Origin of the sequence: Limosilactobacillus kribbianus (assembly GCF_026413145.1) — a bacterium.
GTDB lineage: Bacteria > Bacillota > Bacilli > Lactobacillales > Lactobacillaceae > Limosilactobacillus > Limosilactobacillus kribbianus.
Genome location: NZ_JAOVYZ010000006.1, coordinates 1 through 56,444, shown reverse-complemented (window position 1 = coordinate 56,444; position 56,444 = coordinate 1). Strand labels below are relative to the sequence as shown.

The 56,444-nt window shown below is 49.3% G+C and carries 60 protein-coding genes, 1 tRNA gene, 1 other RNA gene and 1 pseudogene (1 of these 63 running past the window's edge); 23 read left to right on the top strand and 40 right to left on the bottom strand.

Features of this window, described 5'->3' with window-relative positions:
- Together OCT58_RS02875 and OCT58_RS02870 are read right to left on the bottom strand one after the other, a co-directional pair.
- Positions 1-982 carry the 5' portion of a sensor histidine kinase gene (locus OCT58_RS02875; protein WP_267201338.1) on the bottom strand. 509 nt of this gene lie to the left of the window's left edge, so only the first 982 of its 1,491 coding nucleotides appear in the window; its start codon is at positions 980-982; its stop codon lies beyond the left edge, outside the window.
- A 10-nt stretch (positions 983-992) separates the two neighbouring features.
- Complete coding sequence (locus tag OCT58_RS02870; RefSeq protein WP_267201337.1) at positions 993-1,706, bottom strand: response regulator transcription factor; 714 nt, start codon at positions 1,704-1,706, stop codon at positions 993-995.
- Positions 1,707-1,916: 210 nt separating this feature from the next.
- Here OCT58_RS02870 and OCT58_RS02865 point away from each other — a divergent pair, with 210 nt between their 5' ends.
- On the top strand, positions 1,917-2,960 hold the full coding sequence (locus tag OCT58_RS02865) for a zinc-binding dehydrogenase (protein WP_267201336.1): 1,044 nt from the start codon (positions 1,917-1,919) through the stop codon (positions 2,958-2,960).
- Positions 2,961-3,143: 183 nt separating this feature from the next.
- On the opposite strand, the gene OCT58_RS02860 is transcribed toward OCT58_RS02865, so the two are convergent.
- The 4 genes from OCT58_RS02860 to OCT58_RS02845 form a co-directional block, all read right to left on the bottom strand.
- Entirely contained in the window at positions 3,144-4,229 is a 1,086-nt protein-coding gene (locus OCT58_RS02860; protein WP_267201343.1) for a site-specific integrase, read from the bottom strand.
- A gap of 290 nt (positions 4,230-4,519) precedes the next feature.
- Complete coding sequence (locus OCT58_RS02855) at positions 4,520-5,200, bottom strand: hypothetical protein (protein WP_267201335.1); 681 nt, start codon at positions 5,198-5,200, stop codon at positions 4,520-4,522.
- Positions 5,201-5,208: 8 nt separating this feature from the next.
- The gene (locus tag OCT58_RS02850; RefSeq protein ID WP_267201334.1) at positions 5,209-5,592 is read right to left on the bottom strand and encodes a hypothetical protein; all 384 of its coding nucleotides are present in this window, start codon (positions 5,590-5,592) and stop codon (positions 5,209-5,211) included.
- 134 nt (positions 5,593-5,726) lie between these two features.
- A complete protein-coding gene (locus OCT58_RS02845; protein ID WP_267201333.1) occupies positions 5,727-6,548 on the bottom strand; it encodes a helix-turn-helix transcriptional regulator in 822 nt (273 codons plus the stop codon).
- A gap of 178 nt (positions 6,549-6,726) precedes the next feature.
- On the opposite strand from OCT58_RS02845, the gene OCT58_RS02840 reads away from it, so the two are divergent.
- The 14 genes from OCT58_RS02840 to OCT58_RS02775 all read left to right on the top strand — a co-directional run bounded on the left by OCT58_RS02840 (position 6,727) and on the right by OCT58_RS02775 (position 16,572).
- Complete coding sequence (locus tag OCT58_RS02840) at positions 6,727-6,972, top strand: helix-turn-helix domain-containing protein (protein WP_267201332.1); 246 nt, start codon at positions 6,727-6,729, stop codon at positions 6,970-6,972.
- A gap of 24 nt (positions 6,973-6,996) precedes the next feature.
- The gene (locus tag OCT58_RS02835; RefSeq protein ID WP_267201331.1) at positions 6,997-7,386 is read left to right on the top strand and encodes a hypothetical protein; all 390 of its coding nucleotides are present in this window, start codon (positions 6,997-6,999) and stop codon (positions 7,384-7,386) included.
- A 14-nt stretch (positions 7,387-7,400) separates the two neighbouring features.
- Positions 7,401-7,685 (top strand): helix-turn-helix domain-containing protein, encoded by a 285-nt coding sequence (locus OCT58_RS02830; protein ID WP_267201330.1) that lies wholly within the window; start codon positions 7,401-7,403, stop codon positions 7,683-7,685.
- Between the two features lie 307 nt (positions 7,686-7,992).
- On the top strand, positions 7,993-8,181 hold the full coding sequence (locus tag OCT58_RS02825) for a hypothetical protein (protein WP_267201329.1): 189 nt from the start codon (positions 7,993-7,995) through the stop codon (positions 8,179-8,181).
- The gene (locus OCT58_RS02820) at positions 8,182-8,484 is read left to right on the top strand and encodes a hypothetical protein (RefSeq protein ID WP_267201328.1); all 303 of its coding nucleotides are present in this window, start codon (positions 8,182-8,184) and stop codon (positions 8,482-8,484) included.
- Positions 8,485-8,662: 178 nt separating this feature from the next.
- Complete coding sequence (locus tag OCT58_RS02815; protein WP_267201327.1) at positions 8,663-8,872, top strand: hypothetical protein; 210 nt, start codon at positions 8,663-8,665, stop codon at positions 8,870-8,872.
- Complete coding sequence (locus OCT58_RS02810; protein ID WP_267201326.1) at positions 8,863-9,339, top strand: hypothetical protein; 477 nt, start codon at positions 8,863-8,865, stop codon at positions 9,337-9,339. The genes OCT58_RS02815 and OCT58_RS02810 overlap by 10 nt, the downstream gene beginning before the upstream one ends.
- Positions 9,332-10,102 carry a bifunctional DNA primase/polymerase gene (locus tag OCT58_RS02805; protein WP_267201325.1) on the top strand — a complete coding sequence of 257 codons (771 nt, stop codon included), beginning with the start codon at positions 9,332-9,334 and terminating at the stop codon, positions 10,100-10,102. The genes OCT58_RS02810 and OCT58_RS02805 overlap by 8 nt, the downstream gene beginning before the upstream one ends.
- Positions 10,099-11,694 (top strand): DNA primase family protein, encoded by a 1,596-nt coding sequence (locus tag OCT58_RS02800; RefSeq protein WP_267201324.1) that lies wholly within the window; start codon positions 10,099-10,101, stop codon positions 11,692-11,694. Before OCT58_RS02805 ends, OCT58_RS02800 begins: the two co-directional genes overlap by 4 nt.
- Before the next feature lie 370 nt (positions 11,695-12,064).
- Complete coding sequence (locus OCT58_RS02795) at positions 12,065-12,487, top strand: hypothetical protein (RefSeq protein ID WP_267201322.1); 423 nt, start codon at positions 12,065-12,067, stop codon at positions 12,485-12,487.
- A 446-nt stretch (positions 12,488-12,933) separates the two neighbouring features.
- Positions 12,934-13,299: a primase-like DNA-binding domain-containing protein gene (locus tag OCT58_RS02790; RefSeq protein WP_267201321.1), complete on the top strand. Its 366-nt coding sequence runs from the start codon at positions 12,934-12,936 to the stop codon at positions 13,297-13,299.
- Positions 13,300-14,130: 831 nt separating this feature from the next.
- The gene (locus OCT58_RS02785) at positions 14,131-14,496 is read left to right on the top strand and encodes a hypothetical protein (RefSeq protein WP_267201320.1); all 366 of its coding nucleotides are present in this window, start codon (positions 14,131-14,133) and stop codon (positions 14,494-14,496) included.
- 464 nt (positions 14,497-14,960) lie between these two features.
- Complete coding sequence (locus OCT58_RS02780; protein ID WP_267201319.1) at positions 14,961-15,500, top strand: hypothetical protein; 540 nt, start codon at positions 14,961-14,963, stop codon at positions 15,498-15,500.
- A gap of 889 nt (positions 15,501-16,389) precedes the next feature.
- Positions 16,390-16,572 (top strand): hypothetical protein, encoded by a 183-nt coding sequence (locus tag OCT58_RS02775; protein WP_267201318.1) that lies wholly within the window; start codon positions 16,390-16,392, stop codon positions 16,570-16,572.
- A gap of 223 nt (positions 16,573-16,795) precedes the next feature.
- Here the strand turns inward: OCT58_RS02775 and ssrA are convergent.
- The 10 genes from ssrA to cdaA all read right to left on the bottom strand — a co-directional run bounded on the left by ssrA (position 16,796) and on the right by cdaA (position 26,893).
- Positions 16,796-17,171, bottom strand: a transfer-messenger RNA (tmRNA) gene (ssrA, locus tag OCT58_RS02770).
- Between the two features lie 93 nt (positions 17,172-17,264).
- Positions 17,265-17,858, bottom strand: coding sequence for an aggregation-promoting factor (gene apf / locus OCT58_RS02765; protein ID WP_267201317.1), 594 nt, complete (start codon positions 17,856-17,858; stop codon positions 17,265-17,267).
- A gap of 181 nt (positions 17,859-18,039) precedes the next feature.
- A complete protein-coding gene (locus OCT58_RS02760) occupies positions 18,040-18,849 on the bottom strand; it encodes a Cof-type HAD-IIB family hydrolase (protein ID WP_267201316.1) in 810 nt (269 codons plus the stop codon).
- Complete coding sequence (locus OCT58_RS02755) at positions 18,842-19,318, bottom strand: MarR family winged helix-turn-helix transcriptional regulator (RefSeq protein WP_267201315.1); 477 nt, start codon at positions 19,316-19,318, stop codon at positions 18,842-18,844. The genes OCT58_RS02760 and OCT58_RS02755 overlap by 8 nt, the downstream gene beginning before the upstream one ends.
- Complete coding sequence (locus tag OCT58_RS02750) at positions 19,315-21,144, bottom strand: acyltransferase family protein (RefSeq protein WP_267201314.1); 1,830 nt, start codon at positions 21,142-21,144, stop codon at positions 19,315-19,317. The genes OCT58_RS02755 and OCT58_RS02750 overlap by 4 nt, the downstream gene beginning before the upstream one ends.
- 81 nt (positions 21,145-21,225) lie before the next feature.
- Positions 21,226-21,537, bottom strand: coding sequence for a hypothetical protein (locus tag OCT58_RS02745; protein ID WP_267201313.1), 312 nt, complete (start codon positions 21,535-21,537; stop codon positions 21,226-21,228).
- Positions 21,538-21,786: 249 nt separating this feature from the next.
- Positions 21,787-23,607, bottom strand: coding sequence for a glutamine--fructose-6-phosphate transaminase (isomerizing) (gene glmS / locus OCT58_RS02740; RefSeq protein ID WP_267201312.1), 1,821 nt, complete (start codon positions 23,605-23,607; stop codon positions 21,787-21,789).
- Between the two features lie 196 nt (positions 23,608-23,803).
- Positions 23,804-25,159 carry a phosphoglucosamine mutase gene (gene glmM, locus OCT58_RS02735; protein ID WP_267201311.1) on the bottom strand — a complete coding sequence of 452 codons (1,356 nt, stop codon included), beginning with the start codon at positions 25,157-25,159 and terminating at the stop codon, positions 23,804-23,806.
- A gap of 17 nt (positions 25,160-25,176) precedes the next feature.
- Positions 25,177-26,058 carry a CdaR family protein gene (locus tag OCT58_RS02730; protein ID WP_267201310.1) on the bottom strand — a complete coding sequence of 294 codons (882 nt, stop codon included), beginning with the start codon at positions 26,056-26,058 and terminating at the stop codon, positions 25,177-25,179.
- Positions 26,045-26,893, bottom strand: coding sequence for a diadenylate cyclase CdaA (cdaA, locus tag OCT58_RS02725; RefSeq protein ID WP_267201309.1), 849 nt, complete (start codon positions 26,891-26,893; stop codon positions 26,045-26,047). Before cdaA ends, OCT58_RS02730 begins: the two co-directional genes overlap by 14 nt.
- A gap of 129 nt (positions 26,894-27,022) precedes the next feature.
- Here cdaA and OCT58_RS02720 point away from each other — a divergent pair, with 129 nt between their 5' ends.
- Positions 27,023-27,676 carry a DUF1361 domain-containing protein gene (locus OCT58_RS02720; RefSeq protein WP_267201308.1) on the top strand — a complete coding sequence of 218 codons (654 nt, stop codon included), beginning with the start codon at positions 27,023-27,025 and terminating at the stop codon, positions 27,674-27,676.
- A 51-nt stretch (positions 27,677-27,727) separates the two neighbouring features.
- On the opposite strand, the gene rbsK is transcribed toward OCT58_RS02720, so the two are convergent.
- Positions 27,728-28,654, bottom strand: coding sequence for a ribokinase (gene rbsK / locus OCT58_RS02715; RefSeq protein ID WP_267201307.1), 927 nt, complete (start codon positions 28,652-28,654; stop codon positions 27,728-27,730).
- Positions 28,655-28,812: 158 nt separating this feature from the next.
- Positions 28,813-29,706 (bottom strand): UDP-N-acetylmuramate dehydrogenase, encoded by an 894-nt coding sequence (murB, locus tag OCT58_RS02710; protein ID WP_267201306.1) that lies wholly within the window; start codon positions 29,704-29,706, stop codon positions 28,813-28,815.
- A gap of 137 nt (positions 29,707-29,843) precedes the next feature.
- Here murB and OCT58_RS02705 point away from each other — a divergent pair, with 137 nt between their 5' ends.
- Positions 29,844-30,380, top strand: coding sequence for a 3'-5' exonuclease (locus tag OCT58_RS02705; protein WP_267201305.1), 537 nt, complete (start codon positions 29,844-29,846; stop codon positions 30,378-30,380).
- A gap of 38 nt (positions 30,381-30,418) precedes the next feature.
- Here the strand turns inward: OCT58_RS02705 and OCT58_RS02700 are convergent, their stop codons facing one another.
- From OCT58_RS02700 to OCT58_RS02680, 5 genes are all read right to left on the bottom strand, one after another.
- Positions 30,419-30,910, bottom strand: a complete 492-nt coding sequence (locus tag OCT58_RS02700; protein ID WP_267201304.1) for a GNAT family N-acetyltransferase — start codon at positions 30,908-30,910, stop codon at positions 30,419-30,421.
- On the bottom strand, positions 30,910-31,368 hold the full coding sequence (gene tsaE, locus OCT58_RS02695) for a tRNA (adenosine(37)-N6)-threonylcarbamoyltransferase complex ATPase subunit type 1 TsaE (RefSeq protein WP_267201303.1): 459 nt from the start codon (positions 31,366-31,368) through the stop codon (positions 30,910-30,912). The genes OCT58_RS02700 and tsaE overlap by 1 nt, the downstream gene beginning before the upstream one ends.
- Before the next feature lie 70 nt (positions 31,369-31,438).
- Positions 31,439-31,873, bottom strand: coding sequence for a hypothetical protein (locus tag OCT58_RS02690; protein WP_267201302.1), 435 nt, complete (start codon positions 31,871-31,873; stop codon positions 31,439-31,441).
- Between the two features lie 88 nt (positions 31,874-31,961).
- Positions 31,962-32,942 (bottom strand): phosphate acetyltransferase, encoded by a 981-nt coding sequence (gene pta, locus OCT58_RS02685; protein WP_267201301.1) that lies wholly within the window; start codon positions 32,940-32,942, stop codon positions 31,962-31,964.
- 40 nt (positions 32,943-32,982) lie between these two features.
- A complete protein-coding gene (locus OCT58_RS02680; RefSeq protein ID WP_267201300.1) occupies positions 32,983-33,687 on the bottom strand; it encodes a uracil-DNA glycosylase in 705 nt (234 codons plus the stop codon).
- Between the two features lie 135 nt (positions 33,688-33,822).
- On the opposite strand from OCT58_RS02680, the gene OCT58_RS02675 reads away from it, so the two are divergent.
- Complete coding sequence (locus OCT58_RS02675) at positions 33,823-34,392, top strand: LURP-one-related/scramblase family protein (RefSeq protein WP_267201299.1); 570 nt, start codon at positions 33,823-33,825, stop codon at positions 34,390-34,392.
- Positions 34,393-34,433: 41 nt separating this feature from the next.
- On the opposite strand, the gene smpB is transcribed toward OCT58_RS02675, so the two are convergent.
- The 11 genes and pseudogenes from smpB to gap form a co-directional block, all read right to left on the bottom strand.
- A complete protein-coding gene (gene smpB / locus OCT58_RS02670; protein WP_267201298.1) occupies positions 34,434-34,907 on the bottom strand; it encodes an SsrA-binding protein SmpB in 474 nt (157 codons plus the stop codon).
- Positions 34,908-34,924: 17 nt separating this feature from the next.
- The gene (rnr, locus tag OCT58_RS02665; RefSeq protein WP_267201297.1) at positions 34,925-37,294 is read right to left on the bottom strand and encodes a ribonuclease R; all 2,370 of its coding nucleotides are present in this window, start codon (positions 37,292-37,294) and stop codon (positions 34,925-34,927) included.
- Complete coding sequence (locus OCT58_RS02660) at positions 37,284-38,051, bottom strand: alpha/beta hydrolase (protein ID WP_267201296.1); 768 nt, start codon at positions 38,049-38,051, stop codon at positions 37,284-37,286. The genes rnr and OCT58_RS02660 overlap by 11 nt, the downstream gene beginning before the upstream one ends.
- A 63-nt stretch (positions 38,052-38,114) precedes the next feature.
- Positions 38,115-38,354 carry a preprotein translocase subunit SecG gene (gene secG / locus OCT58_RS02655; RefSeq protein WP_057806936.1) on the bottom strand — a complete coding sequence of 80 codons (240 nt, stop codon included), beginning with the start codon at positions 38,352-38,354 and terminating at the stop codon, positions 38,115-38,117.
- Positions 38,355-38,419: 65 nt separating this feature from the next.
- Positions 38,420-39,952 (bottom strand): ClC family H(+)/Cl(-) exchange transporter, encoded by a 1,533-nt coding sequence (locus OCT58_RS02650; RefSeq protein ID WP_267201295.1) that lies wholly within the window; start codon positions 39,950-39,952, stop codon positions 38,420-38,422.
- A gap of 88 nt (positions 39,953-40,040) precedes the next feature.
- Complete coding sequence (locus tag OCT58_RS02645; RefSeq protein WP_267201294.1) at positions 40,041-41,426, bottom strand: amino acid permease; 1,386 nt, start codon at positions 41,424-41,426, stop codon at positions 40,041-40,043.
- Positions 41,427-41,551: 125 nt separating this feature from the next.
- Complete coding sequence (gene ptsP, locus OCT58_RS02640) at positions 41,552-43,279, bottom strand: phosphoenolpyruvate--protein phosphotransferase (RefSeq protein WP_267201292.1); 1,728 nt, start codon at positions 43,277-43,279, stop codon at positions 41,552-41,554.
- Between the two features lie 153 nt (positions 43,280-43,432).
- Positions 43,433-44,755: a phosphopyruvate hydratase gene (gene eno, locus OCT58_RS02635; protein ID WP_267201291.1), complete on the bottom strand. Its 1,323-nt coding sequence runs from the start codon at positions 44,753-44,755 to the stop codon at positions 43,433-43,435.
- Positions 44,756-44,844: 89 nt separating this feature from the next.
- Positions 44,845-45,597 (bottom strand): annotated as a pseudogene (gene tpiA / locus OCT58_RS02630) (triose-phosphate isomerase).
- 66 nt (positions 45,598-45,663) lie between these two features.
- Positions 45,664-46,875, bottom strand: a complete 1,212-nt coding sequence (locus OCT58_RS02625; protein ID WP_267201290.1) for a phosphoglycerate kinase — start codon at positions 46,873-46,875, stop codon at positions 45,664-45,666.
- Positions 46,876-46,964: 89 nt separating this feature from the next.
- A complete protein-coding gene (gene gap / locus OCT58_RS02620) occupies positions 46,965-47,978 on the bottom strand; it encodes a type I glyceraldehyde-3-phosphate dehydrogenase (protein WP_267201289.1) in 1,014 nt (337 codons plus the stop codon).
- Between the two features lie 313 nt (positions 47,979-48,291).
- Here gap and OCT58_RS02615 point away from each other — a divergent pair.
- The 3 genes from OCT58_RS02615 (at position 48,292) to OCT58_RS02605 (ending at position 49,863) form a co-directional block, all read left to right on the top strand.
- Positions 48,292-48,363: transfer RNA gene (locus OCT58_RS02615), tRNA-Arg, on the top strand.
- A gap of 81 nt (positions 48,364-48,444) precedes the next feature.
- The gene (locus tag OCT58_RS02610) at positions 48,445-49,011 is read left to right on the top strand and encodes a TetR/AcrR family transcriptional regulator (protein WP_267201288.1); all 567 of its coding nucleotides are present in this window, start codon (positions 48,445-48,447) and stop codon (positions 49,009-49,011) included.
- A gap of 87 nt (positions 49,012-49,098) precedes the next feature.
- Positions 49,099-49,863: a glucose 1-dehydrogenase gene (locus tag OCT58_RS02605; protein WP_267201287.1), complete on the top strand. Its 765-nt coding sequence runs from the start codon at positions 49,099-49,101 to the stop codon at positions 49,861-49,863.
- Between the two features lie 56 nt (positions 49,864-49,919).
- Here the strand turns inward: OCT58_RS02605 and OCT58_RS02600 are convergent, their stop codons facing one another.
- Both OCT58_RS02600 and OCT58_RS02595 read right to left on the bottom strand, forming a co-directional pair.
- The gene (locus OCT58_RS02600) at positions 49,920-50,465 is read right to left on the bottom strand and encodes a glycosyl-4,4'-diaponeurosporenoate acyltransferase CrtO family protein (protein ID WP_267201286.1); all 546 of its coding nucleotides are present in this window, start codon (positions 50,463-50,465) and stop codon (positions 49,920-49,922) included.
- A 79-nt stretch (positions 50,466-50,544) separates the two neighbouring features.
- Positions 50,545-50,676: a hypothetical protein gene (locus OCT58_RS02595; RefSeq protein WP_263851300.1), complete on the bottom strand. Its 132-nt coding sequence runs from the start codon at positions 50,674-50,676 to the stop codon at positions 50,545-50,547.
- A gap of 781 nt (positions 50,677-51,457) precedes the next feature.
- On the opposite strand from OCT58_RS02595, the gene clpP reads away from it, so the two are divergent.
- Entirely contained in the window at positions 51,458-52,051 is a 594-nt protein-coding gene (clpP, locus tag OCT58_RS02590) for an ATP-dependent Clp endopeptidase proteolytic subunit ClpP (protein WP_267201285.1), read from the top strand.
- A 93-nt stretch (positions 52,052-52,144) separates the two neighbouring features.
- On the opposite strand, the gene whiA is transcribed toward clpP, so the two are convergent.
- The 4 genes from whiA to OCT58_RS02570 form a co-directional block, all read right to left on the bottom strand.
- A complete protein-coding gene (whiA, locus tag OCT58_RS02585; protein WP_267201284.1) occupies positions 52,145-53,083 on the bottom strand; it encodes a DNA-binding protein WhiA in 939 nt (312 codons plus the stop codon).
- An 11-nt stretch (positions 53,084-53,094) separates the two neighbouring features.
- Positions 53,095-54,081: a gluconeogenesis factor YvcK family protein gene (locus OCT58_RS02580; RefSeq protein WP_267201283.1), complete on the bottom strand. Its 987-nt coding sequence runs from the start codon at positions 54,079-54,081 to the stop codon at positions 53,095-53,097.
- Positions 54,082-54,096: 15 nt separating this feature from the next.
- Positions 54,097-54,966: an RNase adapter RapZ gene (gene rapZ / locus OCT58_RS02575; protein WP_267201282.1), complete on the bottom strand. Its 870-nt coding sequence runs from the start codon at positions 54,964-54,966 to the stop codon at positions 54,097-54,099.
- A 64-nt stretch (positions 54,967-55,030) separates the two neighbouring features.
- Positions 55,031-55,540 (bottom strand): 2-thiouracil desulfurase family protein, encoded by a 510-nt coding sequence (locus OCT58_RS02570; RefSeq protein ID WP_267201281.1) that lies wholly within the window; start codon positions 55,538-55,540, stop codon positions 55,031-55,033.
- 187 nt (positions 55,541-55,727) lie between these two features.
- Here OCT58_RS02570 and OCT58_RS02565 point away from each other — a divergent pair, with 187 nt between their 5' ends.
- Positions 55,728-56,345 carry a KxYKxGKxW signal peptide domain-containing protein gene (locus OCT58_RS02565; RefSeq protein WP_267201280.1) on the top strand — a complete coding sequence of 206 codons (618 nt, stop codon included), beginning with the start codon at positions 55,728-55,730 and terminating at the stop codon, positions 56,343-56,345.
- Positions 56,346-56,444: the final 99 nt, after the last annotated feature.

Below are 56,444 nucleotides of genomic sequence, written 5' to 3'. Positions count from 1 at the left end.
CCATTGAGATTTGATTGGTTCGAATCTTCTCGTAGTCTAGATTGTCGTTTACCAGGCGAATTAAGCGCTTAGTTTCGTTTTGCATCAGCTTGATACTGTGCTTCTTGTCCTCTTCCGGAATGACATCATACTCCAGCCCCTCGAGGATCCCGTTGATCGTTGTCAGCGGGGTCCGCATCTCGTGAGCCGCGTTGGCCATGAACTGTCGCCGCCGTTCCTCCTGGTGGCGAATTTCCTTTTGCGAGGCATTTAGTGACCGGGTCATCGTGTTAAAGCTCTGCGCCAGATCGGCAACCTCATCCTTTCCGCTAGTGGCGACCTGAACGTCATAGTTCCCCTTGGCGACCTCGTGGGTGGCGGCCCGCAGGTGTTCAATCCGTTTGGTAATCGAGCGGGCCAGGAAATAGCTGACGATCAGCGTCAGCAGCGCGGCGATCACAAAAGCTACCAGCAAGTTTAGGATGATCTGGTGCATATTTTCCTTAATCGTCGAGATGAAGGTGGCAATTGAAACCACCGCCACCAGCTTGCCCTTGTAGAAATAAGGCTTTAGGACTTCGGTAATTTGCGGTTTATTCGTGTTGGCAACCTGGTGATTCATCTTAGCCATGGTCTCCCGGGTACAAATGATCTTGCCGTCCTTTAATTTGTGCCACTGTTCCTTAGTAATGGTGGGCGTAAAACCGTTGCTAGCATAGACCTGCTGGCGGGTAGCATCATAGAGGGCAAAGTGGACGTGCTGACGCGTCAAAAGATTGGCATTGCTCTGAAGCGACTGGGTGGCAAAACCAATAAACTGTTTATTTGCCGGGTCGTAGCGGATCGAGTCTTGAACCAGGCTATCCGCATAACTTTTCATCTGGTTCCAGGTATTATGGTAGAGCGTTTTGTTGGTTACTTGAACAAACGAAATGCTGAGAATTGCGAGTAAAACAATAATGATCGTAAAAAAAGTCAGCATCAACCGATACATTAGTTTCATGGCTTAGTTCCTATTCCTCTTCATCATCGAACTTGTAGCCAACACCCCAGACCGTCTTGATCACCTGGGGGCCGACCTTCTCCAGCTTTTGCCGCAGCTTCTTGATGTGGGCGTCCACCGTTCGCTCATCCCCGTAGTACTCATAGTCCCAAACCAGTTGGAGCAGCTGCGAACGGGTAAAGACCTGGCGCGGTTTGGAAGCCAAGGTCTTCAGCAGATCGAATTCCTTGGGCGTCAGATCGCTGACCGGTTGGTCGAAGAGGTAGACTTCCCGCGTCTTGGTATTCATCTTGAAGTGTTCGGTTTCAATGTCAAAGTCGCTGGTCGTCGCCGTCTGCTGCTGACTAAGTTTAGCCAGCTGAGTCCGGCGATAGAGGGCCTTCATCCGGGCAATCAGCGTAATCGGACTGAAGGGCTTGGTAACATAATCATCGGCCCCGATCTCGAGTCCCAAGACCTGGTCGCTTTCGGTGTCCCGGGCCGTCAGCATAATCAGCGGCACCGTTGGCGAAATCCGACGAATATCGGCCGCTACCTGCATCCCATCCTTCTTCGGCAGGTTGAGGTCCAGCAAAATGATGTCCCATTTGTCGGGAGCGGCCGCAAATTTTTCCTCGGCCGCGACTCCATCATAGGCGAATTCATAGTCCCAATTGTTCTTCTTAAAGAACATCGCCATCATCTCACAGACAGAGTGGTTGTCCTCAATCATAAGAATATTCATGTCATCGCACTTCCTAACTTTTAAAAAACTGCGCATTTTCTTTAGTTTAACATTCTCCAGGCCCCGGCGCCCGTCTTCCGATCGAGAAGTCATTATTCTTTCACATTTACCATCATGCAGCAGATGCATGGTCAGGTATTAGGTTTAAGTATTACAACTTTGTGAAGCAATCGGCTATAATGAAAGTGATTACAGAAAGGGGACCTTTTTATGAAATCTGCTGTATTTGCGAAGAAAGGTGAAATGAAGCTGGTTGACATTGAGAAGCCAACCGTTCAAGCTCCGGATGACGTCATTATCAAGGTCGTCCGGACCTGCGTCTGTGGTTCTGACCTCTGGAACTTTCGGGGAATCAATCCGCTAGAACCGAATGAAGAAAATTCTGGTCACGAGGCCATTGGAATTGTCGAAGAAGTTGGAGCAGACATCACCACGGCCAAGCCAGGGGACTTTGTAATTGCCCCATTCACCCATGGTTGTGGCCACTGTTCCGCTTGCCGGGCAGGCTTTGACGGTTCCTGCCTGAGTCACAGTGACAACTTCAGCAATGGCGTCCAGGCCGAATATATTCGTTTCCAGCATGGTCAGTGGGCCCTGGTTAAAATCCCCGGCAAGCCAAGCGACTACAGCGAAGGGATGCTCAAGTCCCTGCTGACGCTGGCCGACGTCATGGCCACTGGTTACCACGCCGCCCGGGTTGCCAACGTCAGCGCGGGCGACACGGTCGTCGTCATGGGTGACGGTGCCGTTGGCCTCTGTGCCATTATTGCCGCTAAGCTGCGGGGCGCCAAGAAGATCATTTCTACTAGCCGGCACGCCGATCGTCAGGAGCTGGCTAAGGAATTCGGTGCCACCGACAACGTTGCCGAGCGTGGTGACGAGGCCGTCAAGCAGATCATGGAATTGACCAACGGCGACGGTGCCGATGCAGTCCTGGAGTGTGTCGGGACGGAGCAGTCAACCGACACCGCCATGAAGGTTGGTCGTCCAGGTGCTATTGTGGGCCGGGTCGGTCTGCCACACACACCAAAACAGGACATGACCACCCCATTCTACAAGAACACGATTGTTGCCGGTGGTCCCGCATCCGTCACCACCTACGACAAGGAAGTCCTGCTCAAGGCCGTTCTGGACGGTGAAATCAACCCCGGCAAGGTCTTCACCAAGAGCTTTAGCTTGGACAACATTGACGCTGCCTACAAGGGGATGGATGAGCGTCAGGTTATCAAATCTTACGTGGTCGTTGCCGACTAATTAAATACGATTTGCTTAAGGAGCTGTGTCTCAGGACATGGCTCCTTTTTTGTGCCAAAATAAAAAAGTTGCTAAGCACTGCTATGACAGCGTTTAAGCAACCCTACAATGGAGATGACGACCATACACGACCCTTATATACCGGGCTTTATGGTACTTTTTTCCGCACTTTTTCCGCATTACTCATAATTCCGCTAACTTATCGATAATCAGCGTATCGTTTTTCGCTTTGTATTCTTCTATTAAGTAGGAATAAGTTTTCAACGTTACCGTGATATTTGAATGTCCCAGCCTTTTCGATATGGCGTAAATGTCTACGCCCTTGCCCAATAGATAAGCAACATGAACGTGTCGCAGTGAGTGAAAGTGGAAACCTTGCTTTTTTAACTTACATGACGCCATAATAGAACGTAAACATTTATTCAGAGCGTTACTTGTGGGGATGGTCCCCAGTACATTCTGAAATACCATAACCGATTGATTAGCTTTTAGATCAGCTAAGTGATTGAGTAACTCACGATTAACTTTGATCGTCCGTTTACTTGATTTAGTTTTAGTTGATTTGAAAGCTTTTTTCTTTTCGTCCCACGATTTACTTATGCTGATCGTTGCATGGAGAAAGTCTATGTCTTTCCAGGTGAGCGCTTGTATCTCACTCTTTCGCATTCCCGTGTAAATAGCAGTCAAGATCATATAGCGGCTGGTGTTGTAACGGTTAAGCTTGCCAATTACAGCATTTTTAAGAGTTACCAACTCATCATTGGTTAGGTACTCTACTTTGTATTCCCGTTCCTTGTTATTAACTAGCTTGACGTTGTGGGTAAAGTCTTTCGTTATTACATCATCATCAATTGCATAGCCCACACAGGAACGAATGGCACCGTTTAACTTAGAAACACTGGACATTGCGTGCTTGGCCCCGTACTCATTAATAAATTGCTGGTAATCAGAACGACGAATGGCCCGCAGCTTCTTATCACCAAAATAGTTACTGATTACCTTATGGAAAATCTCATATCTACTTTTAGAAATACCGGAAAGTCCATTCTGTTTGTAGGTTTCATACCAGCGCTGGTAATAATCAGCTAGTGATATATCCTTTAACGGTTGATTGATTGCATTAAGCTTCTTTTCCAATGCAACGGCAGCAGATACCGCTTCACGTTTTAACTTAAAGCACCCGGCAGATCTTTGCCGCCGTTTCCCGTTCTCGTCACGATATACCGCAACGCCGTAGTATCCTTTTTTAGCTTTCCTTACATAACTCATAAGATAACCCCTTTTCATTCGCACAGCTCCCCAGCGTGGCAATGAGAGGGGTATTTTTATGAGTGGACCAGGCTGGACGTGTACCCGGTCCAGTCCATGATACGAATAACATCCCCAGAAGTGTGGAAAATTAACGGGCGCAATTTTGAGCTGGTTGAAATTCCCGGCAGCATCTCAAAGGCGGAGATGGGTTCCCATATAATACCGTCGTGAATTGCGACGGTTGGTCAAACTATCGACACTTTATATTTATCAGCGATTGGTAATTTATTTGGGGCAATTTCCGAACCTTATTTCTTAATGAGTTTAATTTGTTGAAGGTCGGTATTTAACGTCTGGCCGTTTGAGAGATTAGCGGTAACATGAGTAACTTGTCCAGAGTCTGAATCAGATTCAGTACCAAGAATTTCGTTAACATCACCATCAGAAGTTGTTAAATTACCGCTACCTTGCATAGCTTTGATTTCATATCGGCCAGGCTTAATATCTTGGCCAACCTTCCATGAACCAGCAGACAAAGTAGTTTGATATTTAGGCTTTGGCGTTGGCTTGAAATCAGTTGACTGGATACCTTCTAGCTTAATGGTTTCGCCCTTGTGAAGGTCGGCAGTATATGAGGTAATCTGCCCAGCGTCATCATCTTCTGAAGTACCTAAGATTACGTTGATACTTCCAGACTTGTTAGTAAAATTACCGCTACCGTTTGTTGCCGTAACAACATATCGACCAGGCTTGATGTCTTGACCTACTTTATAGGTTCCTGCACCTAGCGTTACCTCTTTGGCTGTATTCTTTACTGGTTTGCTTGTGGCACTTGAACTACTGGATGAACTTGAAGAATCATCACTACCAGCTGCTGATCCAATAACAAATATTAAAATTACAACGAGTACCCAAACCCACCAGCGCTTATACCAGGGCTTTACTTGTACATATGTATTTCCATCTTTATCAACCATCTTTTTAGCCATAATAAAACCTACTTTCTAACTAAAATTAAAACACCATCAATTGCGTAGACTATTCCAGGAATGATGCCATATTCCCCACACATAAAAAGAATGATTAGCCCAAATACGAGAATGAGCCATCCAATTAATGTCCGCTTTTTATTGATAAAGAACACGAGAACAAAAGCGGCTATGGCGAGAACTAGCCCTAACATCATTTTAGCGGTATAGTATCCGCCGCCACCAAAGGCATCAGCAACGCTGGCAGCCCCAAAACTGCCACCGATGCACACAACAGACAGAACAATAGCAATAATTCCGATAACAATTTCGAGTGTACGCTTGCGATCAGAATTGCTTGGGGTTACTTGTTTATAGACGTTCCCCTCGTCGTCTTTGATCTTTTTAGCCAAAATAATCCTCCCAGTAGCTTTTAACGTCGATCACGTTTGGACGTAACTTCACAGTAAATAAAATTGAGAATAATTTGTTTCAATAAAGACAGAACGTACAAAAACATACGGTGAAAGTGTTTCATAAGAATTAATCATTTCAATTTATTTAGTTTTTCCTTAGTTTGATTTAGCACATCCATTACCCTTTGATAAACGTCAGCGCTAAGCCCTTCTGGCAACTTAGTTAAGTCCTCAGAATTGATAAAACGTTTCCCTTCACTAAATGAAGTCGTTGTCCCAAAAACGTCCGCTTTTGCCTGATTTATAACAAAATACGACAAATCATCGCTAACCATATCGATAAAAGACTTGTTATCCATACATTGCAAATACTTTTCTCTAACAGCTTCATAAAACTGAATGATTATTTTATCTATGTCTTTTCTAGTTGCAATCTGCTCTAGAGAACCTTTCTGGGAATATTTAGTAAGGATTCCATTCTTAATCTCATTCATGAACTCACCGAGCTTCACAGTATCCGAAAACTTTCGTAACGTATCGGTGGTGTCAAAAAGGCAAGCTCTTTCAGTATAGTTAAATGGATTACCATATTTTGGCCGAAGTCTTGGTATGTTTGGGATAACGTCATACTTGTTTCTACCAGCGAATGCATACATTAATTTGATAGAAGAATAAGTTAGAGAAATAATATCGCTAATGGTGTAGTGCTGCTTGTTAATCTCATTTCTGGAATTTTTGGATATTCCTTGTAAATAAGGGGTAGAAACGTCTAAATAATCAGCTAATTTAATCCAGCTCTTTAATGATGGCTCACGTTGTGCTTTTTCATAATAAGCAATTGCCTGTTCAGATACACCCAATAATTTTGCTAAATCTTTTTGCGTTTTATGCTGCGCTAATCGAACTTCTTTGATTCGATTATTGTTCATAGGCGCTTTTTTATTTTGTGACACAATACTCACCACTCTTTCATTAAACCATAATATGACTATTTAACACTTTTATCAACAAATAGTTGACCTAACAATTTGTTGGGTATATATTTAACTTGTAAGCTCAACAAGTAGTTGGGCTGTATTTTTAGACGCTAACCCAACAATTTGTTGGTAAAGCAAAGGAGATGATACCTAAATGTCTATGTACTTATCTGATAAGCAGGTAACGGCTATCAAGCGCAAACGTGGAGAGCTTAACTTATCCACAGTAGCGCTTGGCCGCCAGCTTGGTTTGAGCCGTTGGACGCTGGACAACATTTTCAAGCGTAACCATCGTAAGGTAACACCAGCTACATACAAAAAGCTAAGCGATTGGCTCATTGATGAATACGCAACGGCTGATATTAACGACAGTCGGACGGTAGCAGCACAGAGCAAGTAACAACAAAGAAAGAGGTATTTCAGAATGAAGAATGTTGACACTCAAAAGATTTTAGATGAATTGAACAACCGCAAGGCAGAAACGTTTGAACTACAAGACGGCGACCAAGTTCGCCTGGAGAATGGTATTTTCACCGCTGGAGAATATGAAGACGGAATGGGCTTTGATATGACCGTTGAAGATCACACCGCAGACATCCCTTTTATTGGTGAGATTTACTACGGTGGAAACCAGCCGACGGAAAGCACGCCGTTAGAAGATCGGACTTTCATTAAGGAACATGACATCATCAAATACGCAGACGTTTCCTACATGGTTGTTTGCCTACAACAAATGGGATTCAGAAATGGATATACTTTGATCGCCCTAGACAGCTTAAAAGACGCAGCTAAAGCCTTGCTAGACCGCATTTAGGGGGATGATTCAGCATGGATATTGGAGTAAAGCTACCGCCGGAATTAGAGCAGGCCACCCTTTCAATGGTCAAGGCTGCTATTGAACAGGTGGTGGCAGACACAAAGACAACGAACCACTGGCCAGAGTATATGAACCAACGACAGGCTGCTAAGTATCTGGGGACTTCACCAGGTACCCTCATCAAGTGGGAAAGAGCAGATATTGGCTTTCCTACCATCACAATCGAGGGTAGCAAGCATTACTGTAAATCATCCCTTGATAAGTGGATGAAGTCACAACAACAGCAAAATAACTAAAGCATGGCTCCCCAGCGTGCAATGAGTAGGGAAAACAGGACGGGTCCAATTCTGGACTGGCCAGTAAAAGTATGGCTCAACGCAATTTTGCGTTGAGCAGAGTAAAGAATAGCCGAGCGCAATTTTGCGTTCGGCAGCAGAACAGAGGTAATCATGATGAAAGCATTACGCACTATTGATAATCGAATACTGGCATTCTGGTATACGGCGCCAAGTGACCGCTTGTGGGCTTACCTGGCAACATTTGTACCAGTAGCAGCCTTTATTATTGGCACAGTTACTCAATTTACCAATTAGGGGGAACAATATGAAGCTAAGTAAGGACGCCAAGTTATTAAAGAGTTCGCTTCTTTCTGACATTGAAGGCAATGTCAAGACGCTAAACGGCACCGCCAAAACATACACCGACGGCCAAGAGGTTAGCGCCCTCACCTTGATTGATGAAAGTATCCAGGAACTAGCAGAGCTTAAAGACCTATTGAAGGGGGCCAAATAGATGGAACATTTAGACAAGGACGAGCAGCGAATTATGGAGCTACTACCTAAAGGGATGGAACGGCCCCGACCGCAAAAAGAGATTATGAAGATCACAGGCTGGAGCAGTCGTAAGGTTCGGATGACCATTAGTCGCTTAATCATACTTCATCACAAGCCAATCGGCGCAGTGTACCGGAAGCCCAATAATGGTTACTTCATTATCACTAATGACGAGGAACGACAGCTGGCATTGGAACCACTGGCCTCACAGATCGCTGAACTAAAGAAACGGACACAAATAATCAGAGACATTGAGTTTTAGAAAGTAAATGATGATTATGCTTCATGAAATAAAAAAGCCGTTAACGCTGGATAACTACCACATCACACAGCATTAACAGGCTCACAAATATAGGCATAGCGGCAATATGTGCCGCCTTGTCTATTCTATCATGAAGCGATTCAGTGGGGACATCCCCAACACAGAAAGGAATACGACAATGAAAAAAAGTAATTACAAATTCATGTTAGCAGACGACCACAAGGGCAATAAGGTACTCGCGGTTATTAAAGGTGAGTTCTCATCTAGCCTAGTTAGCCAAGCTAAGATCATCGACGACAGCCGTTTCAAAGACACCGCAGAACAGCTCAAGCGCATTATCGACGCTTCCAGTGTTAAAGAAAAGGATGGTGACAACTCATGCAACTAATTACCCTCACAGCGCCAGACGGCCACCGGGAGCAGTGGGACATTAACTTAACCACCCACGCCTTGCGGTTGCTAAAAAGGTACCTGGAGGACGCAGACGGCGGACACGCTATCAATCCCCTAGCCAAACAAGTTGAAGCCTTTACCGGGACTGACTTAACACGTGTCACTAATTGCTTAACTTATGCACTGGCAATTAAACATAATCTTTTCTACAAATTACAACTAATCACTAACGATGAAACACAGTTGCCACGAGTTTATATCATGCTAAGAGAAATGGACCAAACATCCCCTATCAAGCGGAATAATTCCAGACGGCTGGCAGCGAACCAGGACCTATTTACCGCAATTCAACAAGCAACCAACCGGGACCAGCAGATTATCAAGGAATTAGAAGCACTCGTCAAGCTTTTCATGGATGGTGAATTAAGCTACCCCAGTTTGGAAATGGCCAGCAATGGATAAGTTACAGAGCGCACTCAAATACGCAAGATTTGGCTATTCAGTTTTACCAATGAACGGTAAACATCCCCTAATCAAGTTCGCAAACCGCCCGGCACTTACCACAGATCAAATAGAGAAATGCTGGAGTAAGTACCCAAACGCTAACGTTGCTTTACGCACCACTGACTTCTTTGTAGTGGATATTGATACGAAACAAGCACACGGCAAGGACGGAATGGCTTCTATAAAGCAACTACCACCCGGCGTTATCTTACCTACTAGGACACAAAAGACCGCAAGTGGTGGCTATCAAATGTTTTACACGAAACCTCAAGGCAGCCACTTAAAGCAAGTGATTGGCCTACTTCCCGGCGTTGATATTAAGGCTCATCCTAACAATTACGTGTTAGTACCACCATCGACAACGGAAAAAGGTTACTATCGTTGGCTCAATGATGGGGCACAAATGAAACACCCCAGCGCCCTACTCTTAGAAATGATAGCAAACTATCAACCACAGTCGACCAGGAAGCAGCATGGCAGCTATCATCCCGGAAAGAAATGGACGGGCAGAGTGCTAGACAACATAGTTAAGGGCGCACCAGAGGGCCAGCGAAACGATTATTTGACCCGGCTATGTGGTCAGATGATTTACGCTGGAGCGGAAAACGACACCGTCTGGACGTTGATTAACTATGCTAACCAATTCAATACACCACCACTAGAGGACCGGGAAGTCGGAAAAATCGTTGCTAGTGTATTAAAAGAGGAGTTGAGAAAGTGAGCAAAAAAAGACAGGCGTTAGACACTAATAACCCCGTAGTTAAGGCATTAGGGCTTAACGCTTTATTTAATGACCTGGACCAGCGCCGCAGTCAACAAACTACGCCGCCAAAAACAATGAAAGAGTTAGAAGCGCAGTTACAGCAAGATGGTGAGCGGTGGCGAGATAAGCATAAAAAAGAGCTTAAAAACGGGAATACCAAAATCTTTCATCCCTCACCACGCACAGTAGCAGATATTCTAGAGAAATACTTACACTACGGAATTATTGCCGATGATGATGAAGAAATGGAACGGGGCCAGGTTTCGTTTTATGACCTGGACAGTGGGACATATAAGGCTAGTCAACGAACATTGGAAAAGCTTGCCACTTGTATTGAGCGTTCCTTAACCACCCGGCAGCTAGCAGAAATAAGACATTATCTGTTTTTAGATAGCCACCGTCTTACAGAAACCCGGACTAAATGGCTCATCCCCGTTAACAACGGTATTTACAATCAGCACACCCACAAGCTGGAGCCGTTCTCGTCTAAATACGTGTTCAGACACAAGATCATGACCAATTACAACGCCAATGCTACGGAACCATCATTCAATGGCTGGCAGTTGTCGGAATGGTTTCAGCAGATCGCAGGTGGCGACCGTGACAAGCTGCTACTGTTATGGCAAACCATATCGGCAGTGGTTAATCCTAATCTGACCACCGACGTTGCCATTTTCCTAGTGGACAACGGACAAGGACGCACTGGTAAAAGTACATTTGAGCGATTACTGGAAAACCTAGTGGGCGCTGGTAATTACGGCTCATTGAAACTAAAAGAGTTTGAAGATGATTTTAAGTTAGCAAGCGCCACTGGCAAGGCCCTATTAATTGGGGATGATAATAACCCAAACGACTATAACCGGACCAGTGAGAATTTTAAGAGCGTAGCAACTGGAGAAAACATCCTCATCAACCCTAAAGGACTTACACCATTTAACTATCGCTTTAATAACTTCATTGTTCAGTCGATGAATGGTATTCCACGTTTTAGCGACACTTCCGACGCCCTGTTCAGACGATTCCGGGTAATCGTATTCGACCATCAATACAAGGCCACCGCAGCCAACAAGCGTATCAAAGATGAATACATCAAGGACCAACGGCTGCTAGAGTTCGTACTAAAAAAAGCCCTTAGTATGACCCCAGACGTGTTACAAGACACCGCAGAAAGCCAGGAGATCATCAAGGACATCAAAGAAGACAACGACAGCGTAGATCACTTCATTGAGAACTACTTACCAGAGCTGGAGAGTACCCGTATTCCCGTTGCATTCTTGTTTAAGCTTTTCCTAGCTGCTATGGACTACGAGAACAACCCACAGAAAATCAAACAGCCCACCTTTACCCGTAGAGCCAAGCCACTAATGGCAGATAAGGGATGGGAATATTCCAGAAACAATTTAGCGCCACTTCTTGATTGGGAAAATGATGATATGAATAGGCTGAATGAATTAGATATTCACTACAAGTACGGCGTAAAGGTTAACCCTAGTAAAAAACAGCCGCTTTTTGTCAAAAGCAACAAAAATGGTAGAAAAGCAACAAACTGACTCACAAGTTTATAAATTGTTGCTTTTCGCCATCCATTGATACAACCACATTTACACACTAAAAAGCAACAAAGCAACAAAGCAACATAGAAATATTACATATAAAAGAAAAAACACTAAAATTAAGCTTTTTTCCTTAAAAGAGATTTTCTACTATAAAATCGTTGCCTTGTTGCCAGTGGCTTAAAAAGTCAGATATATCAAGGGGTTAGTAAGGTAACAAAACCTGGCAACATTCCTTTCTAGCTTGTTGCTTGTTGCCATAGGCACATTGGGCACCCTATAAAAGGAATGGCCAGGTACCATGTTCAGATTTTGCACCCTTAAAAGTAATGACAGATTAGTCGGACTATAAAAAGAGGTAATTACCATGAACCGTGAAGAAATTGAAGATCATTTATCTAGCGTCGTTCTGGGGCTTAATACTAATAAGATCAAACTGGTTCAGATTAAGAAGCTAGACAAGCAAATCGCAGAGAATGAAGCACAATTGAATAGAAGCCTAATCAAAATACCGTTCGTTCATAAAAAAGTACTGGACGACATGGGTATAATTAAACACCATGTTCCTACCCTGCTAGAGCAAAACAGGCAGCTTGTTGCCAAATACAATAAAACACTCAAAGAAGCGCAACAAATCGAGGGGCAGATAATTAATCACCTTAAAGCCGTTATTGATGATTACTCACACAGTACAGGTAAGAATAGGGAAACTAAGAAGAGGGTAATTGATAGCTATTTCAGTAACTACTCAATTAATGAAAAATTGTACGAATATGATCGACTAGAGTGATAAAAAGAAGCATCCCCCAATTACTGTTATATCAACGATAATCGGGGGATGATTTAATTTATTCGGCGGAAAAGGAACAGAATTGTAGTCAATCTGGAGAGCAAGGATAGACAATGACACTAACTAATAAATAAAGTTGGTCTATATAGTGGGACTACCTTTTTTTGACCTACGAGAACCAACATCCTAAGAATACTGTTAAATCAACAATTGCAAGGGTAATGAGCTTGTTATTTGTTGGAAAAGGATCTGAATTGTAGTTAATTTAGTGAGTGGTCAGAGCAAAGGATAGACCGTGTGTTCGATATGCTTAATTATTCTAAATATTCGGGCAGTTTTGAGGTAGCTAAGTGGTGAGTAATATAATTTATCGTTTATCACCTAAAAGCGCTTAGAAGAGCTTACAGAGCTAAATAAGAATATATTCAGAAATGGAGTTGATGATATTGGGTTGGTATCGTGGACGTTATATTTTTAGTAGACGCAGCCTGGCACGGATGATGGCAGAAAGTAAAACAGACTATCATTTCAGAGTTCGCAACAAGGACCAGGCAGACAAAACAGTAATTAGTTTCGTGTATTCGGACCAGGTGAAGAAAGACAGACGCTTTTATAGTGCTTGTCGTGTCGTCTATGATCGCTACAAGGAATATTGCAAGCAGCAAGGACTGGAGCCGCTAAGTTCCCGGCAGTTCAAACGCAACATGGAGTTATTGGGGTTCGTATACCAGAAGCACCATCGCTTTTATGCTGGATATTACAGTAATAAGGTTACGACAGCATACAAAAATATCGGTTTAGTGAGCGACTGAATGTTCCACCAACTTCACAACTTACCAATGTTCGATAATTGTTGATATAACGGTATATCTACTCAAAAATGGACTGGTCAAAACTGGACATTGCCGGGAATATTTGTAGTTAATCGAAGCTTAACAAAAGTTAACATTGCTTATAGTTTCGTAGTTAGATTGGTGGTGATAATGTGAAATTATTCCATGAAATGTGAAACGCTGGCAATTGCCGCAATCGTTGATTTAACAGTAATTATCATCCCCAACGATTGCCCAAAAGTTCCGCTTATGGGGATGATCGTAGTTAAATTGATGATGAAAAGTGATAGTAAATGATAGGACTATTAAGCTTCCCGGCTCATCCTTTAGCTGGGGCTAGAGCCTTACAAAACCTGACATTAAAGCCTATATTGACGTTGATTGCGTAGTTAAGGGGGGTGATCGTTATGGATAATCTCAATTTAGATAAGGAAATTGAAAAGCAACAAAAAGAAATTGATAAATCAATTGATGATTTATTACAGTAAATAAAGGCCGCTGCTCATTGAAATTCCAGAGCAACGGCCTTTACTCAAATAGGGGGATGACAACAAATGCTGCTTAATTCGTTTGATGATTATATGTTTTACAGTCTAGTGGCGCATATCTTTCATGTTTCAATGACAACGGCCTACTGGACCACCAACACGATTACGGCCGGGATAATGATTGCTATTGTTTTGATATGTTTGATTGAATGATAGCAATAAAAAAGCCCGTTGAATTAACAACGGACTAAAGATCGCACCAGGTGGCACGCCCTTCGATATAAAAAGAAACCAAATTTATTGTAATTGGAGTGATTGTCTCATGTCAACCATCCCCACAACTGGAGAAAAGACAGCCGCCACCGCAGCCAAGAACTACCTAAGACAATTCAAGGACTGGCAACTAATATCGCTTAGAGTGGACGACAGCAACCCCAGAGTGACCGACCAGGAACAACTGGAGCACACGAGGGCCATATCTGAACTAAAAACCCGGCAGCATATCGTTACCGTAGTTGGCAAGGTTGACCAGGCCAGTGGAATAATCTTAGAACAACGATTTATCAAGCGGCACCGCACCAAAACGACACTGGCAGAGTTGGCGGCGAACCATTACCAGATTACAGAGGGCAGCTTCTATCATCGACAACGTAAAGCATTGTTGATGGCTTACAAGCTTATGCACTAGCTGGGGATGATTCCGACATTTCCGACACCCTAAAAGGTATTTCTGACACTTTCGGCCCCCTTAAAAAAGAAAAGGCAACCCTCACATAGCCGCCTTTACACAAATTACCATACACACTCATATTTTATCATGCCACGAAGAGAGCAGCACACATTGCCGTCGTCTTACACACAAGGGATAATTTTTGAAATTTTAGGGTGCGGGGGGTATCATTCGCCAATTATTGAAAAATCAGTATTTAGCACGTTCAACAAGTCCATTATTTTGCCCATTTTAGTGTTTTCTACAGTTCCATTGGTCATTCAGACAACATGAAAGCGCCGCAGCTATACAATCGACCATCTTATTTACGCAGAGCAACCATCATTACTAGAAAAATCAATGTTTTTAACGTTGAAGCAGTCACTTTCCCGAAACTGGAGCATAATAGAGTTGTAAATGTTTACTATTGGGGGTATTTCAGAATGAAAAGATTAGGTTTAGCTTGTGTCACGATATTGGCCGGGCTTAGTTTAGCCGGGTGCAATAATCTGGCGTCGCAATCACACAAGGCGGCCAGCAGTTCGTCTACTACGTCTACCAAAGTAGTTAAGCACCATAAGTCACATAAGAAAGCAGCTAATAAGAACCACAAGGATAAACAGTCCTCGCCTAGCAGCAATGACAGCAGCCAGGTGGCCACTAGCAGCGCTTCTAATCAGCAGAGCGGCAATACTCAACAGGCAACCGCTCAATCTAACAGCGGCGGTAATGGTGGCCAGCAGCAGGCGCAGGGAAAGTCACAAGGTGAGATTAACCGTGAACGTGGATATGACCCAAACGGCGCCCCACTTCTACCAGGACAAGATCACGCCGCAGGTTCAAACCCGGACGGCAGCCCGGACGCTTGGGTACAGGCACAAGATCAAGAAGAACAATTTGACCAGTCACATGGCTTCATAGGGCCAGACGGTAGATTTAACGACGCCGGGAAAGCCTATTATCATTTAGACGACAATTACTAATAATTACTAAGTTAAATGGGGATGAACCAACAAACAGGCTCATCCCCTTTTGTCTATGCTCACATACCTAACACACTAAAAAGATGATTTTTCCGCAGAACAAAATAAAAAGCCGCCTAAACAGGCGACACCACGCTGGGGAGAAGCTCATTATTTTTCCGCACTTTTTCCGCAATCGTGGCAAAAAATACGTTTTTCAATGTTTTTCCAAAAATAAAAATGCCTTTATATCAACGTTTTGAGCTGGTATAAAAGCACTGAAAACCCTAAAAATGGAGATGACGGGAGTCGAACCCGTGGCACAAAATCTAACCTAATTGCATCGATAGTCAATTATTTGCGCTAATGATCCAGGCAGATTGAACAAGCACTAACAGGTGAATGGACCAACCAGCGTCCATCCCCTTCTGATTTTGTCTCAATAATTTCATACTAATCAAAATAGCTATTGCTTCTATCCCTACATATGTATATGATGTAGTTAGCCCCTAAGGAAAGGGGGTGGTTACCATGAATGGAAAAAGCAAAAACAAAAAGCGCTCGGTCAAAGCATACTCAATTGAGTTTAGCTTGGTCCCCTTACGCTTTAAGTTAGTAGTTATTTTTGATTAGTGGTTAACACACCGCCCAAAGGTTGACTCGCCAAAGTCAACAACCTTTGGGGCTTTTTATGTGTATATTATAGCATTTAAAACCGAGGTTGAGAATATGAGACGCTTCAAATACCAGTCAAAGAATAAACACGTTACTATTGCACTAGACGTGTATAATCCCCGTGAGATTATGGGGATGATTAAACAAGACGTTCATAAATTCAATGAGTGGCGGCACACCCCTAAGAGCAAGCGCCGCAAGCTAATAGAATTCAAAATCGAAAGGAAGTAGCAGCATGGCAATGACCGAAGCCCAACACCTGGCAATCAATAAGTATCGCCGAAAGAACAGAGCCCGTACTCAGTACATCAACCGCAAGTCAGTAGCTAAAAACTTTATTCTAAAGGACGCCACAGCAAACGACTTAACAATGCTATTAAACTGTATCAAGCAACGACAACATGAATTAAGCAACTAGACAGCCGACTATTATGTTGGTTGTCTTTTTGTTTATCAGTCAAACATTCTCAAAATTCATTATACTATACCCGACATTGCTGCCACCCTAAAAGGGCCCGGCAGCAAGCAGGGATGATTTTGCCGTCAAAGTTAAAATAAATCCGTTTTTCAGCGTTTCCGTAAAAACAAAAATGCCTTTATATCAACGTTTTGCGATGATATAAAGACACTCAAAATGCTAAAAATGGAGATGACGGGAGTCGAACCCGTGTCCAAGCATATCGCCATTTCGACCTCTACGTTCGTATCTCAGCTATTTAATTTTCACCAGTCAAAACGCCGCTGATCAGGGCAACCATGGCTAGCTAGCTTGAAAAAACTCTTCTGACAATCTCAAACGGCGACGGTCAGCGTAGTCCACTCAATATGAAACCCGTTACCGCATCATGGACGAACCCGGAACGGATTTACGGATGCTACTTGTTAGGCAGCAAGAGCGTAAGAGTTTGAATTATTGTTTGCAGTTATAATTTGAAAACTGAGCGTTTTTACGAAGACGCAACCTTCGAAACGCAGTCGAAACTCGACCTATACCTGTCGAATCCAAAAAACATCCCCAGGTACAATTAATAGTTTACCATAACCAGTCCCATTTAGATAGCAAAAAGCACTCCCCACCGGAAGTGCTTTTATTTGTTATCAAATTATTAATTAGTACCAACCATTGGCCTGCCAGAACTGCTGAGCAGCAGTCCAAGAACCATAACGACTAGCAACATATTGGTCAGCAACCCGTTCCTGGTTAGCGGCGGAGTAGTCGCCGCCCAGGTAGGAAGCGGACAGCTGGTACTTACCAACATATTGGCCGTTCATTGCGCTGTAGCTGCCGCCAGATTCGCGGTTCGCAATCCACGCCTTGGCAGCCGCTTCACTGCCACTAACGGTCGAAGTCGTGCTGCTGCTGTTCGTACTGCTAGTAGTCGTTGCCGTCGTGCTTGCAGTGGTATTAGTTGATGCTGGGGTGGCAGTACTCGTGCTCTGACCCGTCTGTTGATTGGCAACACCCTTGATTACCAGACGCTGGCCAACAAAGATTTGGTTAATGTTGGAAATGTGGTTGTCACGCGCAATGGAGTTAACAAGACTGTTGTTCTTAGCGAACTTGTAAGAAATGCTTGAAAGCGTGTCGCCACTCTTAACAGTGTAAACGGAGTCGGCGTTGGCAACCGTCGTCACTGCCGTAACACCTAAGGCCATGGCGCCAAGAGTCGTTGCTGCTTTTACAAAGTTTTTCTTAGAAATCATAAATTAACAACCGTCCTTTTTTATTCGTTTCTGATTAATTATCTCTATAATACACAATCAACATTACCGGACAGTAACAAAACCGTCGCAAATGAATTACATTCTTCAACGAAATGTAACAAAATCTTCACACAGCGAAATAAAAGCCACCGCTCGCAAACTAGGCAGCAGTGGCTTTTATTTATTTTAACAGATCGGCAAAATAACGCTCACAATACGTCGCCACCCCGTCGTCGTCATTAGAGTCGGTCAGCGCCGTTACTGCCGCTTTCACTTCGGGCAACCCGTTAGCCATGACGATTCCCTGGGCCGCATCCTGAATCATCTCCAGGTCGCTATCCGCATCCCCGAAGCTCATCAGGTTGCTAAAATCGTCGCCAAAGTGATCAAGCAATGCCTGCAAGCCGACACTCTTGTTGACACGCCGAGGCAGGAATTCCATAATCATCGCCTGGGACTGAACCGCATGGTACCGCTGTTTCAATTCTTCCGGCAGACTGGCAATGATCGGGGCCAGTCGTTCAGCCGGGATCGCCATGACGGCCTTGCTAAAGGTCGTCGTTGGCAGATCAGCCATTTTCGTATTGCGGAATTCAATATTCTTTAGAACCGTCCGGTAGATGGAGCCCGGATGATCAGTCAACTCGTACACCCGCTCAAGGTCCAAAACGTCCAACGGGATCTTTTTCTCTTGGACAAAGTCAAACAGCGGCTGCAAGTCCGCTTTTTGCATTCCCAGTTCAAAGAGGTGTTCCTTGGTGACGTTGTTGACCACCAAGCCCCCATTGAAGGTGATCGTGTAGTCGTCAGGCTGGGTCAGTCCCAGCTGCTCAATCATCGGCCAGATGGCGTTGATTGGCCGACCGGTGCACAGGACAACGTGAATGCCCTTTTCGTGCAGCCTTCTAAGCACTGCTTCGTTGCGCTTGGAAATCTCCTTCTCGCTGTTGAGCAGCGTATTGTCAAGGTCCAAAGCAATCATCTTAATCATTCTTCTCTTCATCCTTTCGGTTCAAGTCATTTTCTGGCTGAATTACCTGATGGTTAAATTCGTCCAGCAGCTGCAATAATTTTCGTCCCCGGTCTTCACCATAAATCTGGACCCACTTCGCAAAGCGGTGGCTGATCCGTGACTCAATGGTATGGGCCACCTGGCGGCCGGCCGGTGTCGCCACCAAGGAAACCTTGCGGCGATCATCCTGATCCTGTTCCTGGCGAACATAGTCATGCTTGATTAACACCCGGAGCTGGCGCGAAACGGCACTGCGCGTCACCTGGCGCTGGGCCGCAATATCCATCAGCTTCGTTCCCGGATTCGTTACGATCTCCTGGAGAATCAGGTATTGCTCAAAAGACAGCGAATACTGCGCCGCCGGCTGGGAAACAACATGTTCTAGGCGCTTTAATGCCGACAGGTAAATATTAATTGCCTGGTTCAACAGGTCATCATTTGCGGTCATTTTTGATTCCCCTTCTGGTCGGCTAGGATCGACTTGGCAATCAGGCGGGCGTAGTTAATGTTGCCCTGCTCGCCCATGTGCACATTATCCTTGCCAAACCAATCGCTGTGATTTTCACTGACGCTGTACCAATCTACTACATGAACATTGGAATACTTTTTACCCGCAGCCTTGATCTCGTCATTGACGGTCTGCTGCCAAGGCTTCGTCGGGACGTGAGCCGTCAGCCAGTAAATTTGCCGCTTCGGCCCCACTGCCTGCACAATATCATCGATCGTCTGCTGACTCATTGAGCCGTTGGTTCCGAGATTCAGCACCACGATCTGGTTCAAGTGTCCCTGTTTTGCCAACTGTTTAATTACCGCCGGAGCAGCCGATCCTTGCCGGCCCACCTGGGCATCGACATAGGCTTGGGGCATCAGTTTCTGGATGCTATCCGCCGCATCGGCCATGACTGAATCCCCAATCGCCGTGATCTTCAGCTTTTGGGCTGCCCGAGCCTCACTTGACGTCAAGGCATACTGTTTCACATTGGCGGCGGTGTCAGTCTGGACTTTCTTTCCAGACGCAATCGCCTGATTGTGTTTGCTAGCCTTCTTGTGACTCTTTTCAATCCGCTGCTGGACAGCCGTCTTTTGGGGGGCGTGATCTGGTTGGGCCATCCCAAAGCCGGCAATCGCCAGCACAACAACGCTTGCTCCCAGCCGCGTCCACTGCTGCCAGGTCCGTTTACTAGTAAATAGTTCTGACCAATGCCAATCCGCCAGCGGCCGTTCCCAAAAGCGATAGGAAAGTTCACTGATCAGCAGAATAATGGCTACTTCAATAATTGAGTTAAGAACCGGGTGCAAGCCGACCTTCACCAAGCGTTCATAAAAGACCATTACCGGGTACTGGTAGACATAAATACCGTAAGAACGCTGACCGACCCAGTGAAAGATTGGATTAGAAAACCAGGCGTTCATCCGTGAGCCAGGGTGCAAAATCGTCCCAATCAGGATCGTCCCAACCAGGCTGTAGAAGAACATCCCCCCGTGATAGGTTAGCGCCGCCTGCCCATTGAGGGTGAAAAAGCCCACGACGGTAATCAGGGTCATCAGGATCCCGATCGCGTTTAAGCCATGCTGCAGGCTCTTAGCCGGATGTGCATTCAGCCGATTCAGTGGCCAAGCCAGTCCCAGCCAGGATCCCAGCAAAAGAGAAAAGGCCCGGGTGTCGGTTCCGTAGTAGACCCGGTTAACATTTGCCGGGTCATACAAGATTGCCATCTCGACCGCCGAGGCAATCGTCAGCAGCAAGATCACCCGCCGCACCGTCTTTTTCTTGCGCAGGATCATAAAAAGCAGGGTGATAATCAGGGGCCAGAGCAGGTAGAACTGTGCTTCCACTCCTAAGGTCCACAGGTGGGTAAAAGGAGAAGCCCCGCCAAACTGATCAAAATAGGATTGTCCATGGCGAATCTCCCACCAGTTGTATACCCAGAGCAAGTTGGTCGTCACAATCATCCGAATGTTATGCAAAAGCTCGTGGGCAAAAAGCGTGATGTAGGCCGTTGTCAGGAAAAGCATGGCCACCAACACCGGATAGAGGCGCCGGAAGCGTTTGCGGTAAAAGTGCCAGATATCAATATGCTGCTGGTCGTCCAGCCGGCGACTGAATTGATAGGTGACAAAATAGCCCGAAATCAACAGAAAAAGGGGGACCCCCAAATAGCCCCCCTGCAACACGTTTGGCAACAGGTGGTAAATGATTACCCCTAAAACGGCGAGCGTCCGGAGCCCGTCGATTCCTGTAATGTATTGACGCTTTTCCCCAACTGGCTTCATTTTCTAGCAAATTCCTCCACAACAATTTTTCAAAAAAGGATCCTTAAATAAAGGGGCAGCCTTAAAATGCTACCGCCACGTCTAACCAATATGATTTTCTTTCAAAATATCGTTGACGACCTGGTCCATCTCGGGCGTCCGTTTCCATTCTTCCCAGTGATCCATCGATTCATCCTGCATCACATAATGCGAGTTGATGAAGTCCTCGTAGCGAATCACGTTTTTAGAATGGGGAATATTTAACTGCAGGATCCGCACTTCTTTGATGAAGCCGCGTTCGGCCGCCAATTCGGCCCGGCCATTATGAACCATATTCCCAATTTCAAAATACTTGCTGCCGTCATTGCGGGTGATTTCCTCAATGAGGGTCAGCACTTGATGTTGTTTTTCCACGCAACTCATCCCTTTCAACATTAAATATTATAGCGACTTTAAACCAAAAAATCATCGTCTGGACGACGATGATTGGCATAAGAGAGAAAGAGAATTGATTAGAAGGTAAATACTTAATACCTTGCGACTATTATGATAGCGGTTTCAGGACGGAATGTCAATATTAATTAAGAAACTCTTTAACTTTTTACTAAAAAATGTCAAAGAGGCCCCAGGGCAAGCGCCCCGCAGCCTCTTTGACATTTTATTTTATTGAACAGTAACAGACTTAGCCAGGTTCCGCGGCTTATCAACATCCAGGCCCTTGCCGAGGCTGGTGTAGTATGCCAGCAGTTGTGCCGGTACCACGGACAGCAGTGGCGTCAAGTATTGATCGACGTCTGGCAGAATAATCGTGTCGTCTTCCTGAGCCAGGTGACGAGCAACGATCGTAATCGTGTTAGCACCCCGCGCCCGGGTCTCATCAAGGTTGCTCCGGGTCAAGCCGGCAGTCCGGTCCTGGGTAATGATGCCCAAGACAGGTGTTCCCTTCTCAATTAAAGCAATCGTTCCATGCTTCAGTTCACCAGAAGCAAATCCTTCTGCTTGAACGTAGGAAATTTCCTTCAGCTTCAGGGCTGCTTCCAGAGAAACGCTCCAGTCGATTCCCCGACCGATGTAGAAGGCATTCCGTGGCTTGGACAGGTAGCGAGAAGCCACTTCTTCAATTTCCTTCTTGCTGTCGGTGATTGACTGCATGCTGTTGGCAACCAGGCCGAGCTGGTGCTTAACGTCGAAGTTCTTGGCGGCTTCCTTGCCCATGTATTCGCCCAGGGCCTTGGCCAGGATTGCTTCTACGGCAATCTGAGCGGTGTAGGCCTTGGTAGAAGCAACAGCAATTTCCGGACCGGCGTAAAGCAATTCCGTAAAGGTTGCTTCACGGGACAGGGTGGACTTGTCGACGTTGGTGATGGTCAAACTTGGCCACTTGTGTTCGTTGACTCCAACCAGAACCTGTCGACTGTCGGCCGTTTCACCACTCTGACTCAGGAAGATGAAGAATGGCTTCTTGGACAGCAGTGGTTGTTCGTAGGCAAACTCGGAGGAAATGTGAGCCGTGGTTGGGATGCCACAGAGCCGTTCGAAGAGCCGGGCACCGACCAGACCAGCGTGGTAACTGGTCCCGGCACCAATGATGTACAGGTGATCGGCTTCGGCCAGCTTTTGGATCAGGTTCGGGTCAATCTGCGGATCGTCGCTGTCCCCAAAGTATTCCCGAACCAGCTTCCGCATGACAGCTGGTTGTTCGTCAATTTCCTTCAGCATGTAGAATGGGTAGGTCCCCTTGTCGGCAGCACTTGGGTCCATGTCAACCGTGAAGCTGTCACGGCTCTTCTCATTGCCGTCAAAGTCCTTGATCGTGACGTGATCTGGCTTAACAATGACCAATTCGTGATCGGCGATTTCCATAAATTGGTTCGTCTCCTTGATCATTGACATGGCATCAGAACCAACCATGTTGTAGCCGTCGCCCAGGCCGACCAACAGTGGACTCTTGTTCTTCGCCACGTACAGCGTCTCTGGATCTTCCCGGTCGATCATCACGAAGGCGTAGGAGGAGTCCGCACTGATCAGACGCAGGACTTTCAGCATTGCCGCCTCGGTGTCCATGTGGTCCTCCACAACAAAGTGGTCCACCAGTTGAACAATGACCTCAGTGTCGGTCTGGCTGTTAAAGTGAACGTCCGCCAGGTATTCCTTCTTTAATTGCGCGTAGTTTTCAATCACACCGTTGTGAACCAGGTAGAAACGATCATCCTGGGAGTACTGCGGGTGTGCGTTTGCCTCAGTTGGGGCACCATGAGTAGCCCAACGGGTGTGGCCAATCCCGGAGAGTCCGTGAACATCATCCGTCAGGGCTGCTTCCAGGTTGCTGATCCGGCCTGGCCGCTTAACCAGGTAGTCGTGGCCATCATTATCATTAACGTAGACCCCGGCAGAATCGTAACCACGGTATTCCAACTTCTTTAAACCATCGATTAAAATTGACAGGGTCTTATCGGTCCCCGTTACACCTACAATTCCACACATAATTTTTCCATCCTTTTAATTTTAATTGGTATAGATCAATAGGATAACCTAATGGTCTGCTGCAACACATAAGTATAATACAAGCTTCGGCAGTCCATGTCAATTAAAGGCACCAAATTGGTCTAGGTCAAATTTGAGGTAAAAAGAAAAACTGGTCCACTTCAATTCGAAGCAAACCAGTTTTAACTTCTTTTTACTACTTAACTTCCAGCTCGGCGCGGGCAACATCACCAATTTCTTCAACATATTGGTGAACGAGCTCCGGTGTTGGGGCCTCGGCCATAATCCGCAATAATGGTTCCGTCCCGCTTGGCCGAACCAGGACCCGACCGTCACCGTGCATCTTGTCCTCAACCGCCGCAATTACCTGCTTCAGCTTTGGATTTTCCATTGCGGCAGCCTTGTCTGCCACCTTGATATTCAGCAATTCCTGTGGATAAGTCTGCACATCTCTGGCCAATTCCTTCAGACTCTTGCCGCTTTCCTTCACTACCGACAACAGCTGCAGGGAGGTCAGCATTCCATCCCCGGTCGTGTTGTGGTCGAGAAAAATGATGTGACCGGACTGCTCACCACCCAGGTTGTAGCCGTTCTTCAGCATTTCTTCGACAACGTAACGGTCACCGACCTTGGTTTTGACGCTCTTCATGCCGTGAGCTTCTAAGGCCTTGTACATCCCCAGGTTGCTCATCACGGTCGTTACCACCGTGTCCTTCTTCAGCATTCCCTTGGCGTCCAGGTACTTACCACAGATGTACATGATCTTGTCACCATCAACAATGTTTCCTTCGCTGTCGACGGCGATGCACCGGTCACCGTCACCGTCAAAGGCCACCCCAAGATCAGCGCCATTTTCAACAACCGCCTTCTGCAGTCCTTCTGGGTGAGTGGAACCACAGTTAAGATTAGTGTTCAGGCCATCTGGCTTGGCATTGATGGCGGTAAAGTCGACGTTCATATCGGCAAAGAGGTTGGAAACAAAGGCACTGGTGGCACCATTAGCGGCATCCACCACGATCTTCAAACCAGACAGGTCGGTTGAAACCGTCTGCTCAAGGAAGGAAGTGTACTTCAGTGCTCCTTCGTGGTAGTCAGCAACCGTTCCGAGGCCTTCATCCGACGGCCGCGGCAATTCGTCTGTCTCAGCGTCCAAGAGCTGCTCGATTTCGTATTCCAGGTCGTCGGATAATTTAAAGCCGTTGCCCCCGAAGTACTTAATTCCGTTGTACTTGATTGGGTTGTGGCTCGCCGTGATCATCACCCCGGCGTCGGCTTCTTGAGCCCGAACCAGATAGGCAACCCCGGGGGTCGTCACAACACCTAAGCGCAGCACCTCAATGCCGACGGAAAGCAGCCCAGCAATCAGGGCGTTCTCCAGCATTTGACCGGAAATCCGTGTATCCCGGGCCACCAATACCTGTGGCTGCTTGCGTTCCGAGTGGCGCGTCAAAACGTACCCACCCGCACGGCCAACCCGAAAGGCCAATTCTGGACTCAAATCTTGATTTGCAACTCCCCGAACACCGTCGGTACCAAAATATTTCAGTTTCATCATATACTCCTTATTCATTAAGACTGACTACTGCTCGATTCGGTCGAGCTCGTATTGTCATTCGTATTATTACCTATGCTACTACTTGACGAACCGCTTTGCACCTTTTTCTCGCTAGAAGAGCTCGTCGAAGACCGCTCATCCGCATCCGCCGAACTGCTGCTTGAACTCTCATCGTCGTTATTCTTGGAGCTGATCGGTACGGTGACGTTAGTAGTCGTCGGAACAATTGAGACGTTCAGGATCTGGCCGTTCTTATCAAGGGCCTGGAGGGTCACCTGCCGCTCCAGGGTGCTCTTCGCATCCCGTGGCACAACGACGTAGGCCACCACCCGGTTAACCCGCGAGACTTGGTCCTGAGCACCGGTGACCTGAACGTTGCTGACGTCCGCGCGGGCCCGACCAACCTGGTAATCGTCGGCCAGGTTCCGCGAATTGACCCGGACCGTAACCTTCATGTTGACCGTCCGCCGTTGCTGGATCCGGACATTGATGTTCTTCGGTACCACGGTTGCTTTGAGCTCCGAGTTTAAACCGCTGGTCTTAATCGGCACCTGGTGCTTCCCGGGTCCCAGCTTACCGAGGTTAACATAAACCTTGAAGTTCTGCGTGTTGGTAGTGGTCGTCACTAGCGCGGACGGTCCGGTAATCTTAACCTTGACGTACTGCGGATAACCCGTCACCACGTACTTGGAATTGTCGATCGTGATGTCTAAGGGCATCCTGATCGTGGCCAACTTATTCGACATTAAAGCACTGTTACCGTTGCTGCCCCGGGTCGTCTGACGTAAGAAGCCGCTCTTACTACCGTTAACATAGGCAAAGAGCATGATTGCCAGAATCAGTGAAGAGAGCCGCAGCACCCATTTTCGGCTAAAAAAGCCCTTATTGTTGTCCATGCCGGCCACCTCCATGTCCTACAAAAAGCGAGAAGATTCGCGCCAGAATGCTCTCGTGAGCTGGTTCGTGTGTGCACAATTGGGACCGCAAGAACTTTAGATAATCGTTCTGTGACATGTTACGGATCAATTCATTATCCTTGGTAATCGAGACCTCGCCCGTCTCCTCGGAAATCACAATCGTGACGGCATCCGTGACCTCACTAATGCCAACCGCCGCCCGGTGCCGGGTCCCCAGTTCCTTGGGGATCAGCTTACTATCCGACAGGGGCAAGTAGGCCGCCGCCACCGCGATCCGGTTATTCTTGATAATCACGGCCCCATCATGGAGCGGCGTGTTCGGAATAAACGTGTTAATCAGCAGTGCCCCGGAAATATCCGCATCAAGCGGAATCCCCGTTTCAATATATTCCTCCAGCCCCGTCTTCATCTGAATACTGATCAGGGCACCAATTCGCCGCTTCGACATGTACTGGATCGCACTATCAAGCTGTTTGATCATTTCCTCCTCGGTCTCGTTGGTCGACTGGTTGTGGCTCAGGAAGGTCCCGCGCCCCAAATGCTCCAGTCCCCGGCGAATTTCGGGTTGGAAGATGACCACGATGGCAATGACACCCCAATTGAGGATCTGATCCATCACCCAGGAAACGGTACTGAGACCCGCATACCAGGAAATAATCTTGACCAAGATGATGATCAGAATTCCGCGAAAGAGCTGAACAGCCCGTGTCCCGCGAATCAGAATCAGCAGTTCATAGATCAAAAACCAAATGACCAGAATATCAATGAGGTGAATCAGATTTTGCCATGTCAAAAGCGAAGTTATAGACTGCATCGCATTCACCATCCTCTAAATTCACGATCATATTATATCATTTTTTACAATTGGCGAAAGGAGCACACTAAATTCATAAATATTTGGTATGATTGTCATAATTATTTCTGATTTATAAGGGGGGATTCGATGGTTAAACGTCTTTCACCGACTTGGCAGATCCGGCTCTTTTTCTGGGTCTTAATCATCTTGTTAAAACTGTTCATGAAAGCCCCCTACGACTTCATGGCATTAAATACTTTTCTCGGTTATGTTCCAATCGAGCTCAGTTTCCAAATGCGGCGTTTCAACGATCGGCGCGCGCTGGCCTTTTGGCTCCTGCTCCTTATCTGGATAGCCTTTTACCCCAACGCCCCCTACGTGATGACCGACCTCTTCCACCTTTCCTGGCTCCATCCCCACACCAGCATCAATGGGATCCTGCGTTCTGATCCGTATATCTGGTTAGTCTTTGCCATCATGATGATCTGCGCGCTTAGCTGTCTTTTGGTCGGTACCATCACCATGGAACGGGTCGCCCGCCAGCTGACGGAGCTAACGACACCGCACCATTCTTGGCTGCGCTTTGTCTGGATCGGGGCTTTCACCTTCTTGGCCAGTGTCGGCATCTACATCGGTCGTTTTCTGCGCCTGCATTCTATCTACCTGCTCTTCACCCCGTCCTGGTTCTTCCGCCATCTCTGGGGAATCTGGCAGCCCAAGATGCTGGCCTTTGCCGCGATCATGACCGCCCTTCAGCTGATTGTCTACTGGTTTATCAAAATTTGCCAAGCCTATAAATAAAAACCCAACTTCCTGAAATGGAAATTGGGCTTTTTTTGACCAAATTTTTAATTACTTTTCCGCCAGGGCTGCCTTGACCTTGTCAGCCGTTGGGATCGATGGCATTGCACCCATTCCCTGAACGGTCAGGCTGGAAGCACGCTGGGCGTAAACCAAGGCGTCCGCCACGTTGGACAGGTCGTCTTCCAACTGGGACGAAAGGGCCCCGATGAAGGTATCACCGGCTGCCGTGGTATCAACGGCATGGACCTTGAATGCTGGAACCAGGCCGTACTTATCGCCTGGGCAGGAGTAGAAGACCCCCTTGGAACCCAGGGTGATCAGGAGGTGCTTAACTCCTTGCTTGCGGAAGTAGTCGGCGCTCTTAAGCATCGAATCCTCGTCGGTGATTGCAATCCCCGTCAAGAGGGCACATTCACTTTCGTTTGGTGCGATCACGTCGGTGTACTTCAGCAGTTCCGGCAGAATGTCGTGCGCCGGTGCCGGGTTCAAAATCGTGGTAACGTTGTGCTCCTTAGCCTTCTTAAATGCCGCCAGGGCCACATCCTGAGGAGTTTCAAACTGGCTGATCAGGAAATCTGCACCATCTAAGACATCGCCAATGTCGTCGACCAAGTCAGGAGTCATTGCCTGGTTGGCACCACCATAAATCATGATGTCGTTTTGCCCTTCAGCGTCCAAAGTAACGGCTGCGGAGCCGGTCCCGTGGTACTTGTCAACTGTGATGTGGTGAACGTCAACACCGTTATCCTTTAAGGCCTCCAGCATGTACTCACCTTCGCTGTCGGAGCCGACCGCACCGATGAAGAAAGTCTTGGCACCAGACCGAGCTGCCGCAACGGCCTGGTTAGCACCCTTTCCACCAGGAGCCGAGCTCTTGCTCTTAGCAGAGATCGTTTCACCTGGTTGTGGGAAACGTTCAACGTGGTACGTCGTGTCAACATTGATGCTACCTAATACAACTACTTTTTTGCTCATGTTTTGAGCCTCCTTATTTTTCCGAATTCCTAACAGTATTTATTCTAGCATACCCATAAAACGATTACAAAGCCTAAGAGGACAAAACGTAAAACGTTTTATAAAGTAAAGAACAAGTGGGGCCCGGCCTAACTAGCCCAAGCCCCACTTGTTCTTTTTTAATCCCGACCGATAATCCGCACCTCAGTTTCCAGGTCAACGCCAAACTTGGCTTTAACCGTCTCCTGGACGTGGTGAATCACCGCCAGATAGTCGTTAGCCGTCCCGTGGTCAATATTGACGATGAAGCCTGCGTGCTTGGTGGAAACCTGGGCTCCACCATGCGTGTAGCCCTGTAGGCCGGCATCATGAATCAGTTTTCCCGCGAAGTAGCCCTTTGGCCGCTTAAAGACGCTTCCGCAGGATGGCAGATCCAGCGGTTGCTTGGCGGCCCGGCGTTCGTTGAGGTCGTCCATTTTAGCCTTGATTTCGTCGTGCTTCCCCGGCTTCAAGGTAAAGGTGGCGTCCAGCACAATCCCGTGGTTATCCTGAACGCTGCTGTGCCGGTAGCCAAAGTCCAAGCCCTGGTTGTCAAAATGCTTGATCGTTCCGTCCGGCAGCAGCACCGTCGCGTCGGTAACCACAAATTGGGTCTCACCACCGTAGGCTCCGGCGTTCATGAAGACTGCCCCACCGATGCTGCCAGGAATGCCAGCCGCAAACTCCAGTCCCGTCAGGCTGTGGTCCCGGGCGACAATCGTCGTATCGATGTAGGAGGCTCCGGCCTGGGCGATCACCTGGTTGTCCTTGACCGTGATCTTGTTCAACCGGGTCAGGATGATCGTCAAACCATCGATCCCCCCATCACGAACAATCAGGTTGCTGGCGTTTCCCAAGACCGTCAGCGGCATTTCGTGTTCCCGCACGTAGTCAACCAATTGCTTGACCTGGTCGACGCTTTCCGGGAAGGCCAGCCAATCCGCTGGTCCCCCCGTGTGCGTATAAGTATAGTTCATTAAGGGTTCGTCCTGCTTGATATCAATCTCCGGAAATTCATTCATTAAGTTAGCCATTCAATAAGCCTTCCTTTTCTTATCCTTTAATTTTGACTCTGCTCCTAATTGTATCATGATTTTTGCAGAACTTTTGCGAAAACGCCTCAAGCCCGCTAGAATAATATGGTAATCATAAGATGAAAGGTGGCAGATTCATGAACTTCATCGCGATGGACTTTGAAACCGCCAGCGGCAAACGCTACAGCGCCTGTTCGTTGGCCCTGACGATCGTCCGTAACAGCCAAATTGCCGACGAGTTCTACACCCTGATCAACCCCCACACCGACTTCTTCTGGCGCAACGTCCAGATTCACGGAATCCACGAAAGAGACGTCCAGGATGCGCCCGATTTCCCGGCGGTCTGGGAACACATCAAGTCTTTTTACACGCCCGACAAGCTGGTTATTGCCCACAACAACCGCTTCGACAACAGTGTCTTAAAGAGTACCCTGGAACACTACGGAATTGAGCCCCCGGCCTACCAAACTCTGGACACGCTACGCTCAAGTCGCCAATTGCTCCCTGGTCTCACCAACTACAAGCTTAACACGGTTTGCGACGCTCTCAACATTGACCTTCACCACCACCACAACGCCCTTGACGATGCCCAGGCCTGCGCCAACATCCTGCTCTACCAGGATCAGCATTTCGGCGATCAAAAAATTAAGCCCTTCATCAAGATGTTTGGCTAAGAAAAAAAGCTTCCGGAATTCGCTTCCCGAAGCTTTTTCTACTTAGTCGGCCGATACTCCATCACCAGAGCTGGTCGACCCTCCTCAGTCGTCGTGCCCGTCTGGACAAAGTGGCAGCGCTGGTAGAGCTTAATTGCCGGCGTGTTGGTGGTGAAGACCGTCAGCACCAGCGACTCAAGGCTGCTGTAATTGTCAAACCAGTATTCGGCTTCCTCAACCAGCAAGCAGCCGATCCCATTGCGCCAGTATTTTTTGGCCACCACCACGCCGAGTTCACCCGCCGTGGGTTGGGACTCCAGCACCATCACCGTGACAATTCCCAGAATCTCCTCTCCCAACATTGCAAGCATGATTACGCAATCGTCGAACTGGTTGATCAGGTCGATGTTTTGTTTTTCCTGATCAACGGTTACCTGAGCGAGGTGGGGCACCGTCACGGCATCGCTCTCGGTCGCCGCTTGGCGCAAGAATGCCAGCACCCGTGCCGCGTCATCGGCCGTTGCCAGTTTGATTTCTACCTCATCCGCCATCAGTTTGTCACCTGAGCGACCAGGGTCGTGAAGTGTTCGCCGTGAGGTTCGAATTCCAGTACCCGGGTATTTTCGTCGTCCGTCCGCTTGAAATGAATAGCTAAAAAGTCACTTGGCAGCTCGTCTTCCACGAACTGAGCCCACTCAACGACGCTGACCCCGTCGCTGTCAAAATATTCTTCCAATCCCAGATCCTCGGCCCCGCCGTTTTCCAGGCGGTAGGCATCCATATGGTAGAGCGGTAGGCGCCCGTCTTGGTACTCTCGAATAATCGTAAAGGTCGGACTCTTGATCAGGTCCGGAATATCCAACCCCTTTGCCAGGCCCTTGGTAAAGGTCGTCTTGCCGGCACCGAGATCACCATCTAGGACTAAAACATCCCCGGCCTTCAGCAGGCGGCCAATTTTTTCACCCAGGGCGATCGTCTCGTCCCGGCTCTCTAAGGTTAATTTTTGCATTATGTGCACCTCGAATAATCAATCTGCCCCTATTTTAACTTAACCGGCCCGAGATGACAAAGCCGACCGCTCAGTGGTGCCAAGTGTAGCGGTAATAATTGCCGGAGCGCGATTGCCCCAGCACCTGGTGACCAGCCCGGATCGTCACCACCAGTCCCGGAGCTACCTGCTTTTTCGTCCGCACTCCTTGGTCGACTAAAACCATCTTGGCCAGCGCCTGAGTCTGGTTGATGACGCTGGTACGAGCCGCCGCGGACAGGCCCTCAAACGTTGATCGGACCTGAATCGTGCATTGGTTGCCCCCATCATAATTGATCCGTCGCAGGTATTTCGCATAGCCATAATTACCCGGATCGCTGTCGGCATAGGTCCGCACTTGGACCACGTTCTGCTGCAAGGCGGTGGCGACCGCTCGCCTACTTGCTGCCTGGACACCGTTTCCCGTCACCACAGTTCCTAGACTAATCAATACCGTTAACAGGATTTGCCAATCCTTTCGTCTCACTATTTCCACCCGTCCCCATTTTAGCAAAATTAAAAGGGTCGTCCCCCTCCAAGTCAGGTGAGGACTACCCTTTGCTTAAGTGATTAAGTTATTTTTCTGATGCTTCCAGGGCCATGATCATCGCAGCCTTGTAAACGTCGTCTTCATTGCAGCCCCGTGACAGGTCAGAAATTGGGGCGTTCAGGCCTTGCATCAATGGGCCGATCGCGGTGAAGCCACCGAAGTATTGGGCAATCTTGTAACCAATGTTACCAGCATCCAGGTTCGGGAAGATAAAGACATTGGCGTGCCCGGCAACCTTCGAACCTGGAGCCTTGGCAGCAGCGACCTTTGGAACAAAGGCGGCGTCAAACTGAAGCTCACCATCGGCTGGCAGATCCGGTGCCAATTCGTGAACTTTAGCAGTTGCATCAGCCACCTTGGTTACCGTTTCGGCCTTTGCGGAGCCCTTCGTGGAGAAGCTCAGCAGGGCAACCTTTGGATCAATTCCAAACATCTTGGCAGTGTGCGCACTTTGAACGGCGATTTCAGCCATCATTGAGGAATCAACTTCGATATTGATGGCACTGTCGGCAAAGATGTACCGCTGATCACCCTTCAGCAGCAGGAAGTAGCCACTGATCAGGTGAGCATTCGGCTTGGTCTTTACGATCTGAAGGGCTGGACGAACCGTTGCACCAGTAGAGTGAACAGCCCCGGAAACCATCCCGTCAGCCTTGCCCATGTAAACCAGCATCGTTCCGAAGTAAGAAACGTCCTCAAGCATCTTCTTGACTTGTTCTGGCGTGTTCTTGTTCTTCCGCCGCTCCAGGAGGGCATCGAACATGGCCTTCTTGTCGGCTTCTGGGTATTCGGCTGGATCAATAACTTCCAAGCCGCTGATATCAAAGCCGTTATCACTAGCGGTCTTGTCGATCTCAGCACGAGGTCCCAGCAGAATTGGCTTTAACATGCCGTCATTTTGCAGCCGGATGGCAGCACCCATGACCCGCTTATCTTCACCTTCTGGGAACACAATCGTCTTGTTTTGTCCCTTGATCTTTGTCGCAATTTCATCAAATAAATCCATTATGCGTACCTCCTCTAGTGATTATTAAGTATCTACAATCCTAGTTTGCTACTAGCTCGTCAACCACCGGCTGGGCCGGTAATTGCCAATCAATCGGCTCTTCTCCCATTGCCTGAAGTGCCTCATTGGTCTTAGAAAATGGCCGGGAGCCAAAGAATCCCCGATTAGCCGAAAGCGGACTCGGGTGGGCCGATTCGAGAACAATATTGGTATTCAGGTTGATCAGCTTCTTCTTGTCCCGCGCAGCCCGTCCCCACAGGATAAAGATTACCGGCTTGGGACGCTCGGATAAAGCATGGATTGCCGCATCCGTCAGCTGTTCCCAACCGTGCCCCTTGTGGGAAAAGGCCTGGCCATCGCGGACCGTCAGAACCGAATTCAAAAGCAACACACCCTGGTCGGCCCACTTTTTCAGGTAGCCGTGATTAACGGGCGTGCAGCCGACGTCGTTTTGTAGTTCCTTGTAAATATTCTGCAAGGATGGCGGCACCGGCACCCCGGGCAGCACTGAAAAGCTGCAGCCGTGGGCCTGATGTGGGCCATGGTAAGGATCCTGGCCGAGAATGACGACCTTGACCTTATGGAATGGCGTCCACTCGAAGGCCTCAAAAATATGGTGCATCTCCGGATAAACCGTGTAATGCGAATATTCTTCCTTTAAAAACCGGCGTAGCTGCGCATAATATGCACTTTCAAACTGTGGTTCTAGAACACCCCACCAGTCATTATGAATTAATTGTTTCATGACTATCAGCACCTCGTTCCTTATTTTAGCATATCTGTCCCCGCTCTGCTCGCCAAAATGAAAACGCTTTGTCGGTAGGCAATTTTACAATAAACTGGTAAAATATTATTGAATAGGCAGAATGGTGGTGAAATTATGCGCAAACTCTATCTTCGTGACCACGCCACGGATCTTCACGGCACGACCGTCATCCGCGACCACCAGGGACGGTCGTGCTACCTGCTGGTTGGCAAGTGGGGAATGCGTCTCGACGTCCTCTCCCTTTATGCCATCAGCGGGGAGCTGCTCGCCGAGGTCAAGCAACAATCGCTCGGGCTCTTACCTAAGTTTTCCCTTTACGTCAACCGAGAAAAGGTCGGCACCGTCGGTAAATCCCTCGGTTTTGTCCGCCAGGTGATCTATATCCGGGGCCTCAACTGGATCATCGTTGGCTCACCCCTTGCCGGCCGTTACCGGGTCTTTCAGGGGAGCCACAAGGTCTTCTCCATCCAGCCCGTCGAATTAACTTCTAATTACTACCATGAACTGACCGTTGAACACCAGGAAGAAGAGCCGTTAGCAATTCTCATCGCCAGCGTTCTTGACCACTGGGCCCGCCGCGGTCAGCGCGAACCCGGGCGCCTGCGTTTCCGCAATCCACAGACATGCGGCGACCTTGGCATGGGGATCAGCCTGCGCCGAAGTCACTCGGACGTTTTATACTAAAACAAAAGGATCAAGCATTTCTCGTGCTTGATCCTTTTTGATTAATAATGTTTCATTACCCGCTCGATCTCGCGATTCTGCTCGCGGCGCTTAATGTCTTCACGCTTATCGTACTGGTGTTTCCCCTTGGCAACCCCCAGCAGAACCTTGGCATAGCCGTGCTTGATGTACATCTTCAGCGGAACCAGGGTGACCCCCTTGTTCTGCAGCTCGCCGGTCAGCTTGTGAATCTCCTTTTTATGCAGGAGCAGCTTGCGGTTGCGCAATGGGTCCTGGTTGAAGTAGGTTCCGTTGTCGTACTCGCTGATGTGAACGTTCATCAGCCAGGCCTCGCCATTTCTGACCTGGGCAAAACCATCCTTGAGGTTGACCCGGTGCGCCCGGACCGACTTGATCTCGGTCCCGGTCAGCACCAGTCCCGCCTCGTAGGTGTCCGTCACGAAGTAATCGTGGCGGGCCTTTTTATTTTGGGCAATTAAATTATCGTTGTTCTTTTGTTGGGATTTCTTTGCCATCTTATCCCTCCATTATTTTAGTGACGCCGGTTCCGTCGTCCCTCCTGGTGGTGATCCCGGGAGTTATTGTGGTGCCGACTTTGGCCCCGGTTGATCTGCCGATTGTTGACGTGACCATTGTGGGCCCCGCCATCGCGACGATTGTTATTGCGACCATGGTTATTATTGCCACCACGCCGCCGACCACCGCGGTGATCATCATGCGGGATCCGGATCTTGGTGGTTGGCGTGTTCTCCGGGTGAACCAGCTTAAAGTCGACCTCGCGCAGGTCCTTATCTACCCGGATCAGTTTGACCTGGATTGGCTGGCCGATCTGGAAAATCCGGTGTGTCTTGCGGCCGATCAGGGCCATGTGCTTTTCGGAGTATTCGTAGTAGTCGTCATCCATCACGCTGATGTGAATCAGACCCTCGACGGTGTTCGGCAATTCGACAAAGAGACCGAACTTCATCACGGAGCTGACCACAGCGTCAAAGGTCTCGCCGATGTGGTCCTCCATGTATTCTGCCTTCTTCATGCTGTCGACGTCCCGCTCGGTGTCAATGCCCCGTCGCTCGGTGACCGAAGTGTGCTCGGCGATTACCGGCAGCTTGTCACGCCAGTGAGCCTTAGCCTTTTCACCCTTGCCGTGCTCGTGGTACCACTTGATCAGGCGGTGCACCGTGTCGTCAGGGTAACGCCGAATTGGTGAGGTGAAGTGGGTGTAGTATGGGGCACCCAGGCCGAAGTGCCCGACCTCTTCGTCAGAGTACTTGGCCTGTTGCATACTCCGCAGCATCATGACCTGAACCATCTGCTCTTCGGGCTTACCGGCAACTTGCTTCAGAACGTTCTGCAGCATCTTCGGCTTTACGTTGTGAACGTCGCCGTGGACGGTGATCCCAAAGACGCTTAGGAAGTCAACAAAGGATTTGATCCGGTCCTCATCCGGCTTTTCGTGAATCCGGTAGAGGAAGGGCACCTTCTCCTTGAAGTAGTGCTCGGCAACGGTTTCATTGGCCGCCAACATAAATGACTCAATCATCCGCTCGGCCAGGCCCCGTTCCCGCAATTGGATGTCAATCGGGTGCCCCTTGTCGTCAACGATAATCTTAGCCTCCGGTGCATCAAAGTCGATCGCCCCGCGACGGTGCCGGTTCTTCAGCAGGATCCGGTGAAGCTCACCCATCGTTTCAAACATCGGCACGAGGTCCTTGTATTCGTCAATCGTCTTCTGATCGTGGGCCTCGAGGATTCGGTTAACCGCCTTGTAGGTCATCCGGGCGTGGGAACGCATCACGCTTGGGAAGATCTTGTGGTTAACAATCTTCCCGTTTTCGTCGATTTCCATCTCACAGCTCATTGCCAGCCGATCCTCGCCCGGGTTCAAGGAACAAATCCCGTTTGACAGGCGCTTCGGCAGCATTGGGACCACCCGGTCGGTCAGGTAGACCGAGGTTCCCCGTTTAAAGGCTTCCTTGTCCAGTGGCGTTCCTGGCTTGACGTAGTGGCTGACGTCGGCAATGTGGACCCCGAGGTGGTAGTGACCATTGCCCAGCTTCCAGGCAACAACAGCGTCATCCAAGTCCTTAGATTCGATGGCGTCGATCGTAACCAAGGGCTGGTCAGTGATGTCCTTGCGCCCTTCCCGTTCTTCCGGCAGGACGTGCATTGGAATTTTGTTAGCCTGGTCGATTGCCTCTTGCGGGAATTCATGGGGAACGTCGTGGGCGTAGATGACCGACATAATGTCGATGCCGGGTTCGTCCTTGTCCCCGATGACCTCGGTAACCGCCCCGGTCAGGATCTTCGGTGATTCGTCGTCCGGGTAGGTGGCGACGGTCGCCGTAACGACCTGACCATCGAGTGGCTTGAGGCCCTGGTCGGAAATGAAGAAGCGGTAGGTGTTGAGCTTCTTGTCCTTGAGCAGGATTTCACCGATGTAATTGCCGATGGTCTCCTGCTTGAATTCACCGACGACCCGTTCGTAATTATGCTCGACAATTTCAGTGACCTGACCCTCGGGCCCCTGGTCACTGCCCGGCTTGCCCGGTCGCAGGACCTTGACCGCCACCTGATCACCGTTTAGGGCGTGCATGGTGTGGTCGGGATTGATGTACATATCCGGCAGGTCTGGATCGTAGTCAACAAAACCGAAGCCCTTGTCGTTGCCGTGGAAGGTCCCGACCAGTGGCTCCTGCTTAATGATGGCCTCAAATTCGCCCCGATCAGTAACCTGGACCTTCTTCTCCCGCTCTAGTTTGGCCAGAGTCTGAACCACCGGCGTGAACTGGTCGCCATTGTCCATTCCAAAGTGGTAGGCAATCCGCTCGGCGGAGTAACTCACCCCCGCGTTATCGCGTAAATATTTTAATATTTGTTCTGCTAAATCTGCTTTATTGTTCATTTGATACCTCGAATAAATTTTGTAGATAATTAGTAACGTCCGCAAAGAGCTGACGGTGAGCCGAATTAACCGTTAAGAGGTGCGTGGCCTTCGGGTAAAAATGGTAGTCGACCGGAGTACCTTGCGCCCGCAATTGCTCCGCCAGCTGCTCACCAGAAGCAGGGTTAATCATTTCGTCCTGGCCGCCCTGGCCGATGAAAAACGGCTGCTTGATTTTTTCCAAGTTGATGGCCAGATCATGGGCCATTTCCTGAATCTGCGTTAGCTGGGCCGGCAGGTGCTGGTCAATCCAGGCCAACTTGGCTTTTTCCTCGTCCGCGGGCATTTTGACCTGTCGGTAGTATTTGTCAGCTAAGCGCGGAAAGTATTCCGGCACGTTGGATTCACCCCAGGTCGTGATCGGCGAAGCAAAAACACCCCCACCGGCTAAATCCGGGTCGGCCTCCAATGCCCACGTCGCCAGCAATCCGCCCAAAGATAGGCCGAAAACAGCAATTTGGGTAAAGCCGTTGTCGCGCAACCGCCGGATGGCCAGCTGCGTGTCTGCCCACCAGTCATCTGGACTGCCCTTTTGCAAAATCCGCACCGGATCGCCACCGTGACCACTAAAGAGCGGGCCCAGTACCGTGTAGCCGTGGCGCTGCAGTTCCCGGCCGAGCATCCGGACATCGTTGGTATTGCCCGAATAGGCGTGGAGCAATACAACGGCTTGCCGACCGCCCCGGAAATAAAAAGAGTCTCCCGCATAGTTTTCCATCTTAAGTCATCCCTTCACGAAAAAAGCCCCCTGGAACTGGTCAGGGGGCACACAACTGAAAGTCTAATGTGATGATACGTAAACTAATGCCAACGCCAGGATGAAGAAGAGCGCCCCACAGATTGTTGTGACAATTTGCATGACCGCTTCAAAGCCCCGGGCCTTGCGCCGGGAGAACAGGTCACCGGCACCACCGGTCAGGGCAGACATTGCATCGTTATCGTTCTTTGCTGGCTGCATCATGACACAGGCGATTAGCACAACGCAATCGATTAAAAATAAAGTCATTAATGTGTTATACAAGGAATCTTCCTCCTAATACTTACCCACTATATCTTTAATATCATAACATAACCAGGCAGCGATTGCTATACGTCCGCTCGGTGGGCCGCATTCATAATCTGACGATAGGCACGCTTATCGGGCGCAAAGTTAGCCCGAACCAGGATCGTGTCCCCGGCCATCAGCTTTGTTTGGCCGTTGGGAATCAGCTTATCCTCCCCGCGGTAAACCAGGGTCACAATGCTATTGGCTGGCCAATCGAAGTCCCTGATCAGGCGGCCATCGAGGGCGGCCCCCTTGTAAATCGTCACCGGCACGGTCGCACTGTGCTCACAGCGCTGCGGGTGCTTGCCGATGAAGGCGTTAAACATCGCCGTGTAGACCGGCTCCCCGTGCAGTGAGTCCACGACCAGATAGGCGATGACCGAAACCGTTGCCAGCGGCATCAGGTGGGCCAGGGAGCCGACCATCTCGGTGATCAGCAAAATGGCGGTAAAGGGGGCCTTGCTGATGCAGGCAAAGTACCCGGCCATCGCGTAAATGACGAAGTTCGGCAGATAGCGGGCCGGCAGGAGCCCCAACTGAACCATCAGGGCGCAATAAACCGCCCCGAGGACCGCCCCCAGAGTCAGGATGGGCAGGAAGATCCCCCCGGGCAGCTGGGAGGCGTAGCTAATCATTGAAAAGACGAAGCGCAGCACGAAGAGGCCGACAAAGAGCCAGAGGGAAATCGGCAGCTGGTGCAGCAGTCCAATCAGCTGGTTTCCCCCACCAAGGGTCTGCGGCCAGTACCAGGCAATCGGCATCACCAACAGGAAGGGGATGACCGGGTAGGCAAACGGTGGCAGCCACTTCAGCTTAGCGGTCCACTTGCCCAGCCGCAAAATCACCAGCTGGTAGAAGCGCCCCAAGAGGCCGAGCAGAAGGCCGAGGACGATCAAATGCCAGTAGTACCTGGTCGGCAGCATGTGATTATAGGGCACATCGAGGACCGGGTGCAGGCCGAAGAAAACCATCGAGACCAGGTTGGAGCAGAGGGCCGAGACAAAGGTTGCCAACCAGATCACCGGCGAAAAGTTATGGTAGACTTCCTCTAAGATGAAGATCGTCGAGGCAATCGGCGCGTTGAAGGCCGCTGAGAGCCCGGCCGCGGCCCCGCTGGCGATTCCGACCTGCCGATCCAATTGGTTGGCGTGCATCGTTTCCGCCACCCCCTGGCCGACGGTGGCACCGAGCTGGATTGACGGGCCTTCCCGTCCCAGGTAGAGGCCGGAACCGATTGCCAGGATCCCGCCAACAAATTTGCGCCAGAGCACCGGCCACCATTTTTCATCGAACTGGCTGGTCAGCTGGCCTTCCACCTGGGGAATCCCAGAACCCTTGATATTGGGATTGCGCTGGGCCATGATTCCAAGAGCCAGTGCCAGAATGATCGAGCCGAGCGCCCAGGGAATCAACCAAACTGGGTGGGTATGGAAGTACTGGAAGCTATAGCCAACGAATTCCAGCAGGTGCTGGATTGCGAGGCGGAAAAGGCTGACCACGATTCCCGCTAGGAGGCCAATCAGAATGGCGCGGAAAAGCTGTTTAGTTTGACTATCGTGCTGAATTTTCTGCATATCGTTCTCCCTCAAATTACTTGACCAAACCATTCTATACCAAAACTGTCCGGCGCGCGAAAAATTTCCGCGGACCGGACAGGCAAGTTTAGGATTTAGTTTGTAATTGACCGTGATGCCGCACCAGGTAGACCAGGGTTGCCACGATCAGTACGGCCGCCCCGACGATGACCGAAACCCGGGTGTCCGGGTTGATGAACATGAAGATCACAATCACGATCAGCATCAGGAAAGCAAAATAGTTTGAGAACGGGTAAAGCGGCAGCTTAAACGGGTGGTAGGTCATCAGGTCTGGATTGTTGCGCCGGAACCGCATTTCCGCCAACAAAATCACAAACCACGGGATCATCCCCGGCAAAACGGAGGACGAGAAGACAACCACGAACATGTCGGCCGTTGACTTGCTGTAAATTGAGGCCACCATGTCGATGATAAAGCCCAGCAGGATTCCGCCAGAGATTCCCAGGATCGCCGCGTCGGGAACCACCCGCTTGGAGAGCCGGCCGAAGATCTTCGGCGCGTCCCCCTCGTGGGCCAACTTGAAGAGCATCCGGCTGGAACTGTAAATTCCGGAGTTGGCGCCGGACAGGGCCGCGGTCAGCACCACGAAGTTTATGATCGAGGCGGCCGCCGTGATCCCAACTTTGGCAAAGGTCGAAACAAAGGGTGAACCAACACTGCTCAGTTTGTTCCACGGGTAGATCGTGACGATGACAAAGATTGCCCCAACGTAAAAGATCAGGATCCGGAAAAGCACCGACTTGACCGACTTGACGATCGCCTTTTGCGGATCCGCCACCTCCCCGGCGGAAATGCCGAGCAGCTCGATTCCCTCATAGGAGCCGACAATGATCGACATTGAGAAGAAGAAGCCGGAGACCCCGCCAGTAAAGAAGCCGCCGTGAGCCCAGAGGTTGGAGAAGCCGGTCGGGCGTCCGCCGTTGCCAAAGCCGAAGAAGATCACCATGAAGCCCAGCAAGATCATGAAGATGATCGTGACCACCTTGATCATCGCAAACCAGAACTCCAGGGAGCCATAGGCCTTGGCACTCGCCAGGTTAGCGAGGACCAAGAAGACGATGATTACGATTCCGGCCACCCAGGTGTGCATGTGGGGCCACCAGTACTTCAGATACTCGGTCGCTGCCACCACTTCGGACATGCCGACCACAATGTATTCAAAAACGTTGGCCCACTTAGCGAGGTAACCGGCCAGTGGATGGACGTATTCGGTCGCATAATCCGCAAAGGACCCCGTTCCCGGGTTGATATAAATCATCTCCCCGAGTGCCCGCATCACGATGTAGAGGATCAGGCCGACGAAGGCATAGGCCAAAAGCACTGACGGCCCGGTCCACTTGATTGTCGAGGTGGCCCCCATGAAGAGGCCGACCCCGATCGCACCACCAAGAGAAATCATCTCCATCTGCCCCGCCGTCATTGACCGCCGGAGCTTTGGCGCAGTATCTTTCATTGTTATCAGATTCCTTTCCCTATTTGCTTTTCAGATTATAGGACATTTCTGACACAAATTCCATGTTTTTTCTTATCAGGAGATAAAAATAGAGCCAAGCCTTCGTCCGGCTTGGCTCTCTCTACTCATTTAATATTCAGACTGTTGCGCACCAAGGACTTGACCTCTTGGCTGGTGGAGCAATTGGTAATGGCGTCGTTGACCACGTGGCGGCATTCCGTTGTATCGAGGTGCTTCATCATGCTCCGGGTCCGCAGCACGCCGGATGAGGACATCGAATAGTTATCCAGGTCCATCCCCATTAAAAGCGGCAGCGCCCACTTGTCGCCGGCCATCTCACCGCACATTGCCACCGGAATGTCATACTTGTGTCCGGCCAGGATGATGTGCCGCACCAGGTTCAAGAAGGCCGGATTCAGCGGCTGGTAGAGGTAGGACACGGCGTCACTGCCCCGATCGGCCGCGAAACTGTACTGGATGAGATCATTGGTACCGATGCTGAAGAAGTCGACCTCCCGGGCCATCTTTTCGGCATTGACCGCCGCCAGCGGGATCTCAATCATCATTCCGAGACGGATGTCGTCCCCAATGCCAGGCTGCTTTGCCTGGAGTTCCTCCTTGCAATCGTTAAAGATCCGCTTGGCCTTGCGTAGCTCCTGGACCGTGGCAATCATCGGGAACATGATCGACAGCGGTCCGTATTGGGAGGCCCGGATCAGGGCCCGCAGCTGGGGCTTGAAAATCTCGGGGTGATCCAGACAAATCCGGATGGCCCGGTAGCCAAGGAAGGGGTTCATTTCCCGCGGCAAGGGTAAAAACGGCAGGGGTTTGTCCCCACCGATATCCAGGGTCCGGACGACCACCCACTTGCCCTGCATGTTGACGATCACCCGCCGGTAGGCCTCGAACTGCTCGTCCTCGGTCGGCAGATGATCACTGCCCATGTAGAGAAACTCGGAGCGGAAGAGACCAATCCCCTCGGCCCCCTGCTTGATCACGTCGTTGACATCATCCGGGGTGCCGATATTAGCGGTGATGTGGAATCGCTTGCCGTCCTTGGAAACGGATGGGGCATCGACCAGCTGGGCCCACTCCGCGCTCTGTTCGCTGTAACCAGCCGCCTTTTGCCGGTACGCATTGATTTCGGTATTCGACGGATCAACAATCACGTGGCCGCTCAAGCCGTCAACCACCATCCGCTGACCATTTCTGACCTGCTCAGTGATAACGTTGGTGCCGACCACCGCCGGAATGCGCAGGGTCCGTGACATGATGGCGGCGTGGCTGGTCCGGCCGCCGGTGTCGGTAACAATCCCCTTAATCAGCCGCGGATCCATCTGGGAGGTATCCGAAGGGGTCAATTCGTGGGCCACCATAATCACCGGCTCGGTAATTGCAGCCAAGTTTGGCAATTCCTTGCCCAGCAGATGGCTGAGGGTTCGCTGGGCGATGTCCCGCACGTCGGTCGCCCGTTCCTGCATGTACTTATTATCCCGCATCGCCGCAAGCATGTTCGCAAAGTTACCGGTTACCTTAGACACAGCCTCCTCCGCGTTGACCCGCAGATCATTGATTTCGTTTCTGATTTGCCCAAGCATTTCTGGGTCCGACAGAATCGTGATGTGGGCATCAAAAACATCCAGCTCCTTGTCGCTGAGCCGTTCTTTGGCATTTTCCTTGATCTGCTGAAGATCGGCGATGGAATCCGCAAAGGCCTGCTTGACCCGCTGGTACTCCTGCGTTGGATCGTCAATCTGTCGTTTTTGATACGATAAATCAGGCGGGGTCAGTAGATAGACCGGCGCGATGCCGATGCCGTCACTGGCTGCAATTCCCTGAATGTCTTGAGACATGTTATTTCCCCCTTATTCCGTGTACCTGCTGGTGCTGCTGGGCAAATGCACTCTTTTGGTATTATAACATCTTTAGCGCAAGCGTTATCAAAACTCGGGAAACAAAAAGAGCCGTGACAATTTGTCACAGCTCTTTCGTCAATCGCTAATAAATTAACGGTTTTCGATGTCTTGACGAGCTTGTTCACTCAGGTTGTAGAATGAGTGAATGCCCTTGTATTGAGCAACATCGCCAAGTTGGTCTTCGATCCGCATCAGCTGGTTGTACTTAGCAAGACGGTCAGTCCGGCTCATGGAGCCAGTCTTGATCTGGCCGGCGTTCGTAGCAACAACCAGGTCAGCGATGGTCGTGTCTTCGGTTTCACCAGAACGGTGAGAAACGATGGCAGTGTAGCCAGCTTCCTTAGCCATTTCAATAGCTTCAACAGTTTCGGTCAGCGTACCGATCTGGTTGAGCTTGATCAGGATGGAGTTGGCAGCACCCATGCGGATACCCTTCTTCAGGTAGTCGGTGTTGGTTACGAAGAAGTCATCACCAACCAGTTGAACCTTCTTACCAAGCTTGTTGGTCAGGGTTACCCAGTCATCCCAATTGTTTTCGTCGATTGGGTCTTCAACAGAAACGATTGGGTACTTTTCAATGATCCCGGACAGGTATTCAATCCATTCGTCAGTGGTGTATTCTTCACCAGTGGACCAACGAAGCTTGTACTTCTTGGTGTCGTTGTCCCACAGTTCGGAAGCGGCAACGTCGAAGGCAATGGCAATGTCCTTGCCTGGCTTGTAACCGGCGTCCTTGATGGCCTTGATCAGGTATTCGAATGGTTCTGCGTTGTTAGCAAAGTCAGGAGCAAATCCACCTTCGTCACCAACAGAAGTTACCTTACCAGCGTCTTCCAGTTCCTTCTTCAGGGCGTGGAAAGTTTCTGAGCCCCAACGAATAGCTTCACGAACAGTTGGTGCACCAACTGGCATGATCATGAATTCCTGGAAGTCAACCTTGTTATCAGAGTGAGCACCACCGTTGATAACGTTCATCATTGGCGTTGGCATAACGTGAGCGTTGAAACCGCCAAGGTAGTTGTACAAAGGAACCTGCAGTTCGTCAGCAGCAGCACGGGCAGCAGCTAATGAAACGGACAGGATAGCGTTGGCACCAAGCTTACCCTTGTTAGGCGTACCGTCCAGCTTGATCATGGCCTTGTCGATAGCGATTTGGTCAGTAACTTCCATGCCGACGATTTCCTTGGCAATGATGTTGTTAACGTTGGAAACGGCCTTCAGAACACCCTTGCCGCCGAAACGGTCCTTGTCGCCGTCACGCAATTCAACGGCTTCGTGTTCACCGGTTGAAGCACCTGAAGGAACAATTCCACGGCCAACACCGCCAGCCTCAGTGTAAACTTCGGCTTCAACGGTTGGGTTACCACGTGAATCAAGAACTTCACGGGCGTAAATATCTGTAATAAGTGACATTTGATGAATCTCTCCTCTGTCTTATTATTTGGATACATTCCACTTTAATATTGTATTATCTTGCACAACTAAAAACAAGCTTTTCGCCACTAATGATTGACGATTTGCAAAAAGGTTTGCGGATCAAGGCTGGCGATCCCGACGAGGGCCCCGTCGATATCCGGCTTGGCCATCAACGCGTTGACGTTCTTGGTCGTCACGCTGCCGCCGTAAAGGATCCGGACCTCGTTGGCAATCTGCTCACCGTACATGTCGGCGATGGTCTGGCGGATCAGTTAGCAGCCCTCCTCCGCCTGGCTCGGATCGGCACTCTGGCCGGTGCCGATTGCCCAGCTCGGTTCGTAGGCGATCGTTACCTTGACCACCTCGTCCTGGCTGAGGTCCTTGACGTCCTCCAGGATCCGGTTAACCACCCAGTGAATCTTCTGGTCATTGGCCACTCGCCGGCCCATCGTATCATCACAACAGACGATCGGGCACAGGCCGTTTTTCAGGGCTGCTTTGACTTTCTTATTGATCAGCTCGTCGGTCTCGTGAAAATAAGTCCGCCGCTCCGAATGGCCGAGAATGACGTGGTGGATTCCGGCGGCGTAGAGAGCCCGGGGGCTGGTCTCACCGGTGAAGGCCCCCGCATCTTGGTAGTAACAGTTCTCTGCCATCACCTTCAGGGGCGAACCCACAGCTGCCTGCACCATCGGCACCAGCGACAGGGTCGGCGCCGCTAGTGCCGTCTCCTGCTGATTGGCAGGTGGCAATTGGCCCTTAATCTGGTTGACAAAGCTGACCGCCTCATCGACCGTCTTGTTCATTTTCCAGTTTCCGGCAATCATCGGAACCCGCATCATCCTCGCTCCTTTCAAAAAAGCGGAATCATACCATTGGCATGTTCCGCTTAAAATGATTTTAGATTACTTATCAGAAATTGCAGCAATTCCTGGCAAAGTCTTCCCTTCAAGGTAGGTCAGTGAAGCACCACCACCAGTGGAGATGTGGGTCAGCTTGTCAGCAACGCCTAATTGCTTAACAGCGGCCGTGGAGTCACCACCACCGACGATCGTAGTTGCATCCTTCAGGGTACCAAGGAACTTACCAATTTCAAGGGTTCCCTTGGCAAAGTTTGGCTTTTCAAAGACACCCATTGGGCCGTTCCAAACAACCGTCTTGGCATCCTTCAGAACGTTTTCGAATTCGGCAATGGACTTTGGACCGATGTCTAATGCCATCCAGCCATCGTCAATGTCGCCTTCCACAACCTTGGTGTTGGCGTCGTTGTCGAACTTGTCAGCGACCACGTTGTCGATTGGCAGAACCAGCTTATCGCCGGCCTTGTCAAGGATTTGCTTAGCAACGTCGATCTTGTCCTTTTCAACCAGGGAGTCACCAGTCTTGATGCCCTTGGCAGCGTAGAAGGTGTAAGCCATCCCACCACCGATGATGATCTTGTCAGCCTTTTCCAGCAGGTGGTCAATCACACCGATCTTGTCAGAAACCTTCGCACCACCCAGGATGGCAACGAATGGACGTTCTGGGTTGTCAACGGCGTTACCCAAGAACTTGATTTCCTTTTGCATCAGGTAACCAGCGGCAGCCTTGCCTGGCATGTTAGTAGCGATGCCGACGTTGGAAGCGTGCTTCCGGTGAGCAGTACCAAAGGCATCGTTGATAAAGACATCACCAAGGGAAGCCCAGTACTTGCCCAGTTCAGGATCGTTGCCGGATTCGCGCTTGACGTATTCGCCATCCTTAACGTCTTCGTAACGGGTGTTTTGAACCAGCAGAACATCACCATCGTTCATTGCGTTGATGGCATCTTCCAGCTGCTTGCCTTCCGTTACTGGAACAAAGGTAACTGGCTTGTTCAGCAGGTTGGACAGGCGTTCTGCAACGGCCTTCAATGACTTCGCAGGCTTGTCTTCTTCCTTCTTGATCCGGCCAAGGTGAGAGAACAGGATTGCCTTACCGTTGTGCTCAATCACGTACTTGATAGTTGGCAGAGCAGCAACGATCCGGTTGTCATCTTCAACCTTCGTACCGTCGTCACTAATCGGGACATTGAAGTCCACCCGCATTAATACCTTCTTACCTTCTAAAGGCAGGTCTTCAACAGTTAACTTAGCCATGAATTATGTTTCCTCCTTCTCTGTTAAGAAAAAAGGTGGTTGGAGTCTCCTCCTCCCACCTTTTGAAAAAGCTTATTTAAGCAATCAGATTACAGATTTGCAAAGTGAAGCAGAGTCCGAATCATGTTGCAAGTGAAGCCGTTTTCGTTGTCGTACCAAGCAACGGTCTTAACTAATTGAGTACCGTCTTCGCCTTCCATGATTTCAGTCTGGGATGGGTCAAAGACAGAACCAAAGGTTGAGCCGATGATGTCGGATGAAACGATTGGGTCTTCAGTGTAACCGTATGCTGGGTTGTTTTCAGCAGCCTTCTTCATAACGTCGTTAACTTCGTCGACCGTAACCTTCTTGTTCATAACAGTAACAAGTTCAGTTAATGAACCAGTAGGAACGGCAACACGTTGTGCGTGACCGGAAAGCTTACCGTTCAGTTCAGGGATAACCAGGCCAATAGCCTTAGCAGCACCTGAAGAGTGAGGAATAGTGTTCACAGCGGCAGCACGGTTGTTACGGAACTTCTTGCCACGTGGTTGGTCAAGAACGGCTTGGGAACCAGTGTAGGCGTGAACAGTAGTCATAGTACCAACCTTGATACCGAAGTTCTTGTTCAGGAAGTATGCCATTGGTGCCAGGCAGCTAGTGGTGCATGAACCGGCAGAAACGATCTTGTCGTCAGCCTTCAGAGTGTCCAGGTTAACACCAGGAACAACAGTTGGGATGTTGCCGGCAGGTGCGGAAATCAGAACACGCTTTGCACCAGCGTCCAGGTGAGCTTGTGACTTTTCAGCAGAAGTGTAGAAACCAGTACATTCAAGAACAAAGTCGACACCGTCGTTCTTTACCCAAGGAATGTTACGTGCGTCACGTTCTGCGTATACAGGGTATTCCTTACCGTCAACGACGATGCCCTTGTCGTTTGATGAAACTTCAGCATCAAAACGACCCTGGGTGGAGTCGTACTTCAGTAAGTAAGCCAACATTTCTGGTGAAGTCAAGTCGTTGATAGCAACAACTTCGATGTCATCAGTGTTGAGTTCGTGAATACGACGGAATGCCAAACGACCAATACGGCCGAAACCATTAATACCAATCTTTACAGTCATACTGCAATTTCCTCCTTTAGGAAAAACATAGTTAGTGCACATGCTTAGTTTATCACATTCCCTTTTCGGCGCCAATCAATTGGATTGATTCTAAAAAGGGAGAAAATTGTAATAAGTCTAAGCAAGATACAAACCTTACGAGTCTTATAATACTCACCTTGCGAGCAAAAGTCTATTCAATCGCCCTAGAAATTTCGCATTTTCTTGTGAAAACGTTATCTTGATTAAAAAGTTCAAATAATGGTTGCATTGGAAAAAGAATTGAGATATTATAATAGACGTTGATTGGTTCAACGCAATACAACTTAACTTTGCGCCCTTAGTGTAATGGATCGCACGTGAGATTCCGGTTCTCGAGATCCGGGTTCGACTCCCGGGGGGCGCATTTTTTATTTAACAGGGTGCTGTGACTTTTTGTCCGGCACCCTGTTTTATTTTGTAAGTATTAAGCATTAGGAGGCATTTCATGGCGATGAATAATCCTTACCAATCCCAGCTCTGTCATGCTGTTTCCCTTAACTCAACTGAACAGGCCATCAGCAAGGCTTTTCTTTACTTATACCAACGAATGGATTTTGAACACATTTCGATTACCGCAATTTGCCGGCACGCACAGATCTCCCGCCCGACTTTCTATCGCTATTTTAGCAACACGTGGGAGATTAAGGAGGTCTTGGAGAGTAATTTCGTTGCCGACTTGCTTCACGTAAGCTATCAACTCAAATTCTTTGACTTTGCTAATCCTTCCTATCCCCACTACTTAAAGGCAATGCGGAATTTCTTGCAGGCCAATCGTGAAACCTTTAAGGCGTTTTTGGTTACTAACCCCTCCCCCACCTTTATTCACAAGTACAAAGTCAGTATCAAGTATCATTATTTCCGCGAACACTATTTTTCTGATTTGGACCTCGAAATTATTGCCAGTTATCTGATCACGGTCTTCACCTATACCCTTGCTAACAATATTCCAATTACCCTTGACCAGGCGGATCACTACGATCGCCAGCTCGGCAGGATCATTGCTGCTCTTTAAGGATTACAGTTAGGCTTTGCATTGTAACGCCTTCCTTGGATTCTTTCATTATGATTGAGTCATCAAAGAATGAAGGGATGATTCATAATGAAGAAAGTTGCAATCGTTACCGGTGGTGCCAAGGGAATCGGAGCTTCGATCGTTCATCAGTTAGTTGCAGACGGTTTCCAGGTTGCAATTGGCGACTACAATTTGGCAAATGCCCAGCAATTCGCTGCCCAGTTTGCTAACAACCAGGTTAAGGCCTTTCAAGCAGACGTTTCACAAAAGGAAGATGTCGATAGTCTGGTTAGCCAAACCGTTAATGAGTTTGGCCAACTGGATGTGATGATCAATAACGCTGGGATTTCAAAAGAATACCCGCTGCTTAAAATGACAGAGGAAGAATTCGACCAGTTGATTGCCGTTAACATCAAGGGCGTCCTCTTCGGCATCCAAGCCGCTGCCACGCAGTACATCAAGCAAGGGACCCCCGGCAAGATCATCAACGCCTCATCGGTCGGTGGCTACAAAGTTTCACCAAACCATGGCGGTTATTCCGCAACCAAGTTTGCTGTCCGTTCGCTGACCCAAGCTGCGGCCCGTGAATTCGGCAAGTACGGCATCACCACGAATTGCTATTGCCCAGGTTACACAATGACGCCGATGATGAAGCAGATCGTAAAGAACTACAGCCAGCAGCTTCATATCTCGCCAGATGAGTTAGCAAAGCAAAAGAGCGCCGAGGTAGCTCTGCGGCGTCCTGCCCAGCCGGAAGATATCGCTAACGTGGTTTCATTCCTCACCAGCGACAAGGCCAACTACGTAAATGGTCAGGCGATTGTGGTTGATGGCGGCTTAATTTACAAATAATCAGATTTCAAAAACGCAAAGACCGGTGAGAACTTGGCCTTTGCGTTTTTTGATTTTCATTTCATACGCTGACGTCCCTCTCGCCGACGAAGAAGCTTCTGTAGGCGCGTACGATTATAGCGCTGGAGAATAATGAACGGCAGCTCAACCAGGCTCACGATAACGGACGTGCTGACAAAAATCGCCGGATCGCCAAAGGGCACAATCAGGACGAGTGGCAGATAGGTCAAGGCAAACATCAATTCGTGATCAAACTCGGCGGCGACCATCGTCTGGACAAGCTGGGACAGCGAATGCCGGCGCAGGTCATACTTTTCTGGCGAATAGGTTGGCAAATAGTTTTTCCACTTTTTTACCTTCAGCAGTCGGTAAGGGCGCTGCTCGCCCGCGCTCACCTTGAACCAGCACCAATCTTGGCCAAGCTTCAGCCGCGGTTCGATCACGTTGCCCACGAAGAGCCGCATCCCCAGCTGATAAAAGGTTACCAAAAAGGTAAGCGTGAGCCCGAGCAAAACCTTCTGTAAAAAGATCAGGTAGAGAATCGTCAGCGTGAGTAGGCCAATTCCTGACCAAATCGTTGCCCGCTTCATCAAGCTTTCCATTGCACGCACCCCATTCCATTTTAATGAAAGAAAAAAGAGAACTACCAAGCAATTGCTGATAGCTCTCCATATTAACGAATTACTTTTCGTCAGCTGGCTTTTCCTTAGCCCACTTACGAATAGCTTCGATCTTCTTTTCTTTTAATGCTCGCTTGTACTTAGGAGCAACTGGGCGACGGCCTTGTACGCCGTATGGGTGTGCTTTACGCATGAGTTATATGCCTCCTTTAATATCAAACGTAAAATAATTAACGTTCCAATTATACCGGGCCCCGTCCCAAAAAGCAAGTCTTGGCCAAATTTCACTTACCGATTTTAATTGACCATTCTTCACGCACATAAAAAATCAAAAAGTTTTTACTCTTTTACTAAAATTGATAAACGTTCCCAATCACTCTAGTCGTATCTTCAGGAAGCTTGACTAGACCAATTTATGAAAACCCTTTACAAAGATTGTTAAATCGGCGCTTGCAAATCAGACCAATATACGGTACAGTATAAGTGTTCTTAAGGGGCTATTAATTAATTTATCAAATAAAGCTAACTAAAATTTATCGGAGGTATTTATCATGGAAGACACTAGTAAGTTAAACGTATTCAAGACCGCTGCTGATTGGAAGGAACTGGACCAACAAAGCGCTGCCGCTGAGCTTGACATGCTCGCCGAAAACCTGAACGAAAAGTAAACTAATTTAATTAGAACATTTACTCAAGAGGCTGGGAATTAACCCAGTCTCTTTGCTGTTATATGGCTATAAATGCTACAGCGCGGTAGCTGGCTGGATCCTGAACGTTGATAAATCAACGTCCAGGACGCCTAGCCAGCCTCGCGGGGGTGGGAAGACGAACTCGCAGGCGAGTTCTGTCCCACTCCCTTTTTATCTAAAATAAAAGAATAAATCATTTGACCTTTTTTGACCAATCGGTTATAGTATTAATATCCGTTAGCAATACCAGCTAGCGTGTGCTAATTTAAGTAAGGAGGCCACACTATGAACTTAGTTCCAACAGTCGTCGAGCAGTCATCACGTGGCGAACGTGCTTACGACATTTACTCACGGCTTCTGAAGGACCGGATCATCATGCTTTCTGGTCCGATCAATGACGACATGGCTAATTCCATTGTTGCGCAACTGTTATTCTTGGATGCGCAAGACTCAACCAAAGACATTTACTTATACATTAACTCTCCTGGTGGTGTTGTTACCTCTGGGATGGCGATCTACGACACGATGAACTTCATCAAGTCCGACGTGCAGACGATCGTGATCGGGATGGCAGCATCAATGGCCAGTGTCCTGGTATCATCCGGTACCAAGGGCAAGCGGTTCGGTCTGCCACACTCTCAGGTTCTGATTCACCAGCCATCTGGTGGTGCTCAGGGTCAGCAAACCGAAATTGAAATTGCTGCCACGGAAATCCTGAAGACGCGGAAGATGCTGAACGGCATCCTTGCCAAGAATTCTGGGCAATCCCTGGAGCAGATTCAGCACGATACGGAGCGTGACCACTACTTCACCGCTCAAGAAGCCGTTGATTACGGCCTGCTTGACGGAGTAATGGAAAACAACTCCAAGCTGAAGTAATCATAAATGAAAAGCGTTTCAATTCCTCGTTGGGTCGAAACGCTTTTTTCTATCAAAAAAGGTGCAGCCAGCAACGGTTGCACCTTTTTTAGTTTATTCAGCTTTGCCCATCCGCAGCTCGTCAGCATAGGCGTTGAGCTTGCGCAGGCGGTGGTTAACCCCCGACTTTGAGATTGGCCCTCCCGGAACCAGCTCACCGAGTTCCTTGAGACTGACCTCCTGGTGGGCCAGCCGCGTCTCGGCGATTTCCCGCAGCTTGTCGGGCAGGCTTTGCAGGCCGACCCGTGATTCAATCAGACGGATGTTTTCAATCTGCCGGGTCGAGGCGTTGGCGATCTTATTCATGTTGGCGTTCTCGCAGTTGACCAGCCGATTGACCGAATTGCGCATGTCGCGAACGATTCGGACGTTTTCAAACTGAAGCATCGAATTCGTCGCCCCGATCAGCGACATGAAGTCAGCAATCTTCTCGGCCTCCTTCAAGTAGACGATGAAGCCGCTGCGCCGAGCCGTCGTCTGGGCGTTGAGGCCGAACTTATTCATCATCTGGGCAATCATCTCGTTGTGTTCCTCGTATAAGGAATAGATCTCGAGATGGTAGCGTGACGTTTCTGGATTGTTAACCGAACCACCGGCCAAGAAGGCCCCTCGCAGGTAAGAGCGGACCATCCACTCATCTTTTAGCAGTTCCAGCGGCACCCGCTCCTTGATCTGAAGGTTCTGCAAAATTCCCAGGTCGTCGAGGACGTGCTGGGCCGAATTACGCAGCCGAACGATGTACTGGTTGTTCTTCTTCAGCTTCATCTTGCGCCGCACTACGATTTCACTCTCGACGTGGTAGAACTCCTTGAGCAGGGAATAGATCCGGCGGGCAATGGCCGGGTTTTCGGTTTGGATGTTGAGGACCAGCCCCCCCTGACCCAGGCCAATGCTCCCGTTCATCCGGATCAGAGCCATCAGTTCCGCCTTGGCATTATCCTGGTGAACTTTGATGGCGGTTAATTCCTTTTTGACATCACTCGCGTACGACACAAAAATCCCTCCTAGTCATGGACCTGATGCAGACGGTTAATCAGCTCCGCCACCACCAGATCGCGATCGTGAAAGGCCCCGTTATCTTTGAGGCGCAGGAAGTTGGAACTAATCACCCGGCAGCCTTGGTCCCGTAAGCCCTGGAAATCATGGCCAACCGGCTGAGAAATTTCGTTCCATTCCTGAAAATCAATGTAGTTTTTCGGTACCGGTCGGATGTTGACCAGGACCGTATCGATAAAGTTGTGACCGAGGTGCTGGTTGAGCACCCGGACGTGATCGGCGTCGGTAAAGTGGTCGGTCTCGCCCTTCTGCGTCATGATGTTGCAGATGTAGACGACCTCGGCCTTGCTCTCGCAGACGGCCTGGCCGACCTCCTTGATCATCAGGTTCGGCAGGATGCTGGTGAAGAGACTTCCGGGCCCGAGGACGATCTGGTCGGCTTCCTTAATTGCCTGGATCACTTCTGGAACCGGCTTGGTGGTGTGCCCATCCCCATCGTGGGTTGGGGTCACCCAGACCCGCTTAATCTGCTTGTGGGCCGCCGTGATCTCGGACTCACCGCTCAGGGTGGTCCCGTCCATAAATTCGGCATTCAGCGTCAGCGGTTCGTTGGCCACCGGATAGATATGGCCGCGAATTTTCATCATCTCCGAGAGGTCCTGGACGGCGGTGAAAATTCCTCCCTGCATCTCCGACAAGGCCGAGATGATTAGGTTGCCGATCGCGTGCCCCGCGAAGAATTGATCGTTACTGTTAAAGCGGTACTGGAAGACATCGAGCTCCAGCTTAGGCAGCTCGGACAGGGCCACCAGGCCGTTTCGAATATCACCAGGCGGCACCACGTTGATGTAGTTACGCAGAATTCCTGAAGATCCCCCGTCATCGGCAACCGTGACGACGGCAGTGACGTCAACGTCTTTGTCACGCAAGCCCCGTAAGATGACCGGCAGGCCGGTTCCACCGCCGATCACAACAATCTTTGGTTTTCGAAACATTAAACTTCTTCCTTCCTACTTTGCCTTGTCCACGTCCCGGTGAATCAGGTTAACCTGATAGCCGGCCCCCTTGAGATCCCCCGCCAAACGGTTGGCAATGGTGACGGAACGGTGCTGGCCCCCCGTACAACCAATCGCAACGGTCAAGCTGCTTTTGCCTTCCTTAATATAGCCAGGCATGGCGCTCTTGAGCAGGGCGATCAGATGCTTGTAAAAGTCTTGGGCAATCGAGCTCTTCATCACATAATCCTGGACCGACTTGTCATTACCGGTCTGGTGCTTTAATTCTGGAATATAGAACGGGTTGGGCAAGAAACGGACGTCCATCACGATGTCGGCGTCCAGCGGCAACCCATACTTAAAGCCAAAGGACATCACTTCAATGTAGAAATTGCTGCCCTCGCCGTGGCCAAAGAGCTTGTTGATCCGCAGCTTCAAGTTGCGCGGCGTCAACTTGGTGGTGTCAATGATCACGTCGGCCCGGCTCTTTAATTCGGTCAGCAGCTTGCGTTCGAGCTCCACCCCGTCCAGCAAGCGTCCCTGCGGTGCCAACGGGTGCGCCCGCCGAGTTTCCTTATACCGGGAAATCAGGGTGACGTTGTCCGCGTCTAAAAACAGCAGCCGCACGCTCAGGTCTTTGCGCTGGCGCAGCTTCAATAGGCTCGGCAGAACCTGTTCGTGGAAGCCTCGCGAACGCAGATCCATCACCATGGCGACCTTGTCGAATTCGCCCGAGTCTTTAATTACGTCGACGAATTTCTCCGCCAAGTTTGGTAGCATGTTGTCAATCACGAAGTAGCCGAGGTCTTCAAAGCTGTGGACAGCCACGGTCTTGCCGGCCCCGCTCATCCCCGTAATAATCACTACCTGCATAGAATCAGCCATTTATTTTCCTCTCTTCTCTATCAGGACTACCCAAATATTGTAACACATCAAGCCGGGTGTGTCTTTATCGACCATTTTCCAGAAGCAATGGCCAAACCGCCGAATCCACCCATGGACGGACCCGCTCCCGGCTGAGCTCCTCATCGCCAAAGACCTGGATACCGTGCTGCCGCAGTAGGGCCGCCGCCACTCCTATTCCGGCAATCTTGTGTCCGGAGAAATGCCCATCGTAAATCAGCTGGGTCCCACAGGCCGGACTCTTCTGCTTCAAGAAAGCTGCCTGGACATGGTAACGCTGGGCAATCCCCAGGGCGAGCTGGGCGCCCTGGAGATATTGCTTGGTCACGTCCACGCCACGGCGATTGACCACCCGGGCCCGACCGACGATAACATCCCCACCATTGCCATCCTGAATTTCGGCGGGTTCACGGGGCGTCCTCATACCACCCATCACCTCGGGACAAATTGTGACGGCTTGACCTAGGGCCACTAATTGCGCCGCTAAATCGTTTCTGGCGTTGCCGCCGTCGTAGCGAACATTAAAACCCGCGAGGCAGGCACTCAGTAAAATCATTCGATCACTTCCTTATCTATAAGGATACACCCTAGCCAATTATTATTTAATTCATTACCAGAAGCTGAAAGTTGCAGACTCTTCGCTGAAAAAGCCATCTCAAGCAATTCTTTTAGTGTTAAAATGCAGCTGACTGCCCGATGTAAATTTTCCAGGGCACGAAAAAACATTTAGGGAGGATTTTGTAATGAAGGAACATAAAAAGCTTTACAAGGCCGGTAAAAACTGGCTGGTCGCAACGCTCGCGGTAACAACACTGGGAATTGTGGCAACGCAGCAAAACGTCCACGCCGACACGACCAATGCGACTCCGGTAGTGGCAACGACTGCTAACACCGCTACTGACATTCAGAATGCTCAACAGGAAGTTACCACCCAAACGGCCAACTTGCAGAGCGCCCAGGCCAACGCCGACAAGGCCCAGCAAGCCGTCACGACGCAAAACAAGACTGTTAGCGATGCCCAACAAGTCGCTAACCAGGCCAGTGCTGCTAACACCCAGGCCCAACAAGCCGTTACGAGTGCGCAGAGCAACCTCGACAGTGCTACGAAGGCACAACAGGCCGCTCCTTCTAAGGCGGACATTGATTCTGCTGCTCAAGCCGTTAAAAACGATCAAGCAGCACAAAAGACTGCTAATAATAGTTTGGCTCAAGCAAATGCCGATCTCAAAGCTAAGCAAGTTACAAAGGAAAAGGCACAGGCTGCTTTCAACCAAGCAAATGACAATTTGCAAAATAAAACAACAGCACTTAATGATGCTAAAAATACTTTAAAGAAAGGCAGATTGCAAGAAATAACTTGAACGAATTTAATGACGTAAATTAAGCAGGAAGATCTCGATTGGTGTGCGCCAGTTAAGACATTTAAGTGGCCGGGAATTCAGATACCAATTGATTTGAAC

Excerpts from the sequence above, each read along its gene's own strand:
- ptsP (WP_267201292.1), bottom strand. The coding sequence starts at position 43,279 with ATGTCTCAAGACATTCAGGGAATTGCAGCCAGTGACGGCATCGGCATC.
- OCT58_RS02595 (WP_263851300.1), bottom strand. The coding sequence starts at position 50,676 with ATGCGTAAAGCACACCCATACGGCGTACAAGGCCGTCGCCCAGTTGCT.
- gap (WP_267201289.1), bottom strand. The coding sequence starts at position 47,978 with ATGACTGTAAAGATTGGTATTAATGGTTTCGGCCGTATTGGTCGTTTG.
- OCT58_RS02610 (WP_267201288.1), top strand. The coding sequence starts at position 48,445 with ATGGCGATGAATAATCCTTACCAATCCCAGCTCTGTCATGCTGTTTCC.
- OCT58_RS02565 (WP_267201280.1), top strand. The coding sequence starts at position 55,728 with ATGAAGGAACATAAAAAGCTTTACAAGGCCGGTAAAAACTGGCTGGTC.
- OCT58_RS02775 (WP_267201318.1), top strand. The coding sequence starts at position 16,390 with ATGGCAATGACCGAAGCCCAACACCTGGCAATCAATAAGTATCGCCGA.
- OCT58_RS02830 (WP_267201330.1), top strand. The coding sequence starts at position 7,401 with ATGGATATTGGAGTAAAGCTACCGCCGGAATTAGAGCAGGCCACCCTT.
- OCT58_RS02570 (WP_267201281.1), bottom strand. The coding sequence starts at position 55,540 with ATGATTTTACTGAGTGCCTGCCTCGCGGGTTTTAATGTTCGCTACGAC.
- OCT58_RS02650 (WP_267201295.1), bottom strand. The coding sequence starts at position 39,952 with ATGCAGAAAATTCAGCACGATAGTCAAACTAAACAGCTTTTCCGCGCC.
- OCT58_RS02750 (WP_267201314.1), bottom strand. The coding sequence starts at position 21,144 with ATGAAGCCAGTTGGGGAAAAGCGTCAATACATTACAGGAATCGACGGG.
- OCT58_RS02705 (WP_267201305.1), top strand. The coding sequence starts at position 29,844 with ATGAACTTCATCGCGATGGACTTTGAAACCGCCAGCGGCAAACGCTAC.
- OCT58_RS02580 (WP_267201283.1), bottom strand. The coding sequence starts at position 54,081 with ATGTTTCGAAAACCAAAGATTGTTGTGATCGGCGGTGGAACCGGCCTG.
- OCT58_RS02840 (WP_267201332.1), top strand. The coding sequence starts at position 6,727 with ATGTCTATGTACTTATCTGATAAGCAGGTAACGGCTATCAAGCGCAAA.
- OCT58_RS02860 (WP_267201343.1), bottom strand. The coding sequence starts at position 4,229 with ATGAGTTATGTAAGGAAAGCTAAAAAAGGATACTACGGCGTTGCGGTA.
- OCT58_RS02680 (WP_267201300.1), bottom strand. The coding sequence starts at position 33,687 with ATGAAACAATTAATTCATAATGACTGGTGGGGTGTTCTAGAACCACAG.
- eno (WP_267201291.1), bottom strand. The coding sequence starts at position 44,755 with ATGTCACTTATTACAGATATTTACGCCCGTGAAGTTCTTGATTCACGT.
- OCT58_RS02720 (WP_267201308.1), top strand. The coding sequence starts at position 27,023 with ATGGTTAAACGTCTTTCACCGACTTGGCAGATCCGGCTCTTTTTCTGG.
- rapZ (WP_267201282.1), bottom strand. The coding sequence starts at position 54,966 with ATGGCTGATTCTATGCAGGTAGTGATTATTACGGGGATGAGCGGGGCC.
- OCT58_RS02755 (WP_267201315.1), bottom strand. The coding sequence starts at position 19,318 with ATGACCGCAAATGATGACCTGTTGAACCAGGCAATTAATATTTACCTG.
- rbsK (WP_267201307.1), bottom strand. The coding sequence starts at position 28,654 with ATGAGCAAAAAAGTAGTTGTATTAGGTAGCATCAATGTTGACACGACG.
- murB (WP_267201306.1), bottom strand. The coding sequence starts at position 29,706 with ATGGCTAACTTAATGAATGAATTTCCGGAGATTGATATCAAGCAGGAC.
- OCT58_RS02780 (WP_267201319.1), top strand. The coding sequence starts at position 14,961 with ATGAAAAGATTAGGTTTAGCTTGTGTCACGATATTGGCCGGGCTTAGT.
- OCT58_RS02625 (WP_267201290.1), bottom strand. The coding sequence starts at position 46,875 with ATGGCTAAGTTAACTGTTGAAGACCTGCCTTTAGAAGGTAAGAAGGTA.
- glmM (WP_267201311.1), bottom strand. The coding sequence starts at position 25,159 with ATGAAACTGAAATATTTTGGTACCGACGGTGTTCGGGGAGTTGCAAAT.
- smpB (WP_267201298.1), bottom strand. The coding sequence starts at position 34,907 with ATGGCAAAGAAATCCCAACAAAAGAACAACGATAATTTAATTGCCCAA.
- OCT58_RS02785 (WP_267201320.1), top strand. The coding sequence starts at position 14,131 with ATGTCAACCATCCCCACAACTGGAGAAAAGACAGCCGCCACCGCAGCC.
- tsaE (WP_267201303.1), bottom strand. The coding sequence starts at position 31,368 with ATGCAAAAATTAACCTTAGAGAGCCGGGACGAGACGATCGCCCTGGGT.
- pta (WP_267201301.1), bottom strand. The coding sequence starts at position 32,942 with ATGGATTTATTTGATGAAATTGCGACAAAGATCAAGGGACAAAACAAG.
- OCT58_RS02600 (WP_267201286.1), bottom strand. The coding sequence starts at position 50,465 with ATGGAAAGCTTGATGAAGCGGGCAACGATTTGGTCAGGAATTGGCCTA.
- OCT58_RS02730 (WP_267201310.1), bottom strand. The coding sequence starts at position 26,058 with ATGGACAACAATAAGGGCTTTTTTAGCCGAAAATGGGTGCTGCGGCTC.
- OCT58_RS02835 (WP_267201331.1), top strand. The coding sequence starts at position 6,997 with ATGAAGAATGTTGACACTCAAAAGATTTTAGATGAATTGAACAACCGC.
- OCT58_RS02645 (WP_267201294.1), bottom strand. The coding sequence starts at position 41,426 with ATGAAAGATACTGCGCCAAAGCTCCGGCGGTCAATGACGGCGGGGCAG.
- OCT58_RS02605 (WP_267201287.1), top strand. The coding sequence starts at position 49,099 with ATGAAGAAAGTTGCAATCGTTACCGGTGGTGCCAAGGGAATCGGAGCT.
- OCT58_RS02795 (WP_267201322.1), top strand. The coding sequence starts at position 12,065 with ATGAACCGTGAAGAAATTGAAGATCATTTATCTAGCGTCGTTCTGGGG.
- OCT58_RS02820 (WP_267201328.1), top strand. The coding sequence starts at position 8,182 with ATGGAACATTTAGACAAGGACGAGCAGCGAATTATGGAGCTACTACCT.
- OCT58_RS02855 (WP_267201335.1), bottom strand. The coding sequence starts at position 5,200 with ATGGCTAAAAAGATGGTTGATAAAGATGGAAATACATATGTACAAGTA.
- glmS (WP_267201312.1), bottom strand. The coding sequence starts at position 23,607 with ATGTGTGGAATTGTAGGTGTAACGGGGACCGATAAGACCCTGTCAATT.
- OCT58_RS02675 (WP_267201299.1), top strand. The coding sequence starts at position 33,823 with ATGCGCAAACTCTATCTTCGTGACCACGCCACGGATCTTCACGGCACG.
- rnr (WP_267201297.1), bottom strand. The coding sequence starts at position 37,294 with ATGAACAATAAAGCAGATTTAGCAGAACAAATATTAAAATATTTACGC.
- OCT58_RS02815 (WP_267201327.1), top strand. The coding sequence starts at position 8,663 with ATGAAAAAAAGTAATTACAAATTCATGTTAGCAGACGACCACAAGGGC.
- OCT58_RS02660 (WP_267201296.1), bottom strand. The coding sequence starts at position 38,051 with ATGGAAAACTATGCGGGAGACTCTTTTTATTTCCGGGGCGGTCGGCAA.
- OCT58_RS02865 (WP_267201336.1), top strand. The coding sequence starts at position 1,917 with ATGAAATCTGCTGTATTTGCGAAGAAAGGTGAAATGAAGCTGGTTGAC.
- OCT58_RS02810 (WP_267201326.1), top strand. The coding sequence starts at position 8,863 with ATGCAACTAATTACCCTCACAGCGCCAGACGGCCACCGGGAGCAGTGG.
- OCT58_RS02870 (WP_267201337.1), bottom strand. The coding sequence starts at position 1,706 with ATGAATATTCTTATGATTGAGGACAACCACTCTGTCTGTGAGATGATG.
- OCT58_RS02825 (WP_267201329.1), top strand. The coding sequence starts at position 7,993 with ATGAAGCTAAGTAAGGACGCCAAGTTATTAAAGAGTTCGCTTCTTTCT.
- OCT58_RS02760 (WP_267201316.1), bottom strand. The coding sequence starts at position 18,849 with ATGATTAAGATGATTGCTTTGGACCTTGACAATACGCTGCTCAACAGC.
- cdaA (WP_267201309.1), bottom strand. The coding sequence starts at position 26,893 with ATGCAGTCTATAACTTCGCTTTTGACATGGCAAAATCTGATTCACCTC.
- clpP (WP_267201285.1), top strand. The coding sequence starts at position 51,458 with ATGAACTTAGTTCCAACAGTCGTCGAGCAGTCATCACGTGGCGAACGT.
- OCT58_RS02700 (WP_267201304.1), bottom strand. The coding sequence starts at position 30,910 with ATGGCGGATGAGGTAGAAATCAAACTGGCAACGGCCGATGACGCGGCA.
- OCT58_RS02805 (WP_267201325.1), top strand. The coding sequence starts at position 9,332 with ATGGATAAGTTACAGAGCGCACTCAAATACGCAAGATTTGGCTATTCA.
- apf (WP_267201317.1), bottom strand. The coding sequence starts at position 17,858 with ATGATTTCTAAGAAAAACTTTGTAAAAGCAGCAACGACTCTTGGCGCC.